Annotated in this window: 44 protein-coding genes, 1 tRNA gene and 1 pseudogene (1 of these 46 running past the window's edge); 10 read left to right on the forward strand and 36 right to left on the reverse strand. The window is 34.0% G+C overall.

The features are described from left to right. The 4 genes and pseudogenes from IRZ80_RS18120 to IRZ80_RS18135 form a co-directional block, all read right to left on the reverse strand. Nucleotides 1–135: pseudogene (locus tag IRZ80_RS18120) on the reverse strand (DNA mismatch repair protein MutT); the annotation flags it as partial. Nucleotides 136–742: 607 nt separating this feature from the next. Continuing rightward, the gene (locus tag IRZ80_RS18125; protein WP_194643302.1) at nucleotides 743–1,048 is read right to left on the reverse strand and encodes a hypothetical protein; all 306 of its coding nucleotides are present in this window, start codon (nucleotides 1,046–1,048) and stop codon (nucleotides 743–745) included. A 189-nt stretch (nucleotides 1,049–1,237) separates the two neighbouring features. Next, entirely contained in the window at nucleotides 1,238–1,783 is a 546-nt protein-coding gene (locus tag IRZ80_RS18130; protein WP_194643304.1) for a hypothetical protein, read from the reverse strand. Between the two features lie 186 nt (nucleotides 1,784–1,969). Then, nucleotides 1,970–2,380 carry a hypothetical protein gene (locus IRZ80_RS18135; protein WP_194643306.1) on the reverse strand — a complete coding sequence of 137 codons (411 nt, stop codon included), beginning with the start codon at nucleotides 2,378–2,380 and terminating at the stop codon, nucleotides 1,970–1,972. Between the two features lie 899 nt (nucleotides 2,381–3,279). On the opposite strand from IRZ80_RS18135, the gene IRZ80_RS18140 reads away from it, so the two are divergent. After that, complete coding sequence (locus IRZ80_RS18140) at nucleotides 3,280–5,316, forward strand: ComEC/Rec2 family competence protein (protein WP_194643308.1); 2,037 nt, start codon at nucleotides 3,280–3,282, stop codon at nucleotides 5,314–5,316. 10 nt (nucleotides 5,317–5,326) lie between these two features. Here the strand turns inward: IRZ80_RS18140 and IRZ80_RS18145 are convergent, their stop codons facing one another. From IRZ80_RS18145 to IRZ80_RS18160, 4 genes are all read right to left on the reverse strand, one after another. Beyond that, on the reverse strand, nucleotides 5,327–5,842 hold the full coding sequence (locus tag IRZ80_RS18145; protein WP_194643310.1) for a thioredoxin family protein: 516 nt from the start codon (nucleotides 5,840–5,842) through the stop codon (nucleotides 5,327–5,329). 55 nt (nucleotides 5,843–5,897) lie between these two features. Then, entirely contained in the window at nucleotides 5,898–7,382 is a 1,485-nt protein-coding gene (locus tag IRZ80_RS18150) for a peptide MFS transporter (protein WP_194643312.1), read from the reverse strand. A gap of 90 nt (nucleotides 7,383–7,472) precedes the next feature. Further along, nucleotides 7,473–9,164, reverse strand: coding sequence for a peptide MFS transporter (locus IRZ80_RS18155; protein WP_194643314.1), 1,692 nt, complete (start codon nucleotides 9,162–9,164; stop codon nucleotides 7,473–7,475). Between the two features lie 26 nt (nucleotides 9,165–9,190). Then, complete coding sequence (locus IRZ80_RS18160; protein ID WP_194643316.1) at nucleotides 9,191–11,368, reverse strand: S9 family peptidase; 2,178 nt, start codon at nucleotides 11,366–11,368, stop codon at nucleotides 9,191–9,193. A gap of 426 nt (nucleotides 11,369–11,794) precedes the next feature. On the opposite strand from IRZ80_RS18160, the gene IRZ80_RS18165 reads away from it, so the two are divergent. Both IRZ80_RS18165 and IRZ80_RS18170 read left to right on the forward strand, forming a co-directional pair. Further along, a complete protein-coding gene (locus IRZ80_RS18165) occupies nucleotides 11,795–13,111 on the forward strand; it encodes a hydroxymethylglutaryl-CoA reductase, degradative (RefSeq protein ID WP_194643318.1) in 1,317 nt (438 codons plus the stop codon). Between the two features lie 13 nt (nucleotides 13,112–13,124). Then, entirely contained in the window at nucleotides 13,125–14,051 is a 927-nt protein-coding gene (locus IRZ80_RS18170; RefSeq protein WP_194643319.1) for a GYDIA family GHMP kinase, read from the forward strand. Nucleotides 14,052–14,081: 30 nt separating this feature from the next. Here the strand turns inward: IRZ80_RS18170 and IRZ80_RS18175 are convergent, their stop codons facing one another. From IRZ80_RS18175 to IRZ80_RS18205, 7 genes are all read right to left on the reverse strand, one after another. Beyond that, a complete protein-coding gene (locus tag IRZ80_RS18175; RefSeq protein ID WP_228520953.1) occupies nucleotides 14,082–14,516 on the reverse strand; it encodes a hypothetical protein in 435 nt (144 codons plus the stop codon). A gap of 354 nt (nucleotides 14,517–14,870) precedes the next feature. After that, nucleotides 14,871–16,970, reverse strand: coding sequence for a peptidylprolyl isomerase (locus tag IRZ80_RS18180; protein WP_194643323.1), 2,100 nt, complete (start codon nucleotides 16,968–16,970; stop codon nucleotides 14,871–14,873). 110 nt (nucleotides 16,971–17,080) lie between these two features. Then, nucleotides 17,081–18,340 (reverse strand): hemolysin family protein, encoded by a 1,260-nt coding sequence (locus tag IRZ80_RS18185; RefSeq protein WP_194643325.1) that lies wholly within the window; start codon nucleotides 18,338–18,340, stop codon nucleotides 17,081–17,083. 6 nt (nucleotides 18,341–18,346) lie between these two features. Beyond that, nucleotides 18,347–18,541, reverse strand: a complete 195-nt coding sequence (locus tag IRZ80_RS18190; RefSeq protein ID WP_194643327.1) for a hypothetical protein — start codon at nucleotides 18,539–18,541, stop codon at nucleotides 18,347–18,349. Nucleotides 18,542–18,555: 14 nt separating this feature from the next. Continuing rightward, a complete protein-coding gene (gene lptC / locus IRZ80_RS18195) occupies nucleotides 18,556–19,110 on the reverse strand; it encodes an LPS export ABC transporter periplasmic protein LptC (protein WP_194643329.1) in 555 nt (184 codons plus the stop codon). Nucleotides 19,111–19,156: 46 nt separating this feature from the next. Continuing rightward, nucleotides 19,157–20,407, reverse strand: coding sequence for a hypothetical protein (locus IRZ80_RS18200; RefSeq protein ID WP_194643331.1), 1,251 nt, complete (start codon nucleotides 20,405–20,407; stop codon nucleotides 19,157–19,159). Beyond that, nucleotides 20,400–21,134 (reverse strand): type III pantothenate kinase, encoded by a 735-nt coding sequence (locus tag IRZ80_RS18205; protein ID WP_194643333.1) that lies wholly within the window; start codon nucleotides 21,132–21,134, stop codon nucleotides 20,400–20,402. The genes IRZ80_RS18200 and IRZ80_RS18205 overlap by 8 nt, the downstream gene beginning before the upstream one ends. A gap of 98 nt (nucleotides 21,135–21,232) precedes the next feature. Between IRZ80_RS18205 and IRZ80_RS18210 the strand changes: the two genes are divergently transcribed. Both IRZ80_RS18210 and IRZ80_RS18215 read left to right on the forward strand, forming a co-directional pair. Then, nucleotides 21,233–21,305: transfer RNA gene (locus IRZ80_RS18210), tRNA-Phe, on the forward strand. A 335-nt stretch (nucleotides 21,306–21,640) separates the two neighbouring features. Then, nucleotides 21,641–22,249: a hypothetical protein gene (locus tag IRZ80_RS18215; protein WP_194643335.1), complete on the forward strand. Its 609-nt coding sequence runs from the start codon at nucleotides 21,641–21,643 to the stop codon at nucleotides 22,247–22,249. 71 nt (nucleotides 22,250–22,320) lie between these two features. On the opposite strand, the gene IRZ80_RS18220 is transcribed toward IRZ80_RS18215, so the two are convergent. The 8 genes from IRZ80_RS18220 to IRZ80_RS18255 form a co-directional block, all read right to left on the reverse strand. Beyond that, entirely contained in the window at nucleotides 22,321–24,081 is a 1,761-nt protein-coding gene (locus tag IRZ80_RS18220; RefSeq protein WP_194643337.1) for a DUF885 domain-containing protein, read from the reverse strand. 206 nt (nucleotides 24,082–24,287) lie between these two features. Next, a complete protein-coding gene (locus tag IRZ80_RS18225; protein ID WP_194643338.1) occupies nucleotides 24,288–25,196 on the reverse strand; it encodes a pseudouridine synthase in 909 nt (302 codons plus the stop codon). A gap of 273 nt (nucleotides 25,197–25,469) precedes the next feature. After that, nucleotides 25,470–26,426 carry a geranylgeranylglycerol-phosphate geranylgeranyltransferase gene (locus IRZ80_RS18230; RefSeq protein ID WP_194643340.1) on the reverse strand — a complete coding sequence of 319 codons (957 nt, stop codon included), beginning with the start codon at nucleotides 26,424–26,426 and terminating at the stop codon, nucleotides 25,470–25,472. Nucleotides 26,427–26,479: 53 nt separating this feature from the next. Beyond that, complete coding sequence (locus IRZ80_RS18235; RefSeq protein WP_194643342.1) at nucleotides 26,480–27,418, reverse strand: mevalonate kinase; 939 nt, start codon at nucleotides 27,416–27,418, stop codon at nucleotides 26,480–26,482. Between the two features lie 8 nt (nucleotides 27,419–27,426). Beyond that, on the reverse strand, nucleotides 27,427–27,726 hold the full coding sequence (locus IRZ80_RS18240) for a type II toxin-antitoxin system RelE/ParE family toxin (protein WP_194643344.1): 300 nt from the start codon (nucleotides 27,724–27,726) through the stop codon (nucleotides 27,427–27,429). A 2-nt stretch (nucleotides 27,727–27,728) separates the two neighbouring features. Continuing rightward, complete coding sequence (locus tag IRZ80_RS18245; protein ID WP_194643346.1) at nucleotides 27,729–27,950, reverse strand: hypothetical protein; 222 nt, start codon at nucleotides 27,948–27,950, stop codon at nucleotides 27,729–27,731. A 34-nt stretch (nucleotides 27,951–27,984) separates the two neighbouring features. Beyond that, nucleotides 27,985–28,179 carry a hypothetical protein gene (locus tag IRZ80_RS18250; RefSeq protein ID WP_194643348.1) on the reverse strand — a complete coding sequence of 65 codons (195 nt, stop codon included), beginning with the start codon at nucleotides 28,177–28,179 and terminating at the stop codon, nucleotides 27,985–27,987. Between the two features lie 38 nt (nucleotides 28,180–28,217). Continuing rightward, the gene (locus IRZ80_RS18255) at nucleotides 28,218–29,300 is read right to left on the reverse strand and encodes a diphosphomevalonate/mevalonate 3,5-bisphosphate decarboxylase family protein (protein ID WP_194643350.1); all 1,083 of its coding nucleotides are present in this window, start codon (nucleotides 29,298–29,300) and stop codon (nucleotides 28,218–28,220) included. Between the two features lie 108 nt (nucleotides 29,301–29,408). On the opposite strand from IRZ80_RS18255, the gene IRZ80_RS18260 reads away from it, so the two are divergent. Further along, nucleotides 29,409–29,885, forward strand: coding sequence for a TspO/MBR family protein (locus IRZ80_RS18260; RefSeq protein ID WP_194643352.1), 477 nt, complete (start codon nucleotides 29,409–29,411; stop codon nucleotides 29,883–29,885). A gap of 4 nt (nucleotides 29,886–29,889) precedes the next feature. On the opposite strand, the gene IRZ80_RS18265 is transcribed toward IRZ80_RS18260, so the two are convergent. From IRZ80_RS18265 to IRZ80_RS18310, 10 genes are all read right to left on the reverse strand, one after another. Beyond that, entirely contained in the window at nucleotides 29,890–30,633 is a 744-nt protein-coding gene (locus IRZ80_RS18265; protein WP_194643354.1) for a hypothetical protein, read from the reverse strand. 87 nt (nucleotides 30,634–30,720) lie between these two features. Further along, complete coding sequence (locus IRZ80_RS18270; RefSeq protein WP_194643356.1) at nucleotides 30,721–31,929, reverse strand: NAD(P)/FAD-dependent oxidoreductase; 1,209 nt, start codon at nucleotides 31,927–31,929, stop codon at nucleotides 30,721–30,723. Nucleotides 31,930–32,106: 177 nt separating this feature from the next. Beyond that, nucleotides 32,107–32,784, reverse strand: a complete 678-nt coding sequence (locus IRZ80_RS18275; RefSeq protein ID WP_194643357.1) for a glycerophosphodiester phosphodiesterase — start codon at nucleotides 32,782–32,784, stop codon at nucleotides 32,107–32,109. Between the two features lie 131 nt (nucleotides 32,785–32,915). After that, nucleotides 32,916–34,580 (reverse strand): alpha-amylase family glycosyl hydrolase, encoded by a 1,665-nt coding sequence (locus tag IRZ80_RS18280; protein ID WP_194643359.1) that lies wholly within the window; start codon nucleotides 34,578–34,580, stop codon nucleotides 32,916–32,918. A gap of 1 nt (nucleotide 34,581) precedes the next feature. Continuing rightward, entirely contained in the window at nucleotides 34,582–36,969 is a 2,388-nt protein-coding gene (locus tag IRZ80_RS18285) for a TIM-barrel domain-containing protein (protein ID WP_194643361.1), read from the reverse strand. Nucleotides 36,970–37,130: 161 nt separating this feature from the next. Continuing rightward, on the reverse strand, nucleotides 37,131–38,969 hold the full coding sequence (locus IRZ80_RS18290) for a glycoside hydrolase family 13 protein (protein WP_194643362.1): 1,839 nt from the start codon (nucleotides 38,967–38,969) through the stop codon (nucleotides 37,131–37,133). A gap of 64 nt (nucleotides 38,970–39,033) precedes the next feature. After that, nucleotides 39,034–41,328, reverse strand: a complete 2,295-nt coding sequence (locus tag IRZ80_RS18295; protein WP_194643364.1) for a glycoside hydrolase family 65 protein — start codon at nucleotides 41,326–41,328, stop codon at nucleotides 39,034–39,036. A 77-nt stretch (nucleotides 41,329–41,405) separates the two neighbouring features. After that, a complete protein-coding gene (pgmB, locus tag IRZ80_RS18300; RefSeq protein WP_194643366.1) occupies nucleotides 41,406–42,065 on the reverse strand; it encodes a beta-phosphoglucomutase in 660 nt (219 codons plus the stop codon). A 21-nt stretch (nucleotides 42,066–42,086) separates the two neighbouring features. Then, complete coding sequence (locus tag IRZ80_RS18305) at nucleotides 42,087–43,412, reverse strand: MFS transporter (RefSeq protein WP_194643367.1); 1,326 nt, start codon at nucleotides 43,410–43,412, stop codon at nucleotides 42,087–42,089. A 697-nt stretch (nucleotides 43,413–44,109) separates the two neighbouring features. Then, entirely contained in the window at nucleotides 44,110–45,132 is a 1,023-nt protein-coding gene (locus IRZ80_RS18310; protein ID WP_194643369.1) for a LacI family DNA-binding transcriptional regulator, read from the reverse strand. Between the two features lie 245 nt (nucleotides 45,133–45,377). Between IRZ80_RS18310 and IRZ80_RS18315 the strand changes: the two genes are divergently transcribed. The 4 genes from IRZ80_RS18315 to IRZ80_RS18330 all read left to right on the forward strand — a co-directional run bounded on the left by IRZ80_RS18315 (nucleotide 45,378) and on the right by IRZ80_RS18330 (nucleotide 54,002). Then, nucleotides 45,378–48,317, forward strand: a complete 2,940-nt coding sequence (locus IRZ80_RS18315) for a SusC/RagA family TonB-linked outer membrane protein (RefSeq protein WP_194643370.1) — start codon at nucleotides 45,378–45,380, stop codon at nucleotides 48,315–48,317. A gap of 16 nt (nucleotides 48,318–48,333) precedes the next feature. Beyond that, a complete protein-coding gene (locus IRZ80_RS18320) occupies nucleotides 48,334–49,932 on the forward strand; it encodes a RagB/SusD family nutrient uptake outer membrane protein (RefSeq protein ID WP_194643372.1) in 1,599 nt (532 codons plus the stop codon). Nucleotides 49,933–49,951: 19 nt separating this feature from the next. After that, nucleotides 49,952–51,043, forward strand: a complete 1,092-nt coding sequence (locus IRZ80_RS18325) for a SusE domain-containing protein (RefSeq protein WP_194643374.1) — start codon at nucleotides 49,952–49,954, stop codon at nucleotides 51,041–51,043. A 67-nt stretch (nucleotides 51,044–51,110) separates the two neighbouring features. Then, the gene (locus IRZ80_RS18330) at nucleotides 51,111–54,002 is read left to right on the forward strand and encodes an alpha-amylase family glycosyl hydrolase (protein WP_194643376.1); all 2,892 of its coding nucleotides are present in this window, start codon (nucleotides 51,111–51,113) and stop codon (nucleotides 54,000–54,002) included. Between the two features lie 287 nt (nucleotides 54,003–54,289). Here IRZ80_RS18330 and IRZ80_RS18335 read toward each other — a convergent pair whose 3' ends face one another. The 3 genes from IRZ80_RS18335 to IRZ80_RS18345 all read right to left on the reverse strand — a co-directional run. Further along, nucleotides 54,290–54,694, reverse strand: a complete 405-nt coding sequence (locus IRZ80_RS18335; RefSeq protein ID WP_194643378.1) for a secretion protein — start codon at nucleotides 54,692–54,694, stop codon at nucleotides 54,290–54,292. Nucleotides 54,695–54,930: 236 nt separating this feature from the next. After that, nucleotides 54,931–56,241: a TolC family protein gene (locus IRZ80_RS18340; RefSeq protein WP_194643380.1), complete on the reverse strand. Its 1,311-nt coding sequence runs from the start codon at nucleotides 56,239–56,241 to the stop codon at nucleotides 54,931–54,933. Continuing rightward, nucleotides 56,234–57,671: the 3' portion of an ABC transporter permease gene (locus tag IRZ80_RS18345; RefSeq protein ID WP_194643382.1), read on the reverse strand. 992 nt of this gene lie beyond the right edge of the window; 1,438 of the gene's 2,430 nt are visible here — the last part of the coding sequence; the start codon falls outside the window, past its right edge; the stop codon is at nucleotides 56,234–56,236. Before IRZ80_RS18345 ends, IRZ80_RS18340 begins: the two co-directional genes overlap by 8 nt.

Raw genomic sequence — 57,671 nt, forward strand, 5'->3', positions numbered from 1 at the left:
TAAAGTTTGCTCGTCGGTTTCATCATTTTCTCTTTTTCCTCCTGGAATATAATATTTATTTTTCCCTTTTGATTTTGTGCTTAAAATTTGACCATTTTCAATTTTTATTAATGCAATTTTATCAATTTCTTTCATCAGATTTCTTTTTTCATTTTGTCTGCAATTTTCGATTTTTCGATTCTAACTTTCACATTTCTGTTTTTCAAGTTTTACTTTTCAACTACAACAAATCTGAAATCTAAAATCGATTTTTTTTTAGCGGTTTCTTTTGTTATAGCTGTCGCACAACGTCAGTCTGTGAAAAAACTCAAAAAGAGGCTCTGAGAATCCACTGTATGATTTTTTTCTCCGACAGATATCCGAATAGTTTCTCTTTTTGACTTAGTTTTTCAAAGCCTAATGTTCCCTTCCTACAAGAGGTTTGGGTTAAATTAAGCCTTATTTTCGGATTTACCTAAATTTCCCAAATACAAGACCATTTTCAAATTAAGCCTAATGCCAAAACTGCTTGTAGCGTGTATTATGGTGTGTAGCGACACGTATGTTGAGCACGAACGATTTGCCATTCCAATTATCGTTTCCAATTTTAGAAAGCTTTTTCCGTCTTTCGATTTCCGCTCCAATTAGCTTCGGATTCTGAAGTTCAAACTTCAATTAAACATCAAAAAAATCGACAAAAAAATTCTGCTTTCGGCTTTCCGAAAAGCGGTTTACGTTTGTTCTCAACAATTAAGCATCGGAACTATATACCATTATTATAATTGCTTGATCCACTGTTTAATTTTTTCATTTGGAAAAAGCATTCGTCGCAAATGAGCTGTATCTGCGCAAATGTTTCAGATTTTTCGTTCCATTCACCTTCTTTCATGAGTATTTTGTCACATTCATCACACCAGGCATTTAATTCGCCATCGGGATATTGTTTTGTCGGGTCTGAATCAAACGGTTCCCAAAATCCTTTTGCGTCACCACGTATTAAATGTTTGCAAACGAATGCTCGATTTCTTAATCCATGATTGAAGCAGTCAACTTTTTTATTTTCGGACATAAATATTCTTTGTTTTTCGTCAGCTGAGCTATACACCATAACGTTCCCTTCCTACAAGAGGTTTGGGGTTAAATTAAGCCTTATTTTCGGATTTGCCTAAACTTCCTAAATACAAGACCATTTTCAAATTAAGCCAAATGCCTAAATCTCTTGTAACAAGTGTTGGCAGTTCAGCAGTTTTTTCTTTGATTATTCTTGAACTTTCAATGTAGTTCCTAAAATTTTAGTTGATTTTACAATCTCCTCAAATGACTTTATATATTTCTTAAATTCCAAATCATTATCTGTAGATAAAACTACGGTGACAATTGTATTTATGCATTCAATAATTAGCAAGCATTCTTTTCGTTTATTTTTATATTCGTATGTTACTATTTTATAATTTCCATTTACGTAATTATCTTTTTTAATGTTTTCAAATTTCAGGTCTAAACTTCCAATTTTTACTCCTTTCTCGTTTTCAATAAGGTATTTATTATTTCCATCAATCCATTCGTCTAATTTTGGATTAGTATCATAATCAATTCCATAAACATACATGTAAGTTAATTCGCTTACATTTTTTTCGTCAGGTTTAATAAAAAAAGGCAATTGGTCATTTTGTGCTTGAATCCATTTTTTTGGTATTTCAACCAAGATTGTATGTTTATTACCAACAATCATTTTAGATTGACTGTTTGAATAAGTTGAAAATATTATACAAATTAGTAATATAAATTTTTCTGTAATTCTCATTTATACTTTTAGTTTATTTTGATTACGTTCAGTTTTCTCTGCTGACTGCCAACGTTCCCTTGCTACACGAGGTTTGAGATTAAATTAAGTCTTATTTTCGGATTTGCCTAAACATCCCAAATACAAGACTATTTTTAAATTAAGCCAATTGCCCAAATCTCTTGTGGCTGTTGTGCGATCGTTTTTTTACTCTTTTTGTACTTCTAAATCAAGTTCTGTTTCACTCAAATGGAAAATTATTTTACCATTAACTTCAATTATAATTATTTTTAAAATATTGTAGCCATCAGATTGACTACCAATATTGACAACATAATTATTCTTATTTAATTTCCATTTGGATTTATTAGTCATATTTGTAATCATTGAAAACAACTTTGAATTATCAGTTGTTGTTAGATTAAAATCTAAATTTTCCTTAAAATCAAATATTGCTGAATTAAAACTTTTAACAATATCTTTTAAGTTCGGATTGTCAATCTTCTTTGAAACTTTAACAACTTTCCACTTTCCAATGATATTTTTTTGAGTGATTTCTTGAGAAATTATATGGCTAGAAAAAAGGAAGATTGACAAGATAAAAAGATATTTTTTCATTATTATGTGAGTAGTTTTTTTGTTTGATATTTTTTTCTTTTCAGTTAAAGTGTCGCATAACGTGTTGCTAGTAGGTGATGGTCGGACTAAATAAAGCAATTATTTTCGGATTAACACTAATTTTACAAATACAAAACCATTTTTCCATTAAGCCTAATTCCCGACTATTGCTTACTAGCTGTTATGTGCAGGCTTTATGTCAAGTTTTGTGAATTGAATCACAATCCTTCCACTTGAAATAGTTCTAAAAATTAATGCAAATTAGACTATGCTAAAAATCACTTTTGCAAAAATTAAAAATAACTGAAATAAAGTTATAAATATAGTTTCAACTTTCAGAAAAGAGATTTCTCCGAAATATTCTTCTAAATTTAATTGCTTGTATATATTAACTCTTTTGTTATTAATTTTTTTAACTAAATTCATTATAGATATTCCCCAACTAAAACTTAGTAGAACAAAAAAGCTATAACTCCTAGGCATATTTTTTATGTAGAAACAATCATAGAGTTTAGTAATTAATACAATAGCAAAGAATATTACAATAATATAAGCTAGTAACACTAATAAATTTTCTTTATTTTTTAACTGCAAATAAATGAGAAAGTTTAAAATAAGGACTGTGCCTATTAAAATTAGATAATACATTCAGTTAAGCTTTTAACATTATTAATATGAAAAGAGTTTCTGTGAAATGATTAATTTCTTTTTTAAAGATACGTGATTAAGCTTGCCCATAACTCATAAATACCCGCAACTTATCACACATATGCATCCAAAATCAGATAGATTAGCGAAAGTTCGGTTACTTATATTCTTTTTTCAAATATAGGAATTACCTAAATAAAACCGTTATAAAAAAAGACTTCATTTCTTACAAAATTTTGTATTTTGGCATAATGAAAATATTACAATTTCCGCTGGCAAGAATAACAGCAGCCTTCGTGGCAGGAATCCTTCTTGCCTATCTTTTAAAACCAATCCCAGTGATTGCATTTATTTTTCTTAGCGCAGCTATTATCGCTTTTGTCGGGAGTTATTATTTAGGCAGAACAAATAAAAAATTTCAGCTTCTTTTTGGTATTGCTGTCTATTTTTTAGCTTTTGCAATCGGCGTAACCACACAAACTATCCACACCGATTCCAATCAGCAGGATAATTATATCCATTACAAAAACATCTTTGATAAAAACCACACTTTCACAGTGACTCTGAGAGAGAATTTAAAACAAACGTCTTTTAATGAACGTTATATTGCGCTTGTAAACAGCATTGACGGCGATAAAGCATCCGGCCGAATATTAATCAACATCCGGAAAGACAGCTTGACTCATTCTTTCAGCATTGGTGACCAATTAAAAATCAACTCATCATTAAACAAAAACACTTTTCAAAAAAATCCCAACCAATTTGACTACCAAAAGTATCTCGAGAACAAACAGATTTATGCCCAGCTCTACGCAGATCCTGCCGAAATAAAAATCAATCCTGAACCTGTCAGGGATATTTGGTATTACACCGCGCTATTAAGAACCCGAATTATCTGTAATTTAGAAAAAAGCAGCTTCGACAGTAAAGAATTAAACGTTGCTGCAGCATTAATTATGGGGCAGCAGCAGGACATTGATCCAGAAATTATTCAGGATTATCAATATGCAGGAGCAGTGCATATTCTGTCGGTTTCAGGACTGCATATTGGATTTATACTGCTGTTTGTTTATTCACTGCTAAAACCATTTCCGAATACCAAAAAAGGTGCTTTGATAAAACTGCTTATTTCGCTCGCTGTTTTATTTCTTTTTGGCATCTTAGCGGGACTGGCACCATCGGTAGTACGGTCGATAGTAATGTTTTCCTTTGTTGCTATTGGACAATATTTAAAAAGAAATGTCAATATCTATCACACGCTGCTCGTTTCAGTTCTGCTTATTCTGCTATTCCAGCCCTCGTTCCTGTTTGACGCAGGCTTTCAGTTAAGCTACATTGCGCTGTTTTTTATTGTTTGGCTGCAGCCGTTATTGGCAGATCTTTGGAGACCAAAAAACAAAATCAAAAACTACTTTTGGGACATATTGACCGTTTCATTCGCAGCACAAATTGGCACTTTACCCCTCAGCATTTATTATTTTCATCAATTTCCAGGATTATTCTTTGTTACAAACCTTATTGTAATTCCGTTTCTGAATATTATTATGGCGCTGGGATGTTTGGTTATGATTTTAGCTGCTTTTAATTGGGTTCCTTTTTATCCTGCAAAAATATTAGAGATAAGCATTTACTGTCTAGACAAAACCATAAACGGCATTGCTTCATTGGAACAATTCATTATCAAAGACATTCCATTAAACACTTCTTTACTAATCAGTGGTTATTTAGTCATTATCACAGTAATTATTTGGCTGCAGCAGAAACATTTTAAAAATTTAACTTTGGCATTAACCTCCATTATATTGTTCCAATTAGCCACAATTACAACCAAATGGGAAGTACAAAACCAAACTGAATTTATTGTTTTGAATACTTCAAAAAACACCCAGCTCTTAGAAAGAAAAGGATCAGAAGCAACACTGTATGCCAATGACAGTATTTTGAAAAACATTACACACAGCAAAATACTGGCTTCTTATCTTACCGCTAATTTTAGCTCTCTGAAAGAAAAACATCCTTTGAAAAACCTGATTTATTTTGAAGGAAACAAAATACTTTTAATTGACAGTTCAAAAGTTTATCCCAAAAACGCAAATCCAGATATTTTAATAATCACACAATCACCAAAAATTAATTTTGAACGAATACTGAAAAATATAAAACCCAAAATCGTTGTAGCCGATGCATCCAATTACAAATCGGTGCTGATGAAATGGCAGATAACCTGCTCTCAGCAAAAAATCCCTTTTCACGCAACACGCGAAAAGGGATTCTATAAAATTAATTGATCGTGAAAATCTATGCTTTTTTGGTTTTCGATTTTGATTTCGATTTTGGTTCAGGAGCCATAGCAGCATTTTTAACAAAAGGGTCTGCTGCCGCCAGCCAAGCTGTAGGACCACCGGCTACATAACCTGTATTTCCCAAACCTTCAAAATTCATTTTTCCTTCTTTGCTGAGAGTTGCTTTGGCAAAAACTATAGTTGGAAATCCTTGTATGCCAAATACCTGCTGCATTTCGTTATTCTGTTTTTTAACTTCGTCAGATTGTACCGTTCTTCTTGGATAATCCAACTCAACCAATACTACATTTTCTGAAGCCCATTTCCCAAACTCAGGAGTTTTAAGCACTTCATTCTGCAGACGGATACACCAGCCGCACCAATCACTTCCTGTAAAAAACAGCATCAATGGTTTTTTCTTATTATTTGAAACCTGCACAGCTTCTTTTACGTCCGTGTACCATTTTAATTCCTGAGCCCCAACTTTGAATGCCCCGATTAAAAACAATGTTATTAAAAATACTTTTTTCATTTTGCGGTAATTATTTTTTTTCAAATGTAAACAAATATTGCATCAAAATTATGAGCTATTTTACATCTTGCATTAATTTTTTAATCAAAGGAGAAACCACAATCAGGATAACCCCTGCCACTAACGAATAAACAGCCAGCTGATAGTAACCATCAGTATATGACTGCAGCTTAGACATTAAAGTTGTACCAGTATTTGATTTTGAAATTTCAGCTCCCAATTTCCCTGCAAATAACTGGCCAAAAGCACTTGCCAGAAACCACAATCCCATCATCATTCCAAAGAGTCTTTTTGGCGAAAGCTTAGTCAAAATCGACATTCCAATTGGTCCTAAACACAATTCGCCGATTGTTGTTACCAAATAAGCAAATGTAAACACGTTCAGCGAAGTGATTCCGTTAACATCTGCAAAAAATTTAGTGTAATAAAAAATATAAAAAGAAGCCGATAAAAATAAGAAGCCGATACCAAATTTAATCAAAGTATTAGGCTCAACTTTCTTTTTGGCCAGCCAAAGCCAAAGCAGTCCGACTAAAGGACTAAACACAACAACAAATAAAGTATTTGAACTGTTGTTTACCGCATTTGGATCTACAGTGAATCCTAGCAGATTATAACTTAGATTATCTTTGGCAAAAAGTGACAGCGAACCTCCGCTCTGCTCATAGATTGCATTAAACACTAAATAAAAGAAAACAAAAGTGAATGCTGCAATCATCTTTTTCTGCACTTTTATATCGCCTAATTTTATGACTTCGTACAGAAAATAAATAATCGCAATTACACCAATTGTGTACATGAAATAATCCGTATAATCAGTATTTTTTACCATTATAAAAATAAGAGGAATACTCAATAACGATCCAATATATACCGCTATTTCTCTAAATTTTCTTTTATTTGGTTCTAAATGCAGCAGTGGAGAATTACCAATTGGACCAAGATGTTTTTTGGTAAACAAAAAAGTAAGAAGCCCAAACATCATAACAATAGCCGCTGAAAGAAAACACAATTGCCAAGAATAATATTTCCCTAAATAAATACACAGAATACCTCCAAAAAAACCGCCTATGTTAATTCCTGCATAGAACATTCCATAACCTGCGTCTCTTCTATGATCATTTTCATGATAGAGTTCTCCAACCATTGAAGAAATATTAGGTTTAAAAAAACCAGTTCCAATTATAGAAAATGCTAAACCATAATAAAACAGCTGCTGCGGAGCAAAAGCAATAAGCAGATTTCCCAGAATCATAACGATACCTCCAAAAAACAGAGATTTTTTAAATCCTAAAACTTTATCCGCAAAAATACCTCCAACAAATGTAAAAGCATATACAAATGCCTGAATAGCGCCATACTGCAGATTCGCAGCATCATCTTTTAGAAAAAGCTGGTCAACCATAAAAAAGGTCAAAACACCCCGCATTCCATAAAAGCAAAACCGTTCCCACATTTCTACAGTAAACAAATACCATAATTGTTTAGGATATTTTCCTTTAAAATTTTGAATTTGTTCAATACTTAAATTCTGTTCCATTATAATTATTTTAAGTGTATAAATAAAAAACATCATCTTTCAGACTAAATCCAAAGATGATGTTTTTCTTGTATTTTTTATTTAGTTAAATTATCTGACACCATGCATCATTTTTTTCAAAAATGGAGTTAATGCAAATAACAATAGTGCTGCAAGCCCAGTTAAACTTACAAAGACCATAAAAAACTCAAATAAATTATGAATTTCAAAACCAGCAAAAACCGGGTTATGATCCATAATCTGATTTTTGTCTAATAATTGTAATTGTTCTGCTGTTAGAGTTATTTTTTTATCCAATACAGCCTGCAAATCAATTCCTAATTCTTTTGCTTTAGCAAATTTGTCTCCTGTAGCCGGCAATATTGCTCCTAAAGTTCCTGCAAGTGCATATCCTGATGCATTCGACAAGAAAAATACGCCATATAGTAACGAAGAAAAACGTTTAGGTGATAATTTACCGACCAATGACAAACCAATTGGAGATAAACAAAGCTCGGCACAGGTATTCAATAAATATAGCAAAATCAACCATTTTACAGCCAATAATCCAGAGTTCCCAAGGTCTTTTACCTGATTAGCAATCATAAAAAAGCTTATCGCAATTATCAATAGCCCCAAAGCTAATTTAACAGGAGAAATAGGTTCTTTATCTTTAGCTCTTAATTTATCCCAAAGCATACTAAATGGAACCGCTAATGCAACAACAAATAATCCATTAAAAATCTGTACCATTGATGCTGGCATTGGCCAACCAAAAAAGTTTCTGTCCGTTTGGTTATCGGCAATAAAAGTTAATGAAGAACCAGCCTGCTCAAATGCTGCCCAAAAGAATATAATGAAAAATGAAATGATATAAATAACCCAGATCCTATCTTTTTCAACTTTCGTCAATGAACTATCCGATAAAATTAAACCTGCCAAAGTGATTCCGCAGGCATAAATAATTGGATAAATAATAGTTTTAACAACATTATCTCCGTCTACTGAAAAATGAAACAAAAAGAACATTCCAACGAAAGCTAACGCAGAAACTATTAATGATTTAGCAGAAAAAACTGCGCTTTGAGCCTCTCCTTCTTCATAATCAGATGATTCATTTTTAGACGGAAGTCCTCCTAATGGCTTACCTTCCGGTGTTACCACATATTTGTTTTTCAAGAAATAAAACACCAGCGTTCCTATAAGCATTGCAATCGCTGCTGCAAGAAATCCCCATTTGAAAGCATAAATATCCCTTATACCACCTTCGCTTTTAACATCACCAACTAATGGACATATAAATTGACCTAAAAAAGCACCTATGTTTATTCCCATATAAAAAATGGTAAAAGCTGTATCCAATTTAGTCTTTTCCTGTTTTGGATATAAACTTCCAACCATACTGGAAATATTTGGCTTAAAAAAACCATTCCCAAAAATGATTACCCCTAATCCAGAATACATTATAGCAGTAGCCAAACCGATATTATCAACAAAAACACTTGCACTTGTAAATAACAACAACTGTCCTATAGCCATTAATAATCCGCCCAGCATGATACAGTTTCTATTCCCAAAAAAACGGTCTGCAATAAAACCTCCTAACATTGGAGTTAAATAACAAAGCCCAAGGAAACCTCCATAAATTAAAGAAGCATCTTCTTCTTTCATTAATAAAGAATTTACTAAAAACAGAGTTAGCAGGGTCCGCATTCCATAGAAGTTAAAACGTTCCCACATTTCGGTTCCAAATAGCACCCAAAGACCTTTTGGATGTGCTGTTTTCGTTTGATTTTCGGTCATTTTTGTTTTGGTATTTGTGATTTGGGTTATAAATTTTCTTTGATAAAGTTAGTCATTTTATTGTACAGCTGAATTCTTGTTTTACCGCCATATATACCATGGGTTTTATCCGGATATATCTGCGAATCAAATTGCTTATTTGCTTGAATTAAAGCTTCCATCATCTGCATGGTATTCTGTACATGTACGTTATCATCACCCGAACCGTGAATCAAAAGAAATTTCCCTTTCAATTTACTTACATGATTAATTGGTGAGTTATTATCATATCCGCTTGCATTCTCCTGCGGTGTCTGCATGTATCTTTCAGTGTAAATACTGTCATAAAAACGCCAGTTGGTTACCGGAGCTACCGCTATTGCCATTTTGAAAACATCGGCTCCCTGAAAAATACAGTTGGAAGCCATAAAACCACCATAAGACCACCCAAAAATTCCAATTCTTGAGGCATCTGCATAAGGATAAGCTCCGATTACTTTTGCAGCATCAATCTGATCTTCAACTTCGTATTTCCCTAATTCTTTTTGAGTAACTTTTTTAAAATCGGCACCTTTAAAACCGGTTCCCCTTCCGTCCACACAAACCACAATGTAACCCTGCTGGGTAAGCGACAGAAACCAATAATCGTCAGCAGAATTCCAGTCGTTATTTACCTGCTGTGATCCTGGTCCAGAATATTGGTACATAAAAACTGGATACTTTTTAGAAGCATCAAAATCTTTTGGCTTCAAAATCCAGGCGTTCAATTCATTTCCTTTTGCAGTTTTTAAAACAAAAAACTCTTTTAACGGCAGATTATAACCCGCTAATTTTGAAGCAAGGGCCTGATTGTTTTCGATAACCTGAATTTCTTTCCCTGTTTTTGAATCGTTTAGAGTATAAGTTATAGGCTGAGAAGCGCTTGAGAAAGTATTGATAAAGAACTGGAAGTTAGGGCTGAAAGTCGCAGCATTTGTTCCAGTGTTTTTAGATAAACGTACTTTGTTTTTTCCGTCTAATCCTATGCGGTAAATATCTCGGTTGATTGAACCATTTTCTGTAGACTGATAAAAAATGGTTTTTGTTTTTTCGTCAAAACCGTAGTATGAAGTAACCTCCCAGTTTCCTTTCGTAATTTGAGTTTTCAGTTTTCCGGTTTTATCATAAAGGTAAATGTGGTTAAAACCATCTTTTTCACTTGTCCAGATAAAACTGTTATCATTCAGAAAAGTCAAATTATCTGTGTCAATAAAATCAATATATCCTTTCTCTGTCTCGTTAAAAACAACTTTGGCAGCTCCTGTAGTTCCGTCAACAAATAATAAATCTAAATTATCCTGGTGACGATTAACAACTTTTGCAGATAGAATATTGGCATCATTTGTCCATTCAATTCTAGGAATGTAAAAATCATTATATTTTCCTAAATCAACATTTAGCAAAGCTTTAGAATCAACATTATATAAATGCAGTGAAACTAAAGAGTTTTTTTCACCTGCTTTAGGATATTTAAATGTTTCTATTGTAGGGTACAGGCTTTTTTGAAAAATCGACATTGAAAATTCAGGAACCTGACTTTCATCAAAACGGATATAAGCTAATTTTTTACTGTCTTTGCTCCAATCGAAAGCGCGGACAAAAGCAAATTCTTCTTCATAAACCCAATCCGTAATTCCATTAATCACGGCATTCTTTTTTCCATCGGTGGTAACTGCTGTATTTGTTTTCGAAGCTATATCGTAAACATATAAATTATTTTCTTTGGCATAAGCAATTTTAGTTCCATCAGGCGAAAAAGTCGGCTCCTGTACCTGAAAATCAAAAAGCTTAGTCAGGGTTTTACCAGCGATATCATATAAAAAATAATCTGCTGTAAAAGAGTGGCGGAAAATTTGGTTTGAATTACAGGCAATTAAAATCTTTTTTTCTGAATCATCAAACGTATAGCTGTCAATTCCGTCAGCCAATTCCTTGAAATTTTTAGTATCAATCAGGTTAGACACTTTTTTTAATGTTGCAAAATCATAAAGATCGATCTGCATGCTTCTGGTTGTTCTGTCCGAATTCAATACCGTGTATTGATTCGTATTTTTCATCGATTGCAGTTCATCCATTCCTTTGGTACGAAAAGCACCTGTATAAATTTCCTCGACGGTTATTTTTTGCTGTCCAAAAACCGAAACACACAAAAATAAAAGCAACACAGTAATTTTATTCGAAATCATATATAGTTAAATTTGTTTCATTTGCAACATTATAATCCGTTTAGGTAAGAAAATCAATATTTATCCCAATTAAATATTATGCAGATCTTACAATACCTTTTAAGTTATAAAAGTGACAATTTTAGTGAAAATTTTATAAATAAAACACTTTTCCCCTGTTAAATGTTATAAAAAATTATTTTTAACAATTTCTATGAATAATCCCAAAACAACTAAACAAACTGCAATCATTCTTCCCATTTATTTTGCAGTATTTAAAATTTCACAACAAAACAAAACTTATTATTACAAAATATATACACTGTTTTGAATTTCAAAAAATCATTTTTCTAAATAAATTTACTGAATATAAAATAGAGAATCATTTTAAAAAAAGCAATAAAACGGAATGTGTATCTTTGTGGTCATTAAGCCATAATTTATACTATGAACAACGCTGTTGCCGGATTTTCTAAATTATCCAAAGAAGAAAAAATAAACTGGATTGCCAATAACTATTTTTCAACTCCTGGTGAAGCCATCACATTATTGAAAAACTACTGGAATTCGGACGAAAAAATTCAAAAACTGCATGATGAATTCATAGAAAATACGATTTCAAATTTCTACATTCCTTTGGGAGTCGCCCCAAACTTTCTGATTAATGGAAAGTACAGCACTATCCCAATGGCAATTGAAGAAAGTTCTGTTGTTGCAGCTGCTTCCAAAGCGGCAAAATTCTGGTCTTCACGAGGCGGGTTCAAAGCAACGGTTGTCAGCACCGAGAAAATTGGACAGGTTCATTTTATTTATGAAGGCGACAAAACCAAACTGATTCCATTTTTTGCTCAATTAAAATCCAAATTATTTGAAGCCACCGAGCATTTAACCAAAAACATGCAGAAAAGAGGCGGCGGTATTTTGGATATAATTCTAAAAGACAAAACCGATCTCCTCCCAAATTATCATCAGCTTCATATTACTTTTGAAACGGCTGACAGTATGGGGGCTAATTTCATCAACTCCTGTCTGGAACAATCTGCCCAGACATTACGGGAAGAAGCACACAATTATGACTTATTTTCGGAGGAAGAAAAAAACATCAAAGTAGTAATGAGTATTCTTTCCAATTATGTTCCAAACTGCATTGTACGAGCTGAAGTTTCCTGCCCGATTGAAGATCTCGCCGAAAAACATATTGAAAACCCACATGATTTTGCAGCAAAATTTATACAGGCAGTCCAAATTGCCGAAGTAGAACCTTTTCGTGCTGTAACACACAATAAAGGTATAATGAATGGAATCGACGCTGTTGTACTGGCCACAGGAAATGATTTCAGAGCAGTTGAAGCCGGTGTACATGCCTATGCTTCAAAACATGGTCAATACTCCAGCCTATCTCATGCCAAAATCGAAAACGGAATCTTCAGTTTCTGGCTTGAAATCCCATTGGCACTAGGAACTGTCGGAGGACTGACTTCACTTCACCCTTTGGTTAAATTATCTCTGGAAATGCTTGAAAAACCTTCTGCCAAAGAATTGATGCAGATTGTTGCAGTTGCCGGACTGGCTCAAAACTTTGCCGCATTACGTTCCTTAACTACAACCGGAATTCAGGAAGGACACATGAAAATGCATTTGAACAATATTCTCAACCAGTTTGAAGCCAGTGATGAAGAGCGTCATCTGATTAAAAAACATTTCAAACACCACGTTGTATCACATAGTGCAGTAGTTGATTTTATTGAAAATTTAAGGAAATAATTATTGTTTTAAAATGAAAAAAACATTTTACAGCAACGGGAAACTTTTGATAACTGGAGAATATCTCGTTCTTGACGGTGCAAAAGCATTGGCCCTGCCAACAAAATTCGGACAAAACCTTATTATAGAAAAAGGCGAAAATCAGGAAATCAAATGGAAAAGTTATGATTCAGACGGAAGTATCTGGTTTGATGATATAATCCCAATTTCTGTCATTCTAACAAAAACTCCTTTTGAAAATGAATCAATAAAAAATACATTAATTACTATTTTAAGAACAGCAGACCAACTCAATCCTGAACTGTTGCTAAATTCTCAGGGCTTCAACATAACAACCCAATTGAATTTTCCAAAAAAATGGGGACTCGGCACTTCTTCCACATTAATAAACAACATAGCCCAGTGGTTCAGCATCGATGCCTTTACACTTCTTAAAAACAGCTTTGGGGGCAGCGGCTACGATATTGCCTGTGCTCAAAATAATTCTCCAATAATATACCATCTTGAAGAAAAAAAACCAATTGTTGAAACTGTAAAATTCCATCCTGCTTTTTCAAAAAATCTATACTTTGTTTATCTCAATCAAAAGCAAAGCAGTAAAAGTGCAATAGCTTCGTATAAAGAGAAAAAGAACAATTTAAAGGAAGCAAAAAAAATCATCGATCAGATTACTGAAACAGTTTTGAATTCAAAAAACGAAGACACTTTTGTACAGGCTCTAGAAAGCCATGAAAAAGTACTAAGCTCTATTCTTGAAACAAAAACAGTAAAAGAATCTTTATTTCCGGATTTTACCGGAACCGTTAAAAGTCTTGGGGCTTGGGGAGGAGATTTTGCATTGATAGTCTCGAAAGAAAATCCTAAACCTTACTTTTTGGATAAAGGATATGAGACAATAATTCAATACAGCGATATGATTTTGCAGCTTAATGGCAGATAACCAACATAATCATCAGATAAAAACATTGACCTAATTCACTTTTTTGCTTTTATTATATTTTCCAGATTGTATAAGCTGGATTGTATGATCTGCTTTTTCGTTCGATTCAATAAGTGTATTGTGCAGACGCTCAGCCATTTTTTCGATGCTGTTAGTTATAGAATCACACACTAATTCCATTCTGCGGTGCTTTTCTTCTTTTACAGCTCTTAAAACATCATCAACAAAGATTTTGTCATATTTCTCAGCTACTGAATCACGGGTGTTTGTTAATCTAATAACTGCATCATTACTAAATATCGTAACTCTAAAATGCTGTTCTTCATTGCTTAAGTAATATTTACCTCCTAATTCGTCACAATTAATATCTGTAACGCTAAGTTTCAATAACTCAGTAATTATTCCAAAAATGTGATTTTCAATTTTGGAGTACACTTTAGTTTTTTTTCTAAAAAATTTAAACATACAAAACATTATTAGTTAAATTATTTCTCATTTTATAAAAACCATTCTTTATAGATATAAATTCTTTCAAAATAACAGAGCAAATTAATAGTATTTTTTCTAATAACACAAATAGTTTAGATTATATATCAAAATAAACTTTAAACAGTATTTTTTATGCAATTCTGAAACACAAAAAAATATCATTTTATAAAAGGAAAGAAAGGTAACAGCTATCAAATAAAAAACTGCATTACATTTTGCCACAATTTTATATGGGAAAATATCTGCAGGGAATAATAGGGTTAAAACAAAAAATCCGATACTCGCAGTTATAAGTATCGGATTTTTTATTTTAAGATTAACTACTTTCTTTTAGTAATTAAAATCTTTTCTATTATCTTTTATATCAGCACCTTCTTTTAATGCAGGCAGTACTCTATTTGCATCTGATGCACTTTGTGCTTTTAATTTAGTAACATTTTCAGCATAGCTTTTTAGAGCTGGAGCTTTAACAGTACTTATATTTTTCACAACATAAACACCAGTAACACCTTCGATTGGAGCAGATAATTTATTAGCAGCCAAAGCAAATGCATTTCCAACTACTTTAGCTTCTTGACCAACACCTCCAGGTAAAACTGGATTTTCTAAAGTAACATCAGTTGCTTTCTGAACAGCACTACCTGTTGCTTTTGCAATTGCCTCCAATGAACTTCCAGACATTTTAGCTTTTAGAATTTCAGCTTTTTTCTTGTTTTTAAGAATTGATTCCACATAAGGTCTTGCTTGTGCAACCGGAACTAATCCTGAATTATCGATAGCTTTAAGTTTCGCAATTACGTGCCCTAAATTTGCCACTTCAAATCTTTTAACAGCTCCTTCTTTAGAGTCTTTCTCGAAAGCCCATCTTACAATATTTCTTTGAGCTCCTAAAGGACCAAAGCTTTCATCCATTGCTTTTACTGAAACTGCTGGAGATACAGTAAGAGCCATTTCTTTTGCAACTTTATTAAAATCTTTGTCAGCAACTTCCATTTCAAATTTAGTTGCCTGCTGGAATACTTTATCAGAAGTAGCTTCTGAGGCTTCAATTTTTTGAGCAACAGTTGCTAAACGAACACCATCTTGTTTATCTGTAATTTTAATGATATGAAAACCAAATGGAGTTTCTACTAATCCAACTTTACCAATACCGTTGTTGAATACGAAATCATTGAATGGTTTTACCATTTGACCTTGGCCAAAATATCCTAAATCGCCTCCCTGCTGTGCTGAAGAATCATCTGAAGCAGTAAATGCCAACATCATGAAACTATCAGGGTTTGCAGTAACTTGGGCTAAAATAGCTTCTGCTTTAGCTTTAGCTTCTTCTTTAGTTCTTTTTTCTTTTTTATTTGGAACTTGAGTTCCTTCATAGCTTATAAGAATGTGGCTTGCTTTAGCATTTACACCAGATTTTTTTCCTAATGATTTAGAAATGCAATAGTATTTTCCAAAAACATATGGTCCATAAACCTCCCCTGGAGCTAAGTTGTATAATTTATCAGCATCAACAGCAGGTAAATCTTTTTTGGCAACATAAGAAGAATCATAAGGAACATCAGAATTTGAATTTACAAATTCAGCAGCATTTTTAGCATTTTTGAAACCAGCCAAAGTATCATTTTTAGCAGTAGCCTGATTGTAAACCACACTTCCTGATAATAACGAAGTAAGTTTAGCCTTAACTTCACTAATATCTGCTGGAGAAGCTTTATCTTCAATCAAAACATATTCTATATCACGTGTTTCATCAGACTTGAATTTTTTTGGACTTGCTTTCATATAATCCAAAATATCAGCATCTGTTACTTTTACTTCACTATCTTTTATAGTAGAGAACAAACCGGCAACATAGTCAAAATTTACTTTGTTAGAAGCCAATTCATAGTTGAATTTACCTTCACTTTCAGTTGTATAAATACCGCCTTTAATTAAAGTATTATAAATTTGAAATTTAGCATTCAATTCAGCATCTTTCTCTCTCTCTTTTAAGTATTGAGCCTGCTCTGGATTTGACTTAAAAAATTCTTTAAATTTAGCAACATCAAACATACCTGCAGCATTCAAAAACATTGGATTTTTTCCAATATTCTGATCTGCTTTAAGAATATCCAAAATATGTTTTTCACCTACTCTTAATCCTAATTTATCAAATTCAGCAGTAAGCAAAGCGATTGTCACTTCTTGATCCCATACTCTTGCAGATGCTTGTGTTGCAGAAATTCCCTGCCCGCTTTTTTCGACATTGCTGACTTTCAGCCTAAAGTCTTCAAATGCGATATCTTTTCCATTGATGCTTCCAACATCCTTTGAGCTTTTACCAAAATTCCCTTTTGTAAAAAGATCTTGTATGATAAATGAGAATAATGCTAGAGCAATAACTCCAATCATTATCGCGGAATGTTGTCTGATTTTTGATAAAACTGCCATTGTATATTATTGTTTATTTTAAAATTTTGTTTGCGAAAATACAATTATCTGATTAATAATTATAGAACTAGTGTTTTTTTTTTGCTTTTTTTTAAATTAAAAAAGAAATCTTAGTCCAGTATAGTCATTTTAACTAATTCTATCTTCTTATTTGTTGCTTCTTCAATAAGAAATTGATAATTTTCTATAGTAATTTTATCTCCTTTTTGAGGAATTTCCTTAGTGAAATTCACGATGAATCCCCCGAGGGTCCCATAAGAATCGCTCTCAGGAATTGCCAGTTTATATGTCTGATTTAAATACTCCACATCAAAACGGGCTGAAAATAAAAATGAATTGCTGTCCAGCTCTTTTTCGGCCAATTCCTCATCCAGATCATGTTCGTCTTCTATTTCGCCAAAAAGCTCTTCGACAATATCTTCAATAGTAAGAATTCCCGATGTCCCTCCATACTCATCCAAAACAACTGCAACGCTTTTTCTTTTCTTAGTTAATAAATTCATTGCATCTTTTACATAAATCGTTTCTGGAATAAATTCTACAGGGATTATGATTTCTTTAATACTGGAAGGTTTTTTAAACAAATCAAATGAATGCACATAACCAATAATATCGTCTAATGAATTTTGACAAATAACCATCTTAGAATAACCTGTTTCTATAAATAATTCTTTCAGCCCGTCTATTGATTCCATTACATCAATGGCTGCAATCTCAGTACGCGGTGTCATTACATCCCTTGCTTTTATCCCCGAAAAATCCAGAGCATTTCTAAAAATCTGTATTTCCGAATCTACTTCTTCATCATCCTCAACCGTACTCATTTGTTCGGTAATATAATTTCCCAATTCTATTTTACTGAAATAAAGCTGTACCTGATCTCCATCGGTTTTGAAAAATTTTTTCAGAATAAAATCTGAAATCCAAATTAAAAATGCAGAAACTAAATAGAATAATTTATAAAAGAAGTAAGAAGGTATGGCAAAAAACTTAATAAGTGAATTGGCATAAATCTGAAAAAAAACCTTCGGAAGAAATTCTGCCGTTATTAAGACTATTAAAGTTGAAATTACCGTTTGAATTAAAAGGCTTATAACTTCAGAAAAATGCAAGTCAAAATACAGCAGCCATCTCATCAATAAATCGCCCATAAAAAACCCATAAACTACCAATGCTATATTGTTGCCTATAAGCATCGCAGCAATGAATTTTGAAGGCTTTTCTGTTAATTTGGCAAGTATTCTGGAAAGAAAATTATCTTGTTTTTTCTCTAACTCCAGATAAATTTTATTCGAAGATATAAAAGCTATCTCCATTCCTGAAAAAAAAGCACATAGTATTAAGCACAATATTATGATACTTATTTCCATTTCATTTTAAGATTGTTTATTATTTCTGTCTTCAAATTTCTTAGCAAACTTCCTTCTGAAGAAAAACATAAAAACTGCAAGCCCTGCAATAACAAAACTCAGTACAGGATTTTCATTTGCACTCCATTTAGTATATCCTTCATATAAAAAATAGATTCCAAAAGCCAAGTATAAGTAAGATGTGTATTTTAAAAAATTCATGTGTTTGTTTTTTATTATTCTTTCGATTCAATTTCCCCCTGTATCCTTTGCGAATTAATCGTTTTAAAGTCTTTGCTGAAATCAATTCCCTGACCAGTAGAACTATTTGCTGCATCAGTCAGTTTAAATTTTTTCTCTGTATAGAACCATTGATTTTTTTGGTCAAAAAACAATTGTTCTGTTTCTAGTATCTGCCCTGCCTCTGAAGTAATTTTTACTTTTCCCTGCAAATCAATAATATTAGTCTCCTTATATGACACCGCATAATTAGATCTGATAAATGTCTTTTTTCCTTTATTGTCATAAATTGTCACATCAACACCCTTAGGGAATTCTGTAAAAGCAAAATCAACATTGGAATAATCAAACATTTTCGGACTTATGAGTATGGATTTTATCTTTCCAGAATCAGTATATTTTAAATTCACATTATCTGCATCACCGCTTGGAACAAACTCAGAATAATCATTATTATGCACCTCTTTAAAATTACTTTCACAACCAAAAAGAACACTTACAATAATGAAAAGTGATAAAACAAAAGAAATATCTTTATTTAAAAAACTCATAGCAATTACTTAAACAACATCGAAAAACGAATTCCTTAGATTAAAATTAATCAATTTTTCTATGTCCAAACCATTTGTCATTAAGAGAAAAACTAATTGAAAGAGTGAAGTAATTTTCCTGAACCAGTCCTTGAGAAGTTGTCCCTCTTTGTCCATATTCTAAACCTACATTAACATTGGAAAGACTTCCAATGATAGGCAGTCCCATTCCAAAACTAACTGCTTTTTCATCAATTTCTTCAGACTTGATTATTGTACCTGTTTTGGTATATCTCAAACCTCCTCTATATACAACTTTTTGAAAATATTTTGAATAAATACTACTTTTAGGAACATAAAAACCTCCTAAACTATAACTAGAATATTTACTATAAGACACATTGTCTACTGTATTAAAATCATCTGTTAATTTTCCAGCATTCTGAAAAACCAATTGCGCACCTAAAAGCCACTTTCTAGTTGCTCCAACTCCAAAACCAAAAGATGTTTTTTCAGGAATCTTTAAATCTGTTCTAATCTCTTTTGGATCTAATGCATCATAAACAGCAACATCATAATTAGAATTATAAGTTACAGTCGAAATTGTTCTAGTATTTGTTGACGATAAAGTTGCCTGAGGAGTATATGTAAAACTGGTATATAAGTTTGTTTTTTTATGGATTTTGTACTTATACATGGCACCAAAATTAGCCGCAAATCCTTTTAAATCTGCTTTGTTTTTTTCTTCAGTCCCAACCAGTACTCCTGTTAAAAATTCTAAATTTGAGTTGTTAATTCTTCCAAAATTATACTGTATATCACCACCTACCACTAAATTAGGAATAATGGTATATCCCAATGAAAAAAAAGCTTTATTCAAACCGCCAGTTCCTTTCAGCACATTATTTACGCCATCTGGATCAGAGTTAATGGATTCAATATTATAACCAACTGAAGTGTAAGGCATTAATCCGAATCCAACACCAATTTTACCTAAAGGCAAAGCAACAGCCAAAAAATCAAGAGTTGTTCTTTTTGCATTATCACTTTTGGAATCTGTTTTCAGTTTGGTTGATGTATAATTTCCTCCAATTGTAAAAGCTGTGAACCTTATAGCTGCAAAACTCGCAGGATTCAAAATATTTATATGAAGACTGTCTTGCTCTATACTAAGTCCTCCCATAGAACGATTTTCAAGATTCCCTTTAAACCTGGATTCACCTAATCCGAAAAAAGAATAAGGAGACGCAGATCCACTTTGAGCATTAGCCAGCAGCGAAAAAAAGAAGCATGCAATAACAATAATTTTTTTAATCATTTTCTATTTTATATTGAAAAATTTGATTCAAACTCTCTAATAGGAAATTTGAATTGGCAAATATGGTATTTTTTAATCGTTTAGCCAAAAAAACTGCATCTCCACCCGTTAAAATTATTATAAAGTTTGAATGTAATGTCTTATATTCATCTATAAAACCATCTATTTCATAGACCAATCCGTTTACAACTCCAGAATGTATCGATTCTGAAGTAGATTTCCCAACGAAATGGTCTGGGTTTTCCAATTCTAACAAAGGAAGCTTTGCCGTAAAATTATGCAATGCAGCGTAACGAAGCTGTAATCCAGGCGAAATTGCTCCTCCAAGATAATTATTCGATTCATCTACAAAATCATACGTCACACAGGTCCCGGCATCAATTACCAATCTATTCTGATTTGGAAACTGAAGCGTTGCACCTGCAGCAAGCACCATTCTGTCTACTCCTAATGTCCGAGGCGTTTTATAATGATTTACAAATGGAAATAGATCATCATGAGAGACAAAATGAATATCGGCAAGATTTTCAAATTGAAAAAAAGACTTTTTTTCTATATCCGAAACCGAAGAAACGACCAAATGGGTTATTTTTTCATATTCTTTTAAAATTTTTTTAATGTTTTCATCAAGCTCAGTTTTCAAAAAAACAAAGCCTTCTAAAACGATAGAATCCTCAAATACAGCAGCTTTAATTCTGGTATTCCCTACATCAATTGCTAGAATCATAATATGGATTTAATAATGCGAAGATACAAATTGATTTTTTTTTAAAATTTCTTTTGGATAAATTAAAAATGGTTCTATATTTGCACCCGCAACAGCACGGTACCTTAGCTCAGATGGTAGAGCAATGGACTGAAAATCCATGTGTCCCTGGTTCGATCCCTGGAGGTACCACAAGAGACTATCTTTTTAAGATGGTCTCTTTTTTTTTACCTCCTTCTGTAAACAATTCATTTTGAAAATGCCACATTATTTTTCAGAATACACGAGCTGAATTACTAACTTAAAATTTCTGAAACTAAATCCAGCAGTACAACAAAAACAGCCTTTCTATAGTAAAATACTAGAAACTATTCTGTTAATTTATTATCTTTTTTAAAAAAAAATAATCTTTTTGTTATTTGTTATAATTTTTTATATACATTTATCAGATAATCGACGAAAAAACGCACTTAATCGATTATTTAAAATTAATGCAAATAGAAAATTAGCTTGATAACAAATAAAATATGACCCCCATTTTACTTAATCAACTACGAAGCGTAATAACTTCACCATTAATTTCAATGTTTTGTAAAAAATATGAAGAGAATGAAATTTTATTAAAAAAATCAATTGATACCAGTATCTGTACTGTACTTATTGGTATTGATAAAATAATAGAAAATCCTTCCTTATATGATAATCTCATTGAATGTATAACCCTTACTGAATTCTATAAAACCTTAGAATACGACAACGGGAAGTTATCAACACTGAACTACTCATTCGAAAAAGAAGGTTTTACCCCTCTAAATTTGATTTTTTCCACTAAAAAAGGGAGAATATCAGAAATGATATCTAATGAAGTAGGCATTAAAAGTGCAACTGCAGGAGCAGTTTTAAATTTTGCCGTAATGCTGATTCTGTCACATTTTAAAAATGAAAAGCAGAAAACAGAAAACGTTCAGGATAATTTAAATACTGAGAAAAAATTAATTTTAAACACTGTACCAGAAGGCATTAGAATTATACTTGGATATGCTAATTTTCAATATGAAGATGCCAGTAATAATTTTGACACTTTAATCAAAACTGAAGTAAAACCTCATTTTCTAAGTAAAATTTTTAAATTATAATTCAAAATTTTACTCAAAAAAAGGCAGCAATTTTAGAATTGCTGCCTTTTTTTTGAAACTACTATTTACTGTTATTCATTAATCCAAGAATCTATTTTCTTTTCCAATAAAGCTAAAGGCATTACACCAGATTCCAATGTTTTTTCATGGAACTTTTTAATATCAAATTTAGCTCCCATTTTGTCTTGTGCTCTTTTACGCAGTTCCAAGATTTTAAGCTGACCTATTTTGTAGGACAAAGCCTGTCCAGGAATAGCCATATAACGTTCGATTTCGACAGTAATTCCTGCTTCACTTTCAGCTTCATTCTGAAGAGAATATTTAATTGCCTGCTCTCTTGTCCATCCTTTGCTATGCAGTCCTGTATCAACTACTAAACGCACCGCTCTGTGCATTTCATTACCCAGCATCCCAAAATATTGATAAGGATCTTGATACAAACCTAATTCCTTGCCCAAGCTCTCAGTATATAATGCCCAGCCTTCACCGTAAGCACCAAACCAATTGAATTTTCTAAAATCTGGGAGAGCAGTATTCTCCTGCTGTAATGAAATTTGAAAATGATGCCCTGGAATGGCTTCATGCAGAAATAAATCTTCATCTCCATATACATTATATTCTTTTACATCTGGAATGGGAACATAAAAAATACCTGGACGAGAACCATCTGCTGTTCCCTGCATATACTCAGCACTGGCAGTTTTTTCTCGGAAAACTTCAGTTCTTCTGATTTCAAATTTTGTCTTAGGCTGTAATGAAAATAATTTGTCAACATTTGGTTTTATGACACTATAAATCCTTTCAAAATTTGCAATTACTTCCTCCGGTTTTTTAAATGGTTTCAACTCAGGTTTGTTTCGTACGTATTCAAAAAATTCAAGAAGCGTTCCTTTAAATCCAACTTGATTTTTTATCTTTTCCATTTCAGCATTTATGCGGGCTACCTCTTTTAACCCTAATTCATGAATCTCTTCCGGACTCATTTCAGTAGTCGTCCATTGTTTTACATAAACTGCATATAAATCTTTCCCAAAAGACAGACTTCCAATTCCGCTGGTAGTTCTTGATGCAGGCAAGTATTCGTTTTTAAGAAAATCTGTCATTTTTTTATACCTCGGTATCAGTTTTTCATTGATTACAGCAGTGTATTTAGCAGTTAAATCTTTTTTTACCTCCTCAGAAAATGTGGCAGGCATCAGCTTAATAGAAGAATAAAACAAGTTGTCTTCGATCTTTGGAGTTGGCATATCAGCAAACTGCGGAATTACTTTTACTGTCAATGCTTTTGGCAGAACTATTCCTTTTTCAATTCCTTTCTTCATATATACCAGCGCAGAATCAATCCAAGTACTGTATTTATCCATTCTTTTTAAGAAATCAGTATAATCCTTTTCTGTTTTAAAAGGCTGTCCGCTTGTGCCTCCGGCAAATTGTCCCATAGTTAAATGAGTACCCCAAAACTGATGAATCGGCATTAAGTTTGTGGGCTGTTCCAGTAGTTTTTTTCCAACTTCAACTTCCCATTTTATGATTTCATAACTGGTTTTCTCTTCTTCAGAAAGCTGTTTTTCATCAAAATTTTTCAAACCAGACTCATATTTATTAAAAAACTCAAGTTGTTTTTTTCTAAAACTTTCTGTCATTTCAAACTGCAGCTGGTCATTATATTCATTTTGACCGTTTTGTGTTGCTCCCAAGGGATCTAATGCATTCTTGTCATCAAAGTATTTTTTGGTAAATAATGAAAAATCTTGTTTTTCCTCATTATTCTTACAGTTCACTAATACTATTGAGACAAACAGCATGGTTATAAAAAACGTAATTTTTTTCATATTTGTTATATTTAAGAATATATAAAACTAATTATTATTACGAACATAATTGTTAATTTCTTCTTAAAAACATTATCGTAATTGAAGTCAAGAAACTATAACTTACTTTCAAACACATAAAAAAACCTCAGCATTCGATACTATCATAAACAAAAAAATCCCTTCCACATAAAATGAAAGGGATTTGAAAATATATTTTTTGAAAATTACATGTTTTTCAAATTGATAACTTCTTGGTCTGTAAGTAATCTCCAATTTCCTCTTGGTAAATTTTTCTTAGTTAAACCAGCAAAAGCTACACGATCAACTCTAAGAACATTATATTCAAAATGCTCAAATATAGCGCGAACTACTTTTATGTTGGAAGATTTTAACTGAATACCGATTTCATTTTTGGATTCTCCTTCAATATAACTCACTTCGTCTACAGTAACTCGGTGTCCCTCTAATACCAGTCCTTTATTTATTTTTTCTAAATCTTCAAATTTTAAATTTTTATCTAAAGAAACCTGATAGATTTTAGATGATTTTTGGTTTGGCAATGTGAACTTACGGATCATATCAGTGTCGTTAGTAAAAACCAACAAACCTGTCGTATTCTTGTCCATTCTGCCTATAGGACCAACTTTTGAAGTTGTTGAACCTTTTATCAGCTCCAAAACATTTCGGTATTCCTGACCTTCATCCAGTGCTGTCGTGAAATTTTTAGGCTTGTTCAATAGAATATATACTTTTTTCTCCGGAGTTAAAACTACACCGTCAAAATTTACTACATCGCCCGGTTTTACCATATATCCCATTTCGGTAACGGGAACTCCGTTTACTTTTACATTTCCTGACTGAATATAAATATCGGCATCGCGTCTTGAGCAGGTTCCTGAGTTTGAGATGTATTTATTCAAACGAATTTCATCTTTTACTTTGGGTCTCTTTGGCGCTTGATTTGGCTTTTTTTGTACTTTGTCAGCCTCAGCTTCGGCTGCTTTGGTATTTATTTTTACTTTTTTTGGCCCCTGAGCCCTTTTTGGCAGTGCAGGTTTTGGCTTATTGGAACTTGGTCTGGAGCTGTTTGATCTTCCATTGTTTCCTCTACTATTGCCTCCCTTATTATTCATAATATTCTATAATTTGGTGCAAAGATAGCATTTATATCATTGAGAAACGATTTTTGACAATTAGAAAACGTTAACTGCTTAATTTAATGATTTTTAAAAATTTGACTAGAACTTAATGCGTCTTAGAATGTAATGCTAACAAAAATGCCTTATATTCATCTTTACTTTCTAAAGACGGGTTTGAAACCCGTCTCTACAAAAAATTGTAACGGATAACGGAAACCCATGTTTCCTGAAAATGCCTATTCTTTCTGTTTCAAAAAATTATTATCCCTAAATCGTCATCAATACTTTTTTTCCGTGCCAAAGAACGCTGGGATTTATGAGTACAATGCAAAAAACTCCAGCAACAATAAGGAACTTTAAAACGTTGTGAAGCATTATATACTGTGCTTTTGTCTGCCATTTCCATAAATATAACAGGAAAAAAATTAAAACAATAAAGCCGAAATAAAAGTAAATATCCATATAACCCACATCATAGATATTGATTAAAAAATAAACCGGAATTACCGTTAATAATGTCAATATGGTTATGGTTTTTTTGGCAGTTTCTTCTCCGTAAATTATTGGAATTGTTTTATAGTTGTTGGCAAAATCACCTTGTAAATTTTCTAAATCTTTTATCATTTCTCTGATTAAGATTAATAAAAACAAGAATGCGCCGTGCGAAAGAATAACAGCGAGTTTGCTTGTATTGCTTTCGATTTCATACAATGGCATTTGTAAATAGTAGTACAATAAAATTCCGAAAAAAGGCAGAACGGCGAGAAACGCGGCCATTAAATTGCCAATTAGGGCATACCTTTTGATTTTATGAGAATAAAACCAGATTAAAAATATGTAAACCGAGTAAAACAAAACAGCTCTAAAAGAAACGAAAAAAGCGATTAAAGCAACAAAAAGGTTAAGACTAAAATAAACCTGCAGTTTTGTTTTTTGGCTCACCAAACGATCTAATTGCGATTTATTCGGGCGATTAATTAAATCCTTTTTGCTGTCATAAAAACTATTGATTATGTAGCCGGAAGCAATCGCTAAACTGGAACAAAGTACTATAATAAAAAGCCGGAAATCCAATAATATGAACAAAGCTCTCTGCTCTGGTGCCAATATAAAAATAGCCGATAAATATTGAGCTAAAGCTATAATGGGAATATTATAACCTCTAACGACAGAGAATAAACTGATGATTTTCCATATAAAAAGTTTATGCTTTCTGCTTAACATGAAGTTTGTTTAGAATTATAACGGCGCTTATTGTTTTTTCTTACCCTAAAATATTAAAACTGATAAACAACTTCCAATTTAAAATCTTTCAATGATACTTTTGCTTTCTCTAAATCTTCGGTAAATCCTAAAATGTAACCGCCTCCTCCAGATCCGCACAATTTTAAGTAATAATCATTTGAGTCGATTCCTTCCTGCCAGATTCCATGAAACTGCTCTGGAATCATTGGTTTAAAATTATTAAGCACGACTTTGGACAATTGCTTTGTGTTTTCAAATAATGATTTGATATCACCGCCAAGAAAGTTTTCTACACAAGCGTCTGTGTATTTTACAAACTGATTTTTCAGCATTGTACGGAAACCTTGGTCTTTCAGGTTTTCCATGAAGATATTTACCATTGGAGCGGTTTCGCCAACAATTCCTGAGTCTAATAAAAATACAGCTCTTTTTCCGTCAAGGCTTTGAGTTGGAATTCCTGTTGCTTCGATATTATCTTTTGAATTAATCAAAATTGGAATACTCAAATAACTGTTCAATGGATCAAGTCCGGAACTTTTTCCGTGAAAGAAACTCTCCATCTGGGAAAAAATCGTTTTTAAGGTCAATAATTTTTCACGCGTTAAATTCTCTAAAACGGTGATTTTATTTTGTGCATATTTATCATAAATAGCGGCAACTAATGCACCACTGCTCCCTACACCATATCCCTGAGGAATACTGGAATCAAAATACATTCCGGTCTGAACGTCATTATTTAAAGTCTCTAAATCGAACGTAACCAAATCAGGCTGTTCTTTTTGCAATTGCTCTAAATATACAGCATAGCGTTTTAAATGACCATTTGACTGTATCGCTTCAGCAGAAGGATTAGCATCTTTCTTTAAGGCTCCGTTGTAAAAATTATACGGAATTGACAGCCCCTTGGAATCACGAATAATTCCGTATTCTCCAAAGAGTAATATTTTTGAGTAAAATAAAGGTCCTTTCATAGGGATATTTATTGAATTTTCTTAATTTTTGCCGGGTTTTGTCTTGTGTCAAAAAGCGCAACTATATATATTCGTTTACTAGTAAAAGTATAAAACAACGTAGTCTGTCTGCTAACAACGCATTTATGATACTTTTCATTTGTTTCTGATTTAGGAAAGATCTCAGGATTAGCTCTAATTATTTGTAAAGAATCATACAGTTTCTTTGCAAATTTAATTCTAACTCTTTCTGACCATTTTGCCTCAAGATATTCTAAAAGTATTTTTGTCTTTTTTTGAGCATTAATTGAAATTTTAATTTCTCTCATTTTTAATGCATATACTTCTTAATAAATTCTTCAAAATCTACAAACTCACCTCTTTCAATCTGTCTTTCTCCTTCTTCAATTTCATCCTTTTGTTCTTGAGTCAGTTCCTCCCAAAAGTCTTTCTTTTCCGATTTGAAAATTTTCTTTATTGCTTTAATTATTGAGATATCATTGGTCTCTTCCAACTTTTTCATCAATTCTGATTTTTCAAATTGTATGTCCATGATTCTAAAATTTTATAACTTGGAAATCATTCTTTCAAAAATCGACTACATCTCCACGATTTTCATTTTGGATTCCTATGTTTATTTCTTCCTGCTGTTCGGGAGTTAACTCCTCCCAGACTTTTTTTTCTTTGTCTTCAAAAACTGCCTTTATTTTTTTCAGAATGGCAACATCATCAGTTTCTAAAACTTTCCTGATCAATTCTAATTTTTCGGCATTCAAGTCCATAATTACAATCATTAAGAACTAAAGATACAAAAAAAATATTAGCCCAGCAAAGCTCCATTACCAATTTGGTCGCAAAGATACTGACCATTTTGGCAATAGCCAACTAATTCTCCTGTAATAAATTGCAACACTTTTTCTTTCACATCATTTGGATACAAAACATGCACATTGGCACCGGCATCAAGTGTAAAGCAAACTGGGATTTTGGTTTCATTTCTAAATTTCCAGATTGCATTAATAATCTGCAGTGTATTTGGTTTCATTAAAATAAAATAAGGCAGGGAAGTCATCATCATCGCATGTAAAGTCAAGGCTTCGCTTTCTACAATTTTAATAAACTCTTCCAAATCTCCACTTTTAAAGACAGGAATCAATTTATCTAGATTTTCATGTGCCTGTGCAAAACGCCTTTCGGCAAATGGATGACCGTGCATTAAATCGTGGCCAACAGTACTCGAAACTTGTTTTTCGCCTTTATCAACCAGCAGAATCGTGTCTTGAAAATCTTTGAAAACAGTATGAATTTCATACGGATATTCCACTCCGTATAAATCGGTGCTTCCTTTTATATTCGCCTGATTTCCCCAAACTACTACTTGTCCTTTTACACTTCGGCAGGCACTTCCCGAACCTAATCGTGCCAAAAATGAAGCTTTACTAAGAAAATAATCTTCGGTCATTGCTGGATTTAAAGCTTTCTCTAAACTCATAAAATTCATCGCCAAAGCCGCCATTCCTGATGCAGATGAAGCAATTCCGGAACTGTGCGGAAACGTATTTTGGGTGTCAATTGTAAAATGATAGTCTTTCAGAAACGGCAGATATACCTCAACTCTTTCTAGAAATTTTTGAATTTTTGGTTTAAAGTCTTCTTTTGGTTTTCCTTCAAATAACAAATCGAAAGAGAAATTGCCGTCGTTCTGTTTTTTGGCGAAAGCCAAAGCTGTAATCGTTTTGCAGTTATTCAGCGTAAAACTAACTGACGGATTTGCAGGAATCTGCTTGTCTTTTTTCCCCCAATATTTTACCAATGCAATATTACTGGGAGCACTCCAAGAGAAACTTCCTTGGTCAATCGAATTCATATAATTGGATGGAATAAAATCGTCAGCTTCAAACATAAATAGTAATTTTCGGCAAAGATACTTTTTTTGAGGAAACCGTTTATTCCTTTATTTGCATTCCTTACAAGTTTTTAAGTATTTTTGACTTCTCAAAAAGCTAAAAAAATGAATAAGATTACCCGAATATTATCTATTGTTGTTACTTGTCTCGTTATTGGCTATTTTTCTGGAATTGTTACCCGATCTGCCATTACGACTTGGTATCCCACATTGATTAAACCGAGTTTCAACCCGCCTAATTGGGTATTTGCTCCAGTGTGGAGCATGCTTTACATTATGATGGGAATTGCGGCAGGATTAGTTTGGGACAGAATTGATTTCGAAAAAGAAGCTGTTAAAAAAGCACTGCAGTTTTTTGCCATTCAACTGGCTTTAAACGCATTGTGGTCGTTTTTGTTTTTTGGACTTAAAAACCCGATGCTGGCTGGACTGGAAATAATTGTCCTTTGGTTAATGATCTATGAAACCTATATTCAGTTTGCCAAAATCAATAAAATTTCGGGTTATTTGTTTATTCCATATTTACTTTGGGTAAGTTTTGCGACTATTTTGAATGGAAGTATTTGGTGGCTGAATAGATAAATATTTAGTTTTTTAACTTCTGAAATTCAACGTTTTTAGCCGAAAGAAAATCCATCATGCTTAGCACATTGTTATGCTCCATTATTTTTTTTGATTTAGGATCTAAATCGCAAAATTGAAGAAAAAGATTAATCTCTTCCGGTTTTAATTTTAAAGTTTCCAGATAAAATTTTTGATCACATGTGTTTTTTGCCAATACTGCAAATTCAATTTCTGGAGGAGTTTCTTTTTCTGGTTCTTTTTCTTTTGAGAATAGTTGTAAAAGCTTTTTGCCAATAGTAATAAAATTTAATCCGTTAACAAAAGTTCCATCTCTCATAGCCTGATGCCCCTCTCTATTATCAAACTTTTCTGTAGCATATCCATCTAGTTTACTTTGCTCGTATGCCTTGTCCGTGCTTAATTTTATACTTTGTTTTTTTTCTACTAGCACTTCTTCTAATTCTTCGGCATTTTTAAGCATTTCAACTTCAAGATTGTTTAGCTCAATCTGTTTTTGAGAGACTTTCAGCCTTTTTAAATGAAAATCTTTAATATAGAAAAGCAGGCTGTCATTAGCTTTAACGGCCATTATAAATTCACCATTTTCATTGGTTTTAACACTTTTCTGAGAAGTTTTATTAATGACATCTACGTTTGATAATAAAAAATTCTCTGATGACACTACTCCTTTTAGAATTTTTTCAGTTTGTGAAAAGCTGAATTGGCTTACAATCAAGGATAACGCAATAAGTAACTTTACTTTCATTTATAAGAGTTTATCGAAAGTAAATATATCCCATAGTATTTAAGAAAAACTTATAATTGATGTAATTTTTTGTTAATTAATTCTTTATTAAATGCCATTTGCTACAATAAAACCGCTCGTCCAAGCATTTTGGAAATTGAATCCTCCGGTAATGGCGTCGATATTCATTATTTCACCTGCAAAATAAAGATTTTCGTGAAGTTTACTCTCCATGGTTTTAAAGTTGATTTCTTTTAAATCGATTCCGCCAGCGGTTACGAATTCTTCTTTGAAAGTGCTTTTACCATTTACCTGAAAAGTGCCATTCGTTAATTGATTTACCAAGTTTTGCAATTGGGTTTTAGACAAATCAGCCCATTTGGTATCGGCAGGAATTCCTGAAGCTAATACTAAACTTTCCCAAAGACGATTGGTTAAATCAACAGCCGATTTCTTGGAAACCGATTTCTTGGCGTGTTCCTGTTTGGTAGTTTTTAAGATTTTCTCCGCATCTTCGGCATCAAGATCGTTGAGCCAATTCACGTAAATGGTAAACTGATAATTCTTGTCATGTAAAATCCGCGCTCCCCAAGCCGATAATTTCAAGATTGCCGGACCGCTCATTCCCCAATGTGTAATTAACAAGGGGCCTGTTGAAGTCAGATTAGTGTCTTTTACTTTTACGGTAACTTGAGCTGAAACTCCTGGTAATTCCTTGATTCGGGGATCTTTTATGTTGAAGGTGAATAAAGAAGGAACTGGATTCACAATCGCGTGCCCTTGTTTTTGAAGCATTTCCCAAACTTTAGGATTACTGCCTGTGGCAAGAACTAATTTTTCAGCAATGTAATTTTCATTTTGCGTTTCTATTTTCCAAAAATTGTCTTTTTTAAAAATGGACTGCACACTTTGTCCTGTGAAAACTTTGATTCCAAGCTTTTGGGTAGCTTTAACAAAACAATCAATTATGGTTTGCGAGGAATTCGAAACTGGAAACATACGCCCGTCTTCTTCGATTTTCAGCTCTACTCCGTGTTTTTCGAACCATTCAATAGTATCACCCGAACAAAATTGATGAAATGGCCCTCGCAGTTCTTTTTCACCACGGGGATAAAATTTGACCAACTCATTAGGCTCAAAACAGGCATGCGTCACATTACAACGGCCACCTCCTGAAACACGGACTTTTGCCAATACTTCAGCTCCTCTTTCTAAAATGGCAACTTTCATTTTCGGGTTTTTCTCCACGATATTAATTGCCGTGAAAAAACCGGAAGCGCCACCGCCAACAACGAGTATGTCAAAATTTTGAATCATTATTTTGTAAAAGAATTGAAATGCAAATGTAAACATTAAAAAAAACAAACACGAATTACACAAATTGGCACGAATTAAAACCTCTTTTAAAATTACACGAATTCTAAAAACAACTAGAATTTGTGTAATTATATTTCAACTTTGCATATAATTAGTGATAATTCGTGTTTAACATTTTTAAACCCTATCCAAAAAATCGGTGATGATGCCATCCACTTTTAACGATTTCATTTTTTGAATATCATCAATTTCATTTACCGTCCACGGAAAAATAAGGATTCCTTTCTCCTGAATTTTGGTGGTATAATCCTTTGTCAATAATTGAAAATCGGGGTGTAGGGCTTCGGCTTTCATAAATCGGGCGAAAGAAATGGCCAAATCCATATCGGTTTCGGTTAAAACTCCAATTCGGATGTCGCTGTTTAAAAAACGGACTTGTTGCAGGGCATTCCAATCGAAACTGGAAACTATAAAATGTTCTTTTCTCCAGTTTTTTTCTGAAATATAATATTCTATCAATTGAACCACTTTCTCCGCTGTATGCTGATTTTTTAATTCAATATTTACAAAACATCTTTGGTTAACCAAATCCAAAACCTCATCCAATGTTGGAATCGTATATTCGCCATTAATTTTAACAGACTTAAGTTCCTGCAATGTTAATTGGTTTACAATTCCTTTGCCATTGGTTGTTCTGTCAATGGTTTCGTCATGGATTACAATCAAATGGCCGTCTATACTAAGATGCACATCCAATTCGATTCCGTCAGCACCCATAGCAATTGCTTTTTCAAATGAAATTAAAGTGTTTTCGGGTTCGTGTCCTTTGGCTCCTCGGTGCCCTATTTTTTGCATTTTTTTCATCTTACTAAAATAAAAAAAAACCTCGAGCTAAAGCCCGAGGCAATTTAAAACTAATAAATTATGATAACGCTATTTTTAAGTTAGACCTAACAGGTTTTAAAAACCCGTTAGATCTGTAAAATTTACTTCATCGATTCCAACAAAACAATATCAAACTCACTGTCAACAGTCACTTTTCCATTCAAAACGGTTGCTGTTTTTCTGGAATAAGCATCCCTAATTTTAGCTCCTTCCTTGAAGGCTGAGCCCACAGGGATTTCCTTTTTCCCCTTGGCTAAATCCAATCCGATTACGACTGTGTCTTTATATTTCCCTTTGGTAAAAGTTCGTGAACAAACATACGGTTTTGTCGAAATCTCTATATTCACGCCGGCTCCAACCGATGGATGATTCTTTCTGAACTGACCTAGTTTTTGCCAATGCAACAACACTTTTTGGGTTTCGGGATTTGTTTTTATGGCTTCCCAATTCATATTAGAACGCAATGTGGCATCGCCTACAGTTCCTTCGACCACAAGTGATCGAGCGGATTCGTCACCGTAATACATTTGTGAAATACCGGGAGTCAACAATAATTTTGTTCCGCTTTCGATGCTTTTGGTACGTTTGGCATCAAAAGGCCCACCATCGTCGTGAGAAGACAAATAATTCAGAACACTATTGCCTTTCAATTGACCGTTTAGTAAGCCAGAATATTTTGAAAACAGCGTAGAATAGTCTTTTTGAGCATCACTTTTGAACTCAAAATTGATCATAGCCGTAAAACCATTCGCATAATAATCTACTTTTTTGTCCCCAAAATCGAATAGTTTTCCGTTGCTGATATTGTAATTATAGACTTCGGCAATGGTGTAAAACGGGTTGTTATCCAAAACTTTCGTCGGATTATTTTTTTTCCATTGTGCGAAAGCGTAATCACATTGGGTTTTGAAATCGGCCCAAACGCTTTCGTCTGTATGTTTCACCGTATCGGCGCGGTAACCGTCAATTCCGAACTCTGTGATGTAATCCGTCAACCATTTTATGATGTAATATTTTGGAGTTCTTGGGTAGCCCGTTCTTTTGAAAAAAGCGTCCAATGAAGCTACTTCTTTTTCATATCTTCCTTCCGCTTTCCATTTTTCAACCAAAAAAGGAGGCAGTGCAACGGCAACTTTGCTTTCGGTTTTTACATCAGGTAAATTCGATACCAACGTACAAGCCGTTGTATTTTCAAAATTGCTGTATTTGCAATTTGGTCCTGTGCGAACCCAATCTTCAGGCCAAACAGTATCGACAGGCGTAACTGGTCCGGTATGATTGATTACCCCATCAAGCATGATTCGGATTCCTTTGGCGTGGGCTTTTTTGACCAATTCGGCCAAATCTTTTTTGGTTCCGAAGTTAGGATCCAAAGCCGTCCAATCCCTTGTCCAATAGCCGTGAAATCCATAACTAAAACCGGTTCCTTCATCGACTCCGTCATGAATTTGTTCGACAATAGGTGTAAACCAAATCACGTTGATTCCCAATTTTGTAAAGTAACCTTCGTCTATTTTTTGAATAATTCCTTTAAGGTCGCCACCTTCAAAACCGCGAAGTTTTCCAGCAGTTTTAGTTCTGTTATAATTTACATCATTCGATTTATCGCCATTGTTAAAACGGTCGGTCATCAAAAAATATAAATTGGCTCCTTCCCAAACGAAAGGTGTTTTCTCGGTTTTTGCGACAGCGTTTTTTTTCGCTTGTGCAAATACTAAAGTCGTTGCCAACAAAACCGACAGTGATAGTATTGTTTTTCTAATCATTTTATAGCTGTATTTTGATTTCGTTATCTAATCCTTTTTTCAATGCTACCGGAATTTCAAGCGTGGAAGCATTGGTTTTAAACTCCACATTCGCTCCGTTAACGGTAACTTTCGTTGGTTTTGAACTGATGTTGTGAACCAATAAAGTGACGTTTTTGTCAGTACCTGCAAATACTTTTCCAACAGTTGTGGTTATTTTCAATGTAATAACTTTTGCGGAAGCGTTACTTGAAAAATTCAAAATTTCGTATGCTCCTTTTTCAAAAGCATTTGGAGTCAATCCGTCATCATTGTATAATTTTCCGGAGCTTGACGTTGTTTTTTCATCAAAATAAAAATGCAAATCAAAGTTAGCCAACGAATATTTTGTCGTGTTCTGAATTGTTTTAATCATCGGGACAAAAGCGCCTCCTCGGACAAACACCGGAATATTATCTGCCGAAACAGCAATGTTCTCCATATTTCCTCCTTCGTGTTTTGCACCCGTATAAAAATCATACCAATTGCTGTTTTTTGGGAAATAAACAGTTGTGTTGGTAACTCCAGCTTTGGTAATTGGTGTCACCAAAAAATCATTTCCCCACAAATAGGAATCACAAGAGTTCAATAACTTGTCATTGGTTGGTTCCTCAAAAAACAAAGGACGCATCAATGGCAAACCTTTGTTGTTATTTTCAAAAGCCAAAGTGTAATTGTACGGCAACATTTGGTAACGCAACTTAATTTGTTTTTTAACTTTGGCTTTGGTCAAAATATCTTTATTAACAGGTTCCGAAGCCACATCTTCCTGCGCGTGCGGACGATACACCGGCTGAAATACGCCATACTGCAACCAACGAACATACAACTCATTGTCGAAATAATCTCCGGCAAATCCTCCCAAATCCGAATGCATATATGCCATTCCCTGCATTCCCATCTGCAACGCAATTTCAGGTTGCGATTGTAATCCTTCCCAACTACGACTTACATCGCCCGACCACGGAATCATTCCGTAATGCTGTGAACCGGAATATCCGGCACGCATCAGGATAAATGGACGCACATTTGGAAAATCCTTAACGTAGCCATCATTAATCATTTTGGACCAAGTATGTCCGTAAATATTATGCACTTCATCTGCTTTTCCCTGTGCGGTAAATGATGCTGACGGAAACACTTCGGGTTCTCCCAAATCGCCCCACCAACCGCCAACTCCTTGATTAATTAGATTTTTATAAATGTTCCAAAACCAAGTTTTCCCTTCGGGTTTAAACACATCTACAAGTCCGGTATTCCCGAAAAAGAAATCGTATTTAAATGGGTTTCCGGCATTATCTGTTGCCAAAACTTTCTTATCGACAGCATCTTGCCATCTACTTGAAGTCGTCAATATAAAAGGCTCAGTAATCAAAATGGTTTTGACTCCTTTACCGTTCAAATCGTTTATCATTTTCTTTGGATCAGAGAAATTGTCTTTGTCCCAATCCAAATTACCCATCGTTCCTGTAACCGTTTTCCCGAACCAATACAAATCAAGAATAATGGCATCCACAGGGATTTCATCTTTCAAATATTTATCAATGGTTTTGGATACTTCTTCCTGCGAATGATACCCAAATCTACTAGAGAAATTCCCCAGAACCCAACGAGGAACAAGAGGTTGTCTTCCTGTCAAAGCCGTGTAATTTGAAGTCAAATCAGTCCAAGAATCGCCTGCAATTACCTGATAGGTTTTTCGTCCCGAAATAGTTTCGTAAACTAAAGTATTGTCTTTTTTGCTGTCCAAATCCAACCACCCGATAGCACCGTTATCAAAATGAACCGCATAAATTTTGGATGACATTACTAACGGAATCGAGAAATTCATTTTCTTCGAATGCGTTCCGTATCCATAATCGGCTTGGTTGTACAATTCCAAACGGTTTCCGCGACGGTTGATACCCAATGCTCTCGCTCCGGCACCATAAAGCGCTTCGGTTCCATCCACATTGAATTCTATTGTTTCCTGAGGCTGTTCTTTACTATTTGTGTTTCTTTTTACATAGCCATTTTTCTCCGAAATCAACTCTTTGTTTTTGTACAAATAGGTAATTTGGAAAGGGCTTTTTACGATAGAAACCGAAATTCCGTTTGAAAAATACACCAATTCGTTTTGAGTTTGCTTTACTTTAAAAACCGTTTTTTCAGGAGTTAAAACAACTGCATGCGAATTGGAATTTGATTTTTCGCCTGTCGGCAAAAAAGTGGTTTCAATTATTTTATCCGAATAAGGTTTTATGAAATACTGCCCATCAGAAGTTTTTATTTCCAAAATGTTTTGGACTACTTTATAACTTTCAAATTTTCTGTTTGCGTTTTGAGCAAAGGAAAAACTTGAAATTAAAAGCAATAAAATTATTTTTTTCATAACTAATCTAAAATTTTGAACCATTAAGATATTAAGGTTATTAAGCTTTCTTAATGATTCTTAATACCTTAATGGTGACTTTGAATAATTTTAATTTTTAATTAAAATCATTCACATTTAGTTTCCTTAATGACTCTTAATAACTTAATGGTTTAAAAAAATCACTTCAATTCCAAAAGCAGAACCGATTTTCCTTCGATCGTAATATCATTTTTCAAATCAATTGATTTTCCTGAAATCACATCGTTTCCAGTTGAATAATTCACCAAACTCTCCTGAAAACGGTTAGTTGCAAAAGTTTTAGACTCCTTATTGTTATTGATGACCACCATAACCGATTTGGAATCAGTATACCTGAAATACACATAGACATTATTCTCAGGAATATAGTGTTTCATTTTCCCGAAATGCACGGCATCATTGGTTTTTCGCCAATTGAACAATTTTGATGAAAAATCAAAAAACTGCTGTTGCTCGGCCGTCCTTCCTTCTTTTGCGAAAGCATTATTACTGTCTCCAGCCCAGCCTCCAGGGAAATCCTGACGAATGGCAGCATCGCCGTCTTTGTCTTTACTTCCTGCCATTCCAATCTCGGAACCATAATAAATCTGTGGAATTCCTCGAACGGTTGCCAGCAAAGTCATTGCCATTTTATATTTTGACAAATCTTTTTGATAAATTTCGTTGAAACGGTTTGTGTCGTGATTTTCGGCAAAAATCATAATACTGTTGATGTTTGGATACAGAAAATCGTTGGTGAAATTTTCATAAATATTGACCATTCCTTCGTTCCATTTTCCATTATCCTGATTGAAAACATTGGCCATCGTTTCCATCAGTGTGAAATCCATTACAGACGGCAGGTACGAATTATAATCCTGTATTGCTGCAATTTTACTGTCTTTCTGCCAATACGCCATCTGCGCCTGATCGTGCATCCAGACTTCCCCAACGATGTTGAAATTTGGGTATTCATCGGTAACTGCTTTGGTCCATTCGGCGATTCCTTTTTTATCGCAATACGAATAGGTATCTACGCGGAAGCCATCTAAATTGGCATACTCAATCCACCAGATTGCATTTTGTTTCAAATAAGTATTCACCAATGGATTTGATTGATTCAAGTCGGGCATTGATTTTACAAACCAGCCGTCCATGCACATTTTGGCATCAATCTGCGATGCGTTCGGATCAAACTGAGTGGTCATTCTGTAATTGGTTTGAGCATAACCCGGAAACTGATGAATCCATTCATACGTTGGCAAATCTTTCATCATCCAATGTTCGGCTCCCCAATGATTCGTTACATAATCCATAATGAGTTTCATGTCTCGTTTATGCAGCTCAGATGAAAGCTGTACATACTCTTCATTGGTTCCAAAACGGGGATCAATTTTGTAAACATCCGATTGTCCGTAAGTATGATATGAGTAAGCTTTGTCATTATCTTCGCAAAGCGGTGTCGGCCAAAGTGCCGTTGCTCCCAATTCTTTTATGTAATCCAAATGCTGAATCATACCGGCAATATCACCGCCGTGTCTTCCGCCGGGAAGCGCTCGGTTTCCTTTTTCAGTAACTGATTTATCGCTGTCATTTTTAGGATTTCCATTCGCAAAACGATCGGACATTATCAGATAAATCAAATCGGAGGCATCATAACCTTTTCTTGAAGCCGAATTTTCCCTTCTCTGTTTCAGGCTGTATTTTTTGGTAAAAGCGACTTTTTTGTTTTTCGAAAATGAAAAAACTAAATCCTGCGCCGTCACATTTTTAGTATCGATGGTAACAAAAAGATAATTTGGGTTTTCGGTTTTCTTTACTTCTTTAATTACAATATTATTGGAAACCGCCACTTCATTCTCGGCAATATTTTTGCCATAAAACATAATCTGCAGTTCTGGATTATGCATTCCTGCATACCAAAACGGGGGCTCAACTCTGTCAATTTGAGCAAAAACGGATGCTGATATAAGACACATGAGAATAATTGCTTTTTTCATTACTGCTATAATTTTAAAACCCTTTCGAAGTAATACTAAGAAAGGGTTTGTTTACTAATTTATTTTAATGATTTGGCTGAACCAAAACTGCTGTGCCGTTCACATAAACAGTTAATTCATTTGTCCCTTCCAAAGTGAATTTAGTTTCCTTATGATCCACTGCAATTTTCAGAATCTGGTTTCTAAAATTGATTTTAAAGGAATAGCCTTCCCATTCTTTAGGAATTTTTGGAGAAAAATGAAGTGCGTCATTTTTCACTCTCATTCCGCCGAATCCTTCCACAATGCTCATCCAGGTTCCAGCCATAGATGTGATGTGACAGCCTTCTTCGACCTCTTTGTTGTAATCGTCAAGATCCAAACGAGAAGTTCTTAAATAGAACGCATAAGCCATATCCATTTTGTCTAATAAAGCGGCCTGAATCGAATGCACGCAAGGAGAAAGCGAACTTTCATGCACTGTAAATGATTCATAGAAATCGAAATTACGTTCCAATTCTTCTTTAGAAAAATGATCTTCGAAGAAGTAAAAACACTGCAATACGTCAGCCTGTTTGATGTAAGGCGAACGCAAAACTCTGTCCCAAGACCATTTTTGGTTAATTGGTCTTTGTGAACGGTCTAAGTCTTTTACACGGACTAAATCTTTGTCTAAGAAACCGTCCTGCTGCAGGTAAATCCCCATTTCTTCTGATCTTGGAAAATACATATTGCTCGAAACTTTATTCCATTCCTGTAACTCAGCATCCGAGAGTTTTACTTTTTCGAGAATGCGTTTGTGGTCTGCAGGATATTCTGCTGTAACTTTTTGAATTTGTTCAGTAGCATAATCGATACACCATTTAGCAATATAATTGGTATAGAAATTATTGTTGATGTTGTTTTCGTATTCGTTTGGACCAGTTACACCCAAAATCATGTATTGATTTTTGTTTTTGGAAAAAGAAGCTCTTTGATGCCAAAAACGGGCAATACCAATTAATACTTCCAATCCTTTCTCTGGAATATACGAGTAATCACCTGTAAAACGGTGGTAATTGTAAATTGCAAAAGCAATCGCTCCATTTCTATGGATTTCTTCGTGAGTGATTTCCCATTCGTTATGGCATTCTTCACCATTCATGGTAACCATCGGATACAAAGCTGCACCATTAGTAAAACCTAAATTATCTTTAGCATTTTCAATGGCTTTATCCAATTGATTGTAACGGTAGGTCAATAAATTACGGGCAACCTGCTGGTCTTTGGTGGCCATATAAAAAGGAATACAATATGCCTCAGTGTCCCAATAAGTAGATCCTCCGTATTTTTCGCCTGTAAATCCTTTTGGACCAATATTCAAACGGGAATCTTTACCTAAATAGGTTTGATTCAATTGGAAAATATTAAATCGGATTCCCTGCTGTGCTTTTACATCGCCATCGATAGTGATATCCGACATTTCCCAGATTTTTGCCCAAGCATCAATCTGATCCTGTAACAATTGATCGTATCCTTTTGCTAAAGCTTTTTGAATAACATTTTCTGCTGCCGAAACGGTATCGGTATGATTTAGCGAAACAGTGTAACCTCCAATTTTCTGGATTCCGGATTTTTCTCCTTTTGCAGCAATAACATCGTAATAAAATAAAATTTTATCAGCAGTCGTATCAACAGAAGTAGGAGATAAATTTTGTTTTTCGCCTTTTGCAAAAATGGTATTCTGCATAAAGGTTGTTACTTTAAAATGCGTTTTGAAAGTCTGTGCTGTAACAAAAGCTTCGTTTCCAGATTTTTTAACGTCTAATGGTTCCCAGAATTTCTCTTCCCAGTTAGCATCTTCATTGGTTACACCAGCATCGATGTAAGGTTTATAGATAATTTTGGCGTCTTTGTTCAAAGGAGTGATTTCATAATTGATTACTCCAGCTTCGTCTAAATCCAGAGATAGAAAACGACGGACATTCACCGATACTTCAGTACCATTTTTAAGTGTCGCCTGAAAGGAACGGTTGTACCAGCCCTCTTTCATATTCAATTCACGACGGTAATTTGAAACTTCGGTACAGGTATTCAAATCAAAGTCTTCTCCATTAATTTCAATATTGATTCCAATCCAGTTTGGAGCATTCAATACTTTAGCAAAATATTTTGGATAACCGTTTTTCCACCAGCCTACTTTAGTTTTGTCTGGGTAATAAATTCCAGCAATGTAACTTCCCTGAAAAGTTTCCCCTGAATAATTTTCTTCAAAATTCGCTCTCTGTCCCATAGCACCGTTACCGATACTGAATAAACTTTCGGAAGATTTAACTTGTTCCTTATCAAATCCTTCTTCGATGATAGACCAATTATCTGGTTTTATATAATCTTGATTCATTTTTTTTTTTTAATGTGTTAATGTGAAAATTAAACTCTTTGTGAATTATCCAATTTTCACATTTTCTGATTGACTAATTATTTATTAATTAATAATTCCAAAAAAGTGGAATTCATTTCGGTAAAATCTTTAAAATTGTATTGTGCTTCATACAGTGTTTCTTCGTGACCAATGCCAATACTAATCATTTTGGCAATGTTTGCAGCTTGAATTCCTGCTACAGAATCTTCAAAAACTATAGAGTCTTCATTGGTTACATTCAATAATCGTGCAGCGTGAAGGAAAACTTCGGGATCTGGTTTTGCATTCACCACATCATTTCCATCAACTATAACGTCAAAAAAGGGCAGAACTCCAGTTTTTTCAAGAATTGGTCTTGCATTTTTACTGGCTGATCCCAAAGCAATTGGCTGATTATTCGCTTTTAAAAACTTTAAGACCTTAATCACTCCCGGCAGAATTTCAGTCTCATTCATATCGACCAGATACGAAAGATAATCTTCGTTCTTTTGGATCAGCCATTTGTCTTTTTCTTCCTGAGACGCCTGAATGTTTCCCAATTCTAAAATGATATCTAAGGAACGAACGCGGCTCACTCCTTTTAATAATTCATTATGTTCTAATGTGAAATCAATTCCTAATCCGCTTGCGATTTTTTTCCACGCTAAGAAATGATATTTGGCAGTGTCAACAATTACACCGTCTAAATCAAAAATAAATCCTTTTCTCTTTTCCATTATTCTGCTTATTATTTTATTTTATTCCTGCACTTTTTCTTTAACGAAAAACACAGCCAAACCAGCAATCAGCAGAGATATTCCTGCTATTACAATTATCGCCATTGGTTCTCCTCCGAAAAGCACAATTATAGTACTTCCTAATAATCCTGCTGTTATTTGTGGCAGCGTTATCGTGGCATTAAATAATCCCATATATACCCCCATTTTCTCGGCAGGCAATGACCCTGAAAGCATTGCATATGGCATGGCCAAGATAGCCGCCCAAGCCAATCCTACTCCCGAAATAGAAAGCAGTAACATGCTTTTGTCTTCGACTACAAACATAGAAATCAGCCCTAATCCTCCCATGAATAAAGAGAAACTGTAGGTTTTTTTTCTTCCGATTGATTTGGCAATCGATGGAATTAAAAGTGAGAACAATGCGGCAACACCACTATAAAATGCAAACATTACCCCTGTCCAGTCCCCTGCTTCATTAAATCCGACTGATTTAGCATCGAGAGCGGCGGGTCCCCAAACTTGATTAGCAATCGCTCTTGTGGTATAAACCCACATTAAAAACAAGGCAAACCATGAAAAAAACTGAACAATGCCAAGCTGCCAAAATATTTTAGGAGCATTACCTATCAGCTTGAAAATATTTTCTTTTGGCTTATCTTCAGCAGTATTCAAATCAATATTATTATATTCGGCATGTTCTTTTGGTGCATATTCTTTAGTTCTTAATACTGTCCAAAGTACTGTTGCTAATAATATTGCTCCTCCAATGTAGAAAGACCAGATTACGGATTCTGCCACTTTTTCGCCAGCAGCAGGGACGTTTGACAATCCTATTTTTACTAAAATCCAAGGCAATAATGATCCAAAAACAGCACCAAAATTAATTAATGCACTTTGCAGTGAATAGCCTAAATTACGCTGTTCATCATTTACCATATCACCCACAAGCGCTCTAAATGGCTGCATGGTAACATTAAATGATGTATCCATAAGCAATAGCATCACAGCTCCAAAAGCCAGAGGCGGCAGCAGATAAGTGAAATATTCAGCATTGGGCATAAAAAACATTGCCAGTGCCGATACAATTGCGCCAAATAATATAAAAGGGATACGGCGGCCTAATCTGGTCCAGGTTTTATCGCTTGAAAGACCAATAATTGGCTGTACAATTAAACCAGCCAGCGGCGCCGCTAACCAAAAGTACCCAATGCTGTGAACATCGGCACCTAGTGCTTCTAATATTCTACTTGTGTTTCCATTTTGCAAAGAATATCCGATTTGAACTCCCAAGAATCCAAAACTTAAATTCCAAATCTGCCAAAAACTTAAATTTGGTTTTCCCATTATTAAAAATTTTATTTATTTACTAAACAAACAGTTATACAATGTTTATCATTAAAAATTAACTATAATTTCTAATAAAAACACCAATAATAACAAAATGAAATTGAGTTCAAATCAAATGCCTTCAAATCAATTCTTATATCACACTTTAAATTTCCTTTCAAAAAAACCAGCCTTTGGTTTCTTCTAAAAAAGCAAAATTAAATTCATTTGCTTAGAATTATTAAGTGCATTTTATAAAAATTGTAATGGACAACAGCATCGTACAGCTAAAAAATATCCTCAAAAGGATTCACTTATATAGTCAACTATACTTTTGTAAAAATTCATTAAATCATTATAATTTATTGAATCTTTTTTTTAAAAGATTATATCAAATGCAAAAAAAATAGCATCCGAAATTTATCGTTATAAAAAACTCATCTCATTTTCGAAGTAAAAGAAAAGTTATAAACGTGGAGTAAATGTATAAAAATCTTTTTAGTAATTATTTAATAAAATTCAAAAATCATCATTTTTTTTTACTACAAGGTTGTAGTAATTAATAATTTACGTATTTTCTTTGCAAATCTTTTCAGAATTGACATATTGCAAAAAAAAAAATCAAACGGATTCAATCCATTCGATTTTGGTTTTATTAGTTTTTTCAGCAGCAGAATTTTATGGATTCATTCTCATAGCAATGCTGCCTGTTTTTTTAATTGGTAGATTCTCTTTCTACCAGATAGGTTTCAATAACTTCGGTAATGTAATTTTCTTCCTCCGATTCATCTTCCGATTCCAGCCGGTCAATGATTATTTTAGCAGCGCGGTTACCCATTTTTACGCCACTTTGACTTACAGTGGTAATCGTTGGAGTTGAATATTTGGAAATCATTCCATCGGTAAAAGCAATTACTGCAAGATCATTGGGGACATTCAATCCAATTTTATGAGCCGTTTTGATACAGGTAACGGCAAAAATTTCATTGACAGCAAAAACGGCATCGATAGCTTCATCTTCCAGTAACTTGCCAATAATAATTTCGCAGGTATCGATATCTTCAATTTTTATAATCAAATGCTCATCAAAAGGCAGATTATTGTCCAGCAGTGCTTTTACATATCCATCAGTCCTTAATTTACCAACACTTACATAATCGACGGTTGTCACAAGAGCAATCTTTTTCCGGCCTTTATCGATCAGGCTCTGAACGGCCTCATAGGCGGCCTGTTTGTCATCAATAATTACTTTGTCACACAGAACTTCATTCGTCACACGGTCAAACATGACCACTGGCATTCCCTGATTAATCACTTCGGTAATATGATGAAAATCCCCTTTAAACTGGGTCTCTTTAGATAAGGACATGATAAAGCCATCAATACTGCCATTGGCCAAAAGTTCCATATTGAGCACTTCTTTATCAAAGGAATCATCGGATAGGCAGATAACTACACTGTATCCATTTTCGTTAGCTATCTGTTCAATACCATTAATTACTGTTGAGAAAAAATGATGTACAATTTCAGGGATGATAATTCCAATAGTTTTGGTTTTCCGGTTTTTCAGGCTCAGCGCAATATTGTTGGGTTTATAGTGATAAAACTTAGCAAAAGCCTGAACTTTTAATCGTGTTTCTTCACCAATTTCAGGGCTGTTTCTAAGTGATTTTGAAACAGTTGAAATAGAAACATCCAATTCTTTGGCAATTTGCTTTAACGTTATTTTTTTCTTCATATTAAAGTCTCATTACTTGATTGTACTATTCGATTCGTAATAAAGGTAACATAAATTTTTATTTATTGTAAATATTCACATAAAAACTGATATAATTTACAAAGTTTTCAACACTATCACGTTTTCGTAAGCTGATATAATTTTCGCCGCGTTGAACGTGTTAATAAATTCATAATTTTGGAATTCGAAGTAAAGAAAACTTAAACAAAACTTAACCAAAAAAACAATTAATTTAAACAAAAAGTATGAAAACAATTTACAAAAAGTTGTTATTTTTATTACTCCTGCTTCCTTTTTGTGCTATGGCTCAGAACAAAGTTGAAGGAACGGTACTTGATAATGTATCAGGTCAGCCAATTCCTGGAGTAAATGTAAAAATTGAAGGAGGCACTACTGGTGTTTCGACTGATTTTGATGGTAAATTTCAATTTGCAAATGCAAAACCGACTGATGTACTAACCATTAGTTACATGGGGTACCAGACAAAATCAATTACTATTGGTTCTCAAAAATCTTTAATTATTAAACTTGAAGAAGATTCAAACCAATTAAAAGAAGTTGTAGTACAGGTAGGATACGGAACTGTTAAGAAAAAAGATGCAACAGGAGCTGTAACCGTTTTAGGCACAAAAGATTTCAACAAAGGACCTGTAAGCTCTGCGGATCAGATGATGCAAGGTAAAGTAGCTGGTTTACAGATTATTAACGGGGGAGGCTCCCCTGGTGCTGACCCAATTGTGAGAATCCGTAGCGGTTCTTCTCTTAGTGCCAACAATGATCCATTATATGTAATTGATGGTATTCCTGTTGCAAACGGAGGAGTAGAAGGAGGAAGGAATCCATTGTCAACAATCAATCAAAATGATATTGAATCGATTTCAGTTTTAAAAGATGCTTCTGCAACTGCAATTTATGGTTCACGAGCTTCCAATGGTGTAATCATTATTACAACCAAAAAAGGAAAATCTGGCGATATCAAGGTGAGTTACAATGGTAATTTCCAAGTTTCAGAAATAACACAAAAAGTTGATGCTTTATCAAGCGGACAATTTAGAGATTTTGTTAATGCAAACGGAAGTGCATCTCAAATAGCGGCAATGGGTCAGGCTAATACAAACTGGCAAGATGAAATTTACAGAACTGCTTTAGGTACAGATCAAAACATTTCTGCAAGCGGAGGATCTGACAACATAAACTATAGAGCTTCTCTAGGCTATACAAATTTAAATGGTGTTTTGTTAAGAGACAATTTTGAAAGAACAACATTAGGGGTTTCGCTTACTGGAGATTTTTTTGATAAACACTTAAAAGTTCAGGTAAACAACAATACATCTGTAATTAAAAGTAACTATAGTAATACTGGAGCAGTTGGAGCAGCTGTCGGTTTTGATCCAACTCAGTCTGTTAAAAATGCTAACGGAACTTATTTCCAATGGATGACATCTGCAACAGAATTTAATCAGCTAGCTGGGAAAAACCCTGTGGCAATGATTGAACAACAAGATAATTTAGGCAGCTTCAATAGAAGTATCGGAAACGTCCAGTTGGATTACAAAATGCACTTTTTGCCAGAATTAAAAGCAGTTGCAAATTTTGGTTATGACCAAATGAGCGGTAGAGGTTATGGCGGAACAGATGCAGATTATTTATTTGGTCTTAAAGGTTCTGGATACAATAACTCTTATGAAAATATAGAGAAAAGAAACAATAAGTTAATGGACTTGTATTTAAACTATAATAAAAAGATTGAGAGTATTAATACGCAGCTTGATGTAACAGGAGGTTACACTTATCAAGATTTTAGAGAAGATAAAAACAGATCAAACTATAATTTTGAAAATAATACAACTACAGTTGATGTAGTGATTCCGACGCATATTAATTTGCAATCTTTCTTTGGAAGAGCAAATATTACAGTGGCTGATAAATATTTGTTAACTGCTTCTATCAGACGTGATGGTACTTCTCGATTTACACAAGATTATCGTTGGTCAAATTTCCCAGCAGTTTCTGTTGCATGGAAATTGAATGAAGAAGGATTTTTGAAAGATGTAACAAGCATCAACTCATTAAAACTAAGAGGAGGCTGGGGTATTACAGGACAACAAAATATAGGAAATGTTTATCCTTCTATTCCGTTGTATTTAGCTTCAAACATTGCTGCTCAATACCAACTGGGAAACACCTTTTATACTACTTACAGACCACAGCAGTATAATAGTAACTTGAGATGGGAAGAGACAAGTACTATAAACGCTGGAGTTGATTTCGCCCTTTTTAATAATAGAGTAACGGGTACTGTAGATGCTTACCAAAGAACTACAGAACATTTATTGTTGAATACGTTGAATCCTGCTTTTTTCGGATTCTCAAATAGAGGTGATTATAACGTAGGGAGTATTAAAAACAAAGGACTTGAGGTGTCTGGTGAAGTAATTCCAGTTCAAAAAAATAATTTAGAATGGAGAATAGGTGGAAATATTACTTTCCAAGATTCAAAAATTACGGCATTAACTACTACTCAAGATAATACACCAGGTCTTGAAGCTGGTAATATTTCAGGAGGAACTGGAAATACAATACAAAACCACCAAGTGGGTTATGCACCAAATTCATTTTATGTATTTGAGCAGGCTTATGGTGCTGATGGAAAACCAATAGACGGTGTTTTTATAGATCGTAACAAAGACGGACTTGTAAATGCAGACGATATGTATCGCCTTCACAAACCGGCAGCCGATATATTCTACGGCTTCAATACAAGTTTGACATACAAAAGTTGGGATTTTTCTATGAATTGGAGAGGTTCATGGGGTAACTACATGTACAATAACGTAGATTCTGGAAATGGCACCTATAATAATGTCCTAATCAGACAAAATGATTTATCAAATGGCGTTGCAAATCTTTTAGAGACTGGATTTAAACAAGGAAGCGATTTCCAATTGCACTCTGATTACTATGTACAAGATGCATCTTTTGTGAAACTGGATAATGTTACAGTTGGATATACTTTCAATCAAAAAATAAAAGGTATTTCAACGTTAAAGTTAACTGCTTCAGCACAAAATGTTTTAACAATTACGAAATATGAAGGTTTGAATCCTGAGATTTCAGGAGGTATCGATAATAATATCTATCCAAGACCAATTACTTTCATGTTAGGATTAAATGCTAACTTCTAATTCAAATAACAAGAAAATGAAAAAGATACAAATAAAATTAATGGGGATTTCTTTGTTTATGATGACGATGTTCTTTTCATCATGTACAGATGACTTAAATGTAACACCCCCTGAAAATGGAGACCTTGTAACAAGTGATGAGCTTTTTAAAGATCCGGCCGCTTATAAACAAAATTTAGGTAAATTATATTCAGGTTTTGCTACAACTGGTCAGCAAGGCCCCGCAGGAAGTCCTGATATTTCTGGAATTGATGAAGGAACAAGTCAATACATCAGAGGTTTTTGGATGATGCAGGAATTAACAACTGATGAAGCTGTAATTGCATGGAATGATGGAACTATCAAAGATTTCCATTCACAGACTTGGTCATCATCAGATACGTTTATCGCAGCAACATTTGCACGTTTTTCTTTCCAGATTGTAAATTGTAATGAGTTTTTGAGACAAACTACAGATGCAAAATTAGCAGGAAGAGGAGTGACAGATGCAACTCTATTAGCAGATATTAAAGCGTATCGTGCAGAAGCTCGTTTTTTAAGAGCAATGACATACTGGCATTTAGTAGATACTTTTGGAGCAGGGTCTATCGTAACAGAAGATTCTCCAACTACATTTTACTATCCAACGTATGCTTCAAGAGCTGAGATTTATAAATTTATTGATGAAGAGCTTACTGCTATTGAGCCATTATTGAAAGCACCAAAAACAAATGAAGCTTACCGTATTGATCAGGCTGCAGCTTGGATGTTGCATGCTAAATTGTACATGAATGCAAAAGTTTATATTGGTACAGATCATTATGCCGAAGCGCTTCCTTTGATTGATAAAGTAATCAATTCAGGTTATTCAATCCATAATAACTACAATCAGTTATTCTTGGCAGATAATGATAAAAATGGTGCACAAAAAGAGTTTATTTTCGCAATTGCTTTTGACGGAATCCATACTCAAACTTATGGAGGAACAACATTTTTAGTTCATGCTCCAGTCGGTGGCAGCATGGTGGCATCTGAATATGGTATCAACGGAGGTTGGGGAGGTATTAGAACAACTTCAGCTTTTGTAAATAAATTTGACGCTGTTACTAATGATACTCGTGGTAAATTTTATACTAACGGACAATCTAAAGAAATTGCAAACATCGGTAGTTTCACAGATGGCTATGCTATTCAAAAATTTAAAAATGTTGATATAAATGGTGTTCAGGGATCAGATAAAGCAGGAAACTTTGCAGATACTGATTTTCCAATCTTCAGACTTGCAGATGCTTATTTAATGTATGCAGAGTGTGTCGTGAGAGGTGCAGGTGGAAACTTGGCAACTGCAACTACTTATGTAAATGCATTAAGAACAAGAGCAAAAGCGAACATTATTACTCAAACTGATCTTAATTTGAACTTTATCTTAGATGAGAGAGCAAGAGAACTTCACTGGGAAGGACACAGAAGAACAGATTTGATCCGTTTCGGAAAATTCAGTGGAGGTTCATACTTATGGCCATGGAAAGGAAATGTGGCTGGAGGTACTTCTACTCAATCTTACAGAGATTTATTCCCAATTCCTGCTGGAGCTCTAGGGGCAAATCAAAATTTAAAACAAAATCCTGGATACTAATTAACTAAAAATATACCAAATGAAAAATATAACTAAATCATTAATTGCTTTATTAGCACTAGCTGTAGTATCGTGCAGCGTTGAAGATGTACAAGATAGACCTGTTATCGAAGGAGTTGATTCTCCAGTTTTAACTGCTCCTCAAAGTGGTGCAGCATATATTTTATCTCCAGATGCAGCAGATTCTCAAGCAGAACGTTTCACATGGAATTCTGCAAATTATGGCGGAGATGTCGAAGTGACTTACGCAGTTGAAATGGATAAAAAAGGAAATAGCTTTAAAACTCCTAAAGAATTAGGAACTGTAAAATCTCAAAATCAAGTTTCTGTTTCTGTTAGTAAATTAAACAGCGCAGCTTTGGCTTTAAGCGCAACTCCATTTGTCGCAGGTGATTTCGAAGTGAGAATAAAATCTAATGTAAGTACAAATATTATGTACTCAAATGTTGTTGGAATCGTTGTAACTCCTTACACTACCGAAACGCCAAAATTATGGGTTCCAGGTGGATACCAAAATGCAAGTGGTTACGGTTCAGACTGGACACATTCTTCTGCTCCAACATTAATTGCTGAAGGATATGGAAAAACTGCTTTTGAAGGGTATGTTTATTTTGCAACTGCACAAGACGGAACAAAAGATGGTCAAGGATTCAAATTGTCTTCTCAAGCAGATTGGAGCGGAACTAATTATGGTGTTGGTACAACAGGTGGAACAATCAGTACAACAGGCGGAAACTTGTCAATTGCAGCTGGTTACTACAGAATTAAAGCAGATACTGATCCTACAAAATTGACATATACAGCATTAAAGACGACTTGGGGAATTATTGGTAATGCAACTCCTGGAGGATGGGATACAGATACTCCAATGACATATGATCCAGCGACTAAAAAATGGACCGTTACTGTAACTTTAACTGCTCAGTCAGCTCCTGACAATGGTTTGAAATTTAGAGCAAACGGAAACTGGGATCTTAATTATGGAGACACTGGAGCTAATGGCACATTAGAAGAAGGTGGAACAAATATTGGTACTACTGCCGGAAAATTCTTAATTACATTAGACTTAAGTAAGCCAAGAAATTACACTTATACTATAGTAAAACAATAATTCTGGTTATCATTTCAAAAAGGGCTATCTTCATAGGTAGCCCTTTTTAAATTTTAAATAAAACACTATGAAAAAACTTATACTCTTATTATTGTTTTTTTCATCTTTTGTGGGCATAGCTCAGCAGCAGACCGTTACTTATTCCATAAGTCCGGCTTCATTCGATGAAACAGCTTCTATCACAATCACTATTAATGGAAACAGCATCAACGAGAGCACTTGGGGAGTAACCGGAAATGCGCTTTACATGTGGGCCTGGGCTTTTGATATTGACGATACAACTCAAAAAGGCACTCCTCTTAATGGCTCTTGGGATTCTTCAAATGAGGCAAGTAAATTCACCTATAATGCAGGTAATGATACTTATACAAAAACTTTTGTCCCAACTACCTATTATAACACAACTAATATTGGTAAAATTGGTTTTCTAATAAAAGCTAAAGACGGAACGGGAGACAAAAAATCGCAGGATATCCTTGCCGAAGTAGGCTCTTTCCAAGTTACCCTAACTTCACCATCACAAAACAGTACTACTATTTTGGCATCGGGCGGAAGTCTGTCAATTACTGCAAGTAATACTAATGGTGCTGCAAATTACAACCTAAAATCTAACGGAACCAGTATCAATACAGCTTCAGCTGTTTCAAATTATTCATATACCCACAGCAGTATTACTCAAAATCAAAACTATGAACTGGAAGTAACACAAGGTACCACAACAATTACCAAAAAATTCAGTGTAATCATAAATCCAAATACAGTTTCAGAAACAATCCCTGTTGGTTTGTCCGAAGGAATAAACTACAACCCAACTGATGCTACAAAAGCTACTTTAGTTTTAGAAGCGCCGCTAAAAGATTTTGTATATGTTGCTGGAAGTTTTAATAATTGGCAGCCTGGTAATTCATATGCCATGAAAAAAGACGCAACAGCCGGCTCCACAAAATTTTGGCTGGAATTAACAGGTTTGGTATCTGGGACAAATTACACTTACCAGTATTGGGTGGGAGAATCAACTCCTATTGCTAATTCTCCGGCTCTTGTAAAAACTGCCGATCCTTATTCTACGTTAGTATTATCTCCTTATGATGATTCAGGAATTCCTGCTGTAAACTATCCCAATATACCTGCATATCCTGCTGGACAGGATAAAGAGGTAACTGTTTTACAAACTGGACAAACACCTTACGCATGGAGTAGTTTCACGACTAATTTTGTAAAACCAGAAAAAGATAAACTGGTAGTATCCGAAGTGTTAGTAAGAGATTTTGATGCCAATAGAAATTATCAGAATATAATTGACCGTATTGATTATTTCAAAAATTTAAAAATAAATGCCATCGAATTAATGCCCGTCATGGAATTTGAAGGCAATGAAAGCTGGGGTTACAATACCTCATTTCATATGGCACTGGATAAATTTTACGGTACTTCTGCAAAACTGAAAGAACTAATAGACCTATGCCATAAAAACGGCATTGCAGTTATTCTAGATGTGGCTTTAAACCATGCCTTTGGCAGAAATCCAATGGTAAGAATGTGGATGAATGATCCTGATGGTGACGGTTATGGCTCCCCAACGGCTGAAAATCCTTATTTCAATACCGTTGCAAAACACAGTTATAGTGTAGGTGAAGACTTTAATCATTCATCGGCATTAACAAAAAACTATGTAAAAAGAGTCATCAAGCAATGGATACAAGAATACAAAATTGATGGTTTCCGCTGGGATTTAACCAAAGGTTTTACACAAAACTGCACGGCTTCTGATGAAAGCTGCACCAACAGTTACCAACAAGACAGGGTAGATATCTTAAAAGAATATGCCGACTATTCATGGTCATTGGATCCAACTCACTATACAATTTTTGAACATTTAGGCTCTGATACCGAAGAAAAAGAATGGGCTAATTACCGTTTTACCGAAACTCCAAGTAAAGGTGTAATGATGTGGGGAAAAATGACTGATAATTACAATCAATTATCAATGGGATACAATTCAAGTAATGATATTTCAAGAATGTATGGACCAAACCACAGCGGTTTTCTAGGAAACAGAGTTATGGGCTATGCCGAAAGTCATGACGAAGAACGTTTAATGTATAAAAATATTCAATACGGAAATACAGCCAATGCTGCTCACAATGTAAAAACACTTAGTGTCGCTTTATCAAGAATGTCGGCCATAGGAGCCGTCACTTTATTAATACCTGGTCCGAAAATGATATGGCATTTTGGTGAATTGGGCTGGGACACGTCAATTTATACCTGTACCGACGGAACCTTAAATGACAATTCATCAACAATTGCAGGAGATTGTAAATTATCTACCAAACCACAGCCTCAATGGACTAACAATTGGCTGAGTGATAATTCCAGAAATAAAATCTATTATGATTGGGCAAGAATGATTGCATTAAAAACAACCGAGCCGGTTTTTTCAGGTACAGCTACAGTTCCATCAGCTACAACATTAACGCCAAACATTAAAATAACAAACAGTTCATTAGCAAGCTCGACCCTTAAAGATGTTCTTATAATTGCGAACTTTGATGTAACTGCCAAAAATGTAGCAACAGGATTTCAATATACTGGATCATGGTTCAATTTAATGGACAATTCCCCATACACTGTCACTGACGTTAATGCCACTATTAGCCTCCAGCCTGGTGAGTTTAGGATTTACGGAAATAAATCAACTGTCTTAGCAACAACTGATTTTGAAATCATGAAAGATATTTTCATTTCACCAAATCCAGCTTCAAATTACTTTTCATTAAATACTGATACTGCCAAAATCCAAATCTTTTCAATAACTGGACAATTAATAAAAACGTTCAGCAAACCACACACTAAAGAATACCTATACAATATAAACGAATTAAATAATGGTTTATATTTTATTAAAGTTTACAACGAAGCCAATCAAATAAAAGTAATTAAACTTATAAAGCAATAATTAATTTAACATAAAATCGGCCGTCAAATTAAGTTTTGATGGCTTTTTTTATAAAAATCAGGCAAATAATCTGCATACTCTAAGGTTGGGCTGTCCATTATATTCCCTATTATCAAAAACTAAGATAGAAAGCGTTGTTTTTCTAAAACGGGGCATGTCATTTTCATTTCTCCTGTAAATCATCCAATACAGCATTTCATGTTTAAACCAGAAATATTCAAACAAAAAAAACAGCCCAAAAAGAGCTGCTTTTCTCAAAATCCTAACTATCCTTAACCACAATCTAATTAATTAGCCTCAGCCACATTTTGATTTTTGATCTTCAAATCACCTTTATACACTTCAGTAAGTGATTTTCTAGACAATGTAGTAGTCTTATCCGCAACCACAATCTCGTGCACCACTTTCTTTAGATTAGTTTCTACTTCCAAGAAGTAAACTCCTTCTGGAAATTCCTCAAGATTATACGCCCTTGCAATTCCTTCTTTTCCCGTTACCAGTTCATTATAAATTATGTTATGAGACTGATCATAGATTGTCACATTGGCTTTTTTAATCTCATTTACCGAAAAACTAATTTCTTTTCCCTCACCCTTTTTCACATTAAGCAAAAAATCATCGTTGATTGCGTATGTATTAATACCAGTCATTGTCACTAATACTACCAGACTTAATTTTAAAATCGTTTTCATAATACTGCGTTTTAAATTAGTAATTATTTTATACTGCTAAAGTAGCATCATAATTCCATCCAAAACACAACTGTATTTTCTGATACTTATGCTATTTTAACATTACGAAAACGATATATGGAAGCCTATGATAATACAGCAAAGGTTTGAGTTAAAATACCATAGGCTTTAATAAGTATAAAGCAGATAATTTGCTGACAATTACCACAACGAATCCAGTACAAAAATCATCAGTTTTAATTCTGCAGACTATTGTATTTCAGCAGATTTATTTTTAATCCAATATACTGCAGCTGAAGTCCATTTTTGAGCACATCATATTCAGCTGACAATAATTGATTTTTAACCGAAGAATACAAAATTGCTTCCACTTTTCCATTAGTAAATTTGGCCTGCGTCGTGGTTAGAGATGCTCTGGCATATTTTTGCTTTTCATCCAGCTTCTTCTGGAACTCAAGGTAATTGTTCCTGTTTTGTTCTTCAATAGCAACTTGTTTTTCTAACTCCTGTTTTTCCTGTTCTATGAGCTGTTTTGATTTTTCGCTTTCAATTTTTGAAGCATCTATTTTTTTGTTGTTCCTAAATCCGTTAAAAATAGGAACATTTATCTGGATTCCCACTTGCTGGTTTGTATTGTCATCTAATTGATTTCTGAAACTATCGGTATTTCCAGCGGGCCGATTTAAAACAGTATAATAAAAAGTCGAATATCCGTAGTAAGCAGACACTATCGGTAAATTATTAGCTCTTTCAGCATTTATCGATTTTAAACTGTTTTGATACTTAAGTTCGGCTCGTTTTATTTTAGGGCTGTATTGTATATTTTCAGTTTTGCCGGGTATGTTTTCATTCAAAACATTTTCTAATACAACATCTGTAGTTACAATGTCTGTAGCATTCATCAATTGGAATAATTGCAGTTTTTTGATTCCATATAATTGTTCCGATTCCAGATTTCTATTTTCCTCTTCTGCAAAGCTCAGCTGCATATCATACAGATCACTTTGTGGTTTGCTCCCAATAGCAACTTCTTTTGTTACTCTTTCTAGGTTAAAAACCGCCTGCTTGAACTGTTCTTTCTGAATTTTTATTAATTCCTGAGCATAAAGTGTCTGATAAAAACTTTCTAAAATCTGCAGTTTGTATTCGTTTTCAATCACGTCTTTATCAGCTTTGGCGAGTTCAATATTGATTTTATCTTTTTTGGCATTGGCGAAAGCGCTAAAATCAATCAAATTTGTTCGTGCATTCAGATAGAAATTATCATTCTGAATATTGGAACTTACTCTCCCATTTGATGCAGGATCTATAGTTGAACCGAAATTATAACTTTGTTCTCCAGATAAACTAACAAAGGGCAGCATTCGATTCAAAACAGAATTCTGAGATTTCTGAGTTCTTTTTATTTCCAGCTGTCTGATTTTGATTTCGATATTATTCTGCAAAGCGACCTCCATGCATTTAGTAAGCGACCAGGAATTTTCCTGGCCATTTACTAAAGCAAAAAATAAAAAAAAGATAATCGTTACAATTAGGCTCTTATTCATATTTTAGGTATTTCAAAACATCCATCCTAGTTGCCTGATATGCTCTCGAAAGCACTACCAAAAGGGTTAAAAACAGCAAGCCTACAAATCCAATTAAAAATGGATAAATAGAAATTTCAATTCTATAAGAAAAATTTTCCAGCCATTTATTGAGCAGGTAATACGCTGGAAACAAAGTTATTAAAAATCCGATTACACTGAAAATGATGTATTGCTTTGAAAGTTCTTTAAGCAAAACATCCGTTTCGACACCCAATGTTTTTCGAATGGCAATTTCTTTCATTCGTCTTTCGATAGAATAGGAAGCTAAAGCGAATAATCCGAAAAGGGCAATACCAATTACGATGACATTCAATAAAGAAAAAAGATTTTTCTGTTTTACATACGCTTTATAAGTTCTCATATAGCTTTTATCAATAAAATCATATTTAAAAGGATAATCGGAATCGACATTTTTGATCCAGAACTTTTCAATATCGGCAATAGTCTGTTCAGTGTTTTCAGCTTTTAATTTCACATAAATGTCACTTATATTTCCAATCATCCAACTCACTGTTTTGAAATGAAAAAAAACCATTGGCGGTACTTTTCCCTGCGGACTATAGAGACTAAAATCTTTTACAACGCCTACAATTTTGAACTTATGATCATTCCAGTCAACAGTTTTGCCAATTGGATTTTTCTCGTTCATAATCTTTAAAGCAGCTTCATTGATCATCATCGAATTAATAGTATCGGAAGCAATTTTTGGATTAAAATAACGCCCCTGAGCCATTTCGATTTTCATCATTTCGAGCATTCCAAAATCAACTGCCATGTTTTGACCTTGAATACTGATGCCTTTATAAGAAAAACCCGAAGAGGAGTCGTTACCACCACCAAATCGGAATGCTCCAGTTGCGACTTGTTCTACTCCATTTATTATTGAAATTTCATTTTTAATGGTTGTATAGCGATTAAATGTTTTTTTTTCATAGTCTTTTGTATTAAAATCCTTTTGAGATACTGAATAATCAATATCCAAAACCTGCTCTCCCGAAAAACCAAGGTTTTTATTAGCCAGATAACGCACCTGCTCATACACAATATAAGAACCAACAATAAAGAAAGAGGCAATGGCAAACTGCAGAATCAGCATTCCGTTTCGAAGCCACACTCCGCTTTTATTTCTTCCAAAATTTCCTTTCAGCACTTTTAAAGTTTCAAAATTGGATACATAGATGGCCGGAAATACACCAGCAAAAATTACTGTAATTATAAAAATCAATATAATTTGTCCGTAAAACTGGTTTCCATAAATGATCAACTCTTTGTCCAAAAACTCATTATAATACGGCAAAGACAACTCAACAATAGTTAATGCTAATAAAATAGAAATTAGAACCGTAATAATTGTTTCAAATAAAAACTGCCTGATTATATCCGATTTT

It is taken from the genome of Flavobacterium sp. HJJ (assembly GCF_015351475.1).
In the GTDB taxonomy this organism is placed as follows: Bacteria; Bacteroidota; Bacteroidia; order Flavobacteriales; family Flavobacteriaceae; genus Flavobacterium; species Flavobacterium marginilacus.

Excerpts from the sequence above, each read along its gene's own strand:
- IRZ80_RS18125 (WP_194643302.1), bottom strand. The coding sequence starts at position 1,048 with ATGTCCGAAAATAAAAAAGTTGACTGCTTCAATCATGGATTAAGAAAT.
- IRZ80_RS18130 (WP_194643304.1), bottom strand. The coding sequence starts at position 1,783 with ATGAGAATTACAGAAAAATTTATATTACTAATTTGTATAATATTTTCA.
- IRZ80_RS18135 (WP_194643306.1), bottom strand. The coding sequence starts at position 2,380 with ATGAAAAAATATCTTTTTATCTTGTCAATCTTCCTTTTTTCTAGCCAT.
- IRZ80_RS18140 (WP_194643308.1), top strand. The coding sequence starts at position 3,280 with ATGAAAATATTACAATTTCCGCTGGCAAGAATAACAGCAGCCTTCGTG.
- IRZ80_RS18145 (WP_194643310.1), bottom strand. The coding sequence starts at position 5,842 with ATGAAAAAAGTATTTTTAATAACATTGTTTTTAATCGGGGCATTCAAA.
- IRZ80_RS18150 (WP_194643312.1), bottom strand. The coding sequence starts at position 7,382 with ATGGAACAGAATTTAAGTATTGAACAAATTCAAAATTTTAAAGGAAAA.
- IRZ80_RS18155 (WP_194643314.1), bottom strand. The coding sequence starts at position 9,164 with ATGACCGAAAATCAAACGAAAACAGCACATCCAAAAGGTCTTTGGGTG.
- IRZ80_RS18160 (WP_194643316.1), bottom strand. The coding sequence starts at position 11,368 with ATGATTTCGAATAAAATTACTGTGTTGCTTTTATTTTTGTGTGTTTCG.
- IRZ80_RS18165 (WP_194643318.1), top strand. The coding sequence starts at position 11,795 with ATGAACAACGCTGTTGCCGGATTTTCTAAATTATCCAAAGAAGAAAAA.
- IRZ80_RS18170 (WP_194643319.1), top strand. The coding sequence starts at position 13,125 with ATGAAAAAAACATTTTACAGCAACGGGAAACTTTTGATAACTGGAGAA.
- IRZ80_RS18175 (WP_228520953.1), bottom strand. The coding sequence starts at position 14,516 with ATGTTTAAATTTTTTAGAAAAAAAACTAAAGTGTACTCCAAAATTGAA.
- IRZ80_RS18180 (WP_194643323.1), bottom strand. The coding sequence starts at position 16,970 with ATGGCAGTTTTATCAAAAATCAGACAACATTCCGCGATAATGATTGGA.
- IRZ80_RS18185 (WP_194643325.1), bottom strand. The coding sequence starts at position 18,340 with ATGGAAATAAGTATCATAATATTGTGCTTAATACTATGTGCTTTTTTT.
- IRZ80_RS18190 (WP_194643327.1), bottom strand. The coding sequence starts at position 18,541 with ATGAATTTTTTAAAATACACATCTTACTTATACTTGGCTTTTGGAATC.
- lptC (WP_194643329.1), bottom strand. The coding sequence starts at position 19,110 with ATGAGTTTTTTAAATAAAGATATTTCTTTTGTTTTATCACTTTTCATT.
- IRZ80_RS18200 (WP_194643331.1), bottom strand. The coding sequence starts at position 20,407 with ATGATTAAAAAAATTATTGTTATTGCATGCTTCTTTTTTTCGCTGCTG.
- IRZ80_RS18205 (WP_194643333.1), bottom strand. The coding sequence starts at position 21,134 with ATGATTCTAGCAATTGATGTAGGGAATACCAGAATTAAAGCTGCTGTA.
- IRZ80_RS18215 (WP_194643335.1), top strand. The coding sequence starts at position 21,641 with ATGACCCCCATTTTACTTAATCAACTACGAAGCGTAATAACTTCACCA.
- IRZ80_RS18220 (WP_194643337.1), bottom strand. The coding sequence starts at position 24,081 with ATGAAAAAAATTACGTTTTTTATAACCATGCTGTTTGTCTCAATAGTA.
- IRZ80_RS18225 (WP_194643338.1), bottom strand. The coding sequence starts at position 25,196 with ATGAATAATAAGGGAGGCAATAGTAGAGGAAACAATGGAAGATCAAAC.
- IRZ80_RS18230 (WP_194643340.1), bottom strand. The coding sequence starts at position 26,426 with ATGTTAAGCAGAAAGCATAAACTTTTTATATGGAAAATCATCAGTTTA.
- IRZ80_RS18235 (WP_194643342.1), bottom strand. The coding sequence starts at position 27,418 with ATGAAAGGACCTTTATTTTACTCAAAAATATTACTCTTTGGAGAATAC.
- IRZ80_RS18240 (WP_194643344.1), bottom strand. The coding sequence starts at position 27,726 with ATGAGAGAAATTAAAATTTCAATTAATGCTCAAAAAAAGACAAAAATA.
- IRZ80_RS18245 (WP_194643346.1), bottom strand. The coding sequence starts at position 27,950 with ATGGACATACAATTTGAAAAATCAGAATTGATGAAAAAGTTGGAAGAG.
- IRZ80_RS18250 (WP_194643348.1), bottom strand. The coding sequence starts at position 28,179 with ATGGACTTGAATGCCGAAAAATTAGAATTGATCAGGAAAGTTTTAGAA.
- IRZ80_RS18255 (WP_194643350.1), bottom strand. The coding sequence starts at position 29,300 with ATGTTTGAAGCTGACGATTTTATTCCATCCAATTATATGAATTCGATT.
- IRZ80_RS18260 (WP_194643352.1), top strand. The coding sequence starts at position 29,409 with ATGAATAAGATTACCCGAATATTATCTATTGTTGTTACTTGTCTCGTT.
- IRZ80_RS18265 (WP_194643354.1), bottom strand. The coding sequence starts at position 30,633 with ATGAAAGTAAAGTTACTTATTGCGTTATCCTTGATTGTAAGCCAATTC.
- IRZ80_RS18270 (WP_194643356.1), bottom strand. The coding sequence starts at position 31,929 with ATGATTCAAAATTTTGACATACTCGTTGTTGGCGGTGGCGCTTCCGGT.
- IRZ80_RS18275 (WP_194643357.1), bottom strand. The coding sequence starts at position 32,784 with ATGCAAAAAATAGGGCACCGAGGAGCCAAAGGACACGAACCCGAAAAC.
- IRZ80_RS18280 (WP_194643359.1), bottom strand. The coding sequence starts at position 34,580 with ATGATTAGAAAAACAATACTATCACTGTCGGTTTTGTTGGCAACGACT.
- IRZ80_RS18285 (WP_194643361.1), bottom strand. The coding sequence starts at position 36,969 with ATGAAAAAAATAATTTTATTGCTTTTAATTTCAAGTTTTTCCTTTGCT.
- IRZ80_RS18290 (WP_194643362.1), bottom strand. The coding sequence starts at position 38,969 with ATGAAAAAAGCAATTATTCTCATGTGTCTTATATCAGCATCCGTTTTT.
- IRZ80_RS18295 (WP_194643364.1), bottom strand. The coding sequence starts at position 41,328 with ATGAATCAAGATTATATAAAACCAGATAATTGGTCTATCATCGAAGAA.
- pgmB (WP_194643366.1), bottom strand. The coding sequence starts at position 42,065 with ATGGAAAAGAGAAAAGGATTTATTTTTGATTTAGACGGTGTAATTGTT.
- IRZ80_RS18305 (WP_194643367.1), bottom strand. The coding sequence starts at position 43,412 with ATGGGAAAACCAAATTTAAGTTTTTGGCAGATTTGGAATTTAAGTTTT.
- IRZ80_RS18310 (WP_194643369.1), bottom strand. The coding sequence starts at position 45,132 with ATGAAGAAAAAAATAACGTTAAAGCAAATTGCCAAAGAATTGGATGTT.
- IRZ80_RS18315 (WP_194643370.1), top strand. The coding sequence starts at position 45,378 with ATGAAAACAATTTACAAAAAGTTGTTATTTTTATTACTCCTGCTTCCT.
- IRZ80_RS18320 (WP_194643372.1), top strand. The coding sequence starts at position 48,334 with ATGAAAAAGATACAAATAAAATTAATGGGGATTTCTTTGTTTATGATG.
- IRZ80_RS18325 (WP_194643374.1), top strand. The coding sequence starts at position 49,952 with ATGAAAAATATAACTAAATCATTAATTGCTTTATTAGCACTAGCTGTA.
- IRZ80_RS18330 (WP_194643376.1), top strand. The coding sequence starts at position 51,111 with ATGAAAAAACTTATACTCTTATTATTGTTTTTTTCATCTTTTGTGGGC.
- IRZ80_RS18335 (WP_194643378.1), bottom strand. The coding sequence starts at position 54,694 with ATGAAAACGATTTTAAAATTAAGTCTGGTAGTATTAGTGACAATGACT.
- IRZ80_RS18340 (WP_194643380.1), bottom strand. The coding sequence starts at position 56,241 with ATGAATAAGAGCCTAATTGTAACGATTATCTTTTTTTTATTTTTTGCT.